Consider the following 49,970-nt stretch of genomic DNA (forward strand, 5'->3'; position numbering starts at 1 on the left):
GGGGCCCGGCGACGGGACGTGCTCTCCGACGCGCTGCTCGCACTCGCCGAGGACAAGCGGCTGAACCTCGACGAGCTGCGCGTGCGCGCGATCCGGACCGGGAAACCGTTGTCGCAACTGGTGATCCGGTCGCGCAACGACATGGCGGTGGCCGCCGCGTGGGACGGCGTGTCGATCGACGACGCGCTGCACCGCCCGGAGGCCGCGAACCGGGTGCGCAGGTGGCGGGCGGCCATGTTCGACGAGGCCGGTTACCGGCAGGCCGTCGCGGCCGCACTACCACTGGTCGGCGGGGCGCGAACCTTGCTGGCGCACAACGCTTTCCAGCTCGCACGCGGAGGTTCCGAAGTGGACCTCCGTGCGCTGTTCCGGGCGCACGGGCCGGATCGGCTGGCCGAAGCGGTGGCGACCGCGTTGCTGAGCGGGATGGACTACGCCACCAGGCCCGACGCGCAGCTGACCGAACTGCCGGTCGCGTCGCTCTCCGACGGCGCACTGACCACGCTGATGCTCGCCGTCTCGCCGGACCAGACCCGGCTGGCCGCCCTGTTCGGGTACGGCACCGACGAGCTGGCGCGGTTCGAGACCGTGCTCGGCCGAGTCGGGGTCACCCTCCGCGGCCCGGCGGACGGTGCCGCGCTGCTCGGTGTCGTGGCCGAGCTGACCGTGCGCCACAACCTGACCGCGGGCTGGCAGCGCAGGCAGGTGCTGGAGGCCGACCCGGACTGGGTGGCCGCGGCGTTCCGCCTGCGCCCGGCACAGCTCGACCCGTCGCCGTCGCTGCCGCTCGCGCCCGACAACCCCGACCTGGCGCGGACGACGAGGGTGGTGCTGGACCGCTTCCGGCACGGTGTGCCACTCGGGCAGGTGCGGGTCAACCCGGACGACTCGTCCGAGGTGACCGAACTGGTGCGGTCGGCCATCTACTACTACGGCGTGCCCTACGGCGCCTTCGTGGCGGGCACGCTGCCCGGCGCGACGGCGCGACACCAGCTGGCGGCGACGGATTTCACCCGCGAAACCGGCGACCCGAACGCGCCGAGCTTGCATCAGCTCCGGAACCTCAACCGGCTTTCGCTGCGCGCGCAATGGCTCGCACCCGGGCCGGACTCGCTCGGGCGGGCGCTGCGGCAGCTCGGGGCCGAGGTGCCGGTGTCGGTCACCGAGGCCGATCTGGGCGCACAGCAGGACATCGCGGTTTCGATCATCGAGCCGGACGGCACCATCCGGGAGCTCGGCGGCATCGGCCAGCGGGTCTGGCTGGTCAACACCGCCGCACACGTCATGCCCGCCGTCCCGGTGTCGGACACCCATGCCGGTACCGGTATTCCCGCGGCGTTCGCCGGGCCGGAGGTCGGCGCCACCGTCACCGACCTGCGCGACCCCGCGATCGCCGAACTGGCAGAAGCCGCGTCCGGGCTGATCGCCGAGGTGCTCGGCGGGGTGTCCGAAGAAGAGGCCGGTGCGACCGTGCGCCGGCTGATCGACGGACTGTTCGAGCTGAGTCCGGACCAGGCGACCGACCCCAGGCTCGCCGAGGCCGCCGCCGATCCGACCGTGCGCGCGGTGCTCGACGGCGAACTCGGAATGGGTGTCCGGCTCGGCCGGTTCGACGCGGACGGCAACTTCCTCCGCCCGGTCACGGTGGCCGATGTCGTGGCCGCGATCCTGCACGAGGCCACCCACGAGCTGTCCGGACCGCTCACCGGGCTGAGCCCGCAGCAGGTGGTGGCGCGGGAGATCCTGGCGCACGAGGTGGAGCGCCGGTTCCTGCGGCTGCTGGCACCGGATGCGCTGCCGGCCGAACTGGCGGCCATCCAGAGTCCGATGTGGACGGAAGAGATGAACGCGGCCGTCGTCTCCCTTGCCGTGCACCCGAAAGACAGTGCTTACGTCCGGTCGCTCACGCAGCTGCGGGAGGGCGAAACCAGGCTGCAGTACTCCCGCGCGGAGGGTGATCCGGTCGAGCGGATCTCCGGTCTGTTCGCCGGATTCTCCTTCCGTGCGGGAGAAACCGGGATCACCTTCCTGCCCGGCGCGACGACGGTCAGCCGCGGACCGGACGGCATCCGGGCCGGGTTCGCCTTCGGCACCCCGGAGCGGGAGGCGGGCCGGATCGAGGTCGTCCTGCACGACACCTGGGTCGAATACACCCATGCCGGCTTCCAAGAACGCGGCCTCGCCGACGCGGTACAGTCGCGTTTGGACGATGTGCTGCGCACGCTCGGGTTCGGCCATCTGGAAGTGACCGCGCCCGACGCGGACCGGATCTCGTTGGTGCTCAACGGTTACGGCTGGGCGCCGACCGGCGGGCACGCCGCCGCCCTGGTGATGGAATCGCTGAGCGCGCAACGGCTGGCGCTGGCCGACATCACGTATGCATTGAGGCAAGACGAGCTGCCTGCCGGCTACCCGGCGGACGACACCGATGCGCTGCGGGCCGAACTGGTGGCCGAGATGGGGCGTATCGACGAAGTGCTCGATGTCGCGCGGATCCACCCGTTCGGCACGGAGGGACATCCCAGCCCGGCGGATGTGCTGTTCATCGGCGCGTCGGGCCGGGTGGTCCTGGAGGCGTTGTCCCAGCTGCCATTGCGCCGGGATCTCGGCACCGGCCGGCGACCGGCGAAGCCGCCGGTGCTCGCGGAGCCCGGCCAGGTGCTGCGCGTGACCAAGATGGAGCGCGACCAGTACACCGGTGGCTACACCGAGCACGCGTTCGGTCTCCGGAACGCCGCGCGCGTCCAGGACATTCTGGTTGTCCGCAACGAGCCGGCGATCGCCGACGCACTGCGGCGGTGGTTCGTGATCGTCGACGACACGGGGCCGGAGATCCGCGCCGCGGTACCGCGACAGGTGCGCAACATGCCGATCGCGGTGGAGCACGCGCGGACCGAAACCGCGGTACGTGCGGCGCTGGAGGTCGTCCCCGACGGCAGCCGGTTGTACCTTTCCGTGCCGCGGGAGGAGATCGCCGGCCTTCCCGACCTGGTGGGCATTGTGGCCGGCCTCGGCGCGCGGGACATCCAGCTCATCGGCGACCTCGGGGATCGCGTGCTGTTGTCGGCCGAGCGCCCCGGTGCCGTGCCCGGCCCGCTTTCCCTCGTCCTCTGGCAGTGGGACTACCGGGACCTCACGCCGGATCTGCTGGCCAGGCTCGCCGGACTGCTTTCGGCGCCCGAGGTGCTTTACCTCACCACCGGGCAGGCGGGGCTGCGTGCGATTGCCGACGTCCTGTCGATGAACGGATTCGACGCTCAGGCCGACGCCGATTCGAACGCCGTCATCGGAATCAAGCGCGGCCCGGGCGGGCACCGGCCGGTGGCACCGGTACCGGCGGACGGACCGGATACCGGCCGCTTCGACCTGTTCGGCTGGATGGGGCGGCTCGCGCGCGCCGCGGAGCAGGACGTCAGCTGGGCACGCGGCTGGAGCGCCGAATACGGCGTCAGCGCGCCGAACGTCCTGCTGAGGCAGATCGCCGAGATGGCCATGCGCCTGCCCGACGAGCGGCCGCTCGAAGCAAGGGCCGCGGCGCTCGTCGTGCTGCAGGACCGGATGCTCGCCGCCGCCGAAGCCATGGACGTGTGGCTGCGGGAGAACGCGCTCCGGCCGGACCCACCGGCGCCGCGGGTACAGGCGGAAATCGCGAGGCGGGCCAGGGCACTGCGCGCGGAGGCGCCGCTCAGCTGGACATTCCTCGACCGCGTGCCGGTCGGCGGGGCGTTTTCGCGGGCTCTGTTGCTGGCGGCGCTCAAGCGGCACATCGGCCCGGAAGACATCGCTGAGCGGAGCGCCTGGGCCCCGGTGGTCCCCGTGCTCACGCTCGGCGGAGAGCTCGGGTTCGACAGCGGGATTTCCGTCGGCGACGTGACCGACCTGCTGCATGCCGCGGTGACCGGGGAGAACCGGACGCCCGTGCTGATCGCCCGGCTCGAACTGGCCGTGGAATCCGAGCTGCTCGTGCAATTCCCGGAGGACGTCGCCCGGCTGAAAGTCGAGCTTGCCGGACTGCGCTTGGCGATCCTGGTCTGGCAACAGGATTTCGGCGATATCGCCGCCACGCTCTCCCGGGTGGGTGCACTGATCGCGTGGTTCAACCAGCACGGCGTGGACATCCAGGAGCTGGGCCGCGGGCCGGAAACAACGGTGCTCGACGAGTTGTCCGCCGAGGAGGACCAGCAGGACGAGCTGGACGCGATCCCGGTGGTCGCATCCGGATTCCCGGCGGCACCGTCCAGGGGCGAGTTGCGCGCCGGCGGTGGCGCCGGTCAGCACGCGGTGCGACGGCCTTCGCTACGCGACCGGATGGTTTGGCTGGCCACCTCGTTCGCCATCCGCCCGCTTGAGCTGGTGTTCCCGCACACGGCGACGCTTCTGCGCCATTTCCTTGGCAACACGGGAAAACCCTTCTGGATCCGGCCGGAGGAACCGCTGCGCGAGCTGCCGCATTTCCGTGCGCTGGCAGGCAAACAGGTGGCCGCGGAGGCGCTGCGCATCGTGCGGGCCGCGCAGGCTTCGGGGGTTTACGGTGCACGGCCGTTCTCGGTGAACTGGACGCGGTACCCGGCTGAACTGCTGCTCGGCCGGGACGGCAACCATGACTGGGAAACGGCACTGGGCAGCTTCCACTACAAGACGACCGGGATGGTGACCGTCCTGCGGCCGGCCGTGGATGGGCGGCCACCTACCGTCGAGATCGCCTACCAGGTGCATCTGCACGACGAGTACACCTGGCGCGGGACGGACGCGACTCGGTTGGCACTCGGGTTCACGATCCCGCTCGGCCGCGACGACCTGTTGCACCTGCACCAGGCGGGGCTGGCCCGCGAATTCGTCGTGGCGGGCACCAGCGAGATCCAGCACTTCTCCGGCACACCGGCGGAGCTGGTCGCGCTGCGCGTGCCGGTGACGGAGGCTCGGCGCTCCGCGAACCGCCTGCTCGATGGCTTGTTCCACCGGAGCGCCACGGCGGAGCGGCCGGCCGGGACCGTCGGCAGGGAATGGTCCTACCACTCGGCCGTCTACTATGGACAGACGAACGATCTTTGGCTGGCCGGGGACGGCGACGGGCTGATCGTGAACGGGGCCGTCGGCGCCGCCGACGGCACCTGGAGCACCTGGGAAGCGAGACTCACGCGTGACGAGCGCGGAATGTTCGTCAACCGCGACAGTGGTCCGGAAGTTTCCCTCCAGTTGCTGTCCGATACCCAGGTCGTGCTCTTCTACGGCCAGGGTCAGGGCGTCATGTTGCCCCGCGAAGGTGTGTATCACCGGGACGCGGACATTCCCGCGGAGACGGACAACCTCGAGGAACAGTTCCAGCACGCCCTGTCCTGGTATCAGCTCGGCATCGAGCGCGACGTCACCCGGCCGCGGCTCGAGGACTTCGAGCGGGGAGCCGTCGATCTTCCGGCACACCTCGTCGCCGACCTCTCCGAAATCGGGATCGTCCTCCGGCGGGCTTTCGCCGGCGAGGCGCACTACCTGGTGACCACCGACTCGCCGGCCGAAGTCGTGGCGAAGCGCCCTGAACACGTCTCGCTGGAGCTGAACCGGTATCTGTTCCGCCACACCGATTCGCCGGGTGGCTGGTCGCGCTCGACGCAGGATCTCGTCCGGGCGCTCTGGCAGGCAGCGGCCACGATGGACGACGGCCCGGTGCGTATCTACGTGCATTACCAGCCGGGCGGTATCGACGTCGAGGCGTCGCGGCAGTTCGAGGGCAGGCCCGCCGACCTCGGCCGGCCCGAGATCTTGCACGCGGAGATCTCCCCCGGGCGGGTGGCGGGGTGGTGGACCTTCCGGCCAGGCGGGGACGGCGTGGACTTCACCGCCGAGTGGACCGGCAACCCGGCCGCCGAGCCGATGACCACGATGGTCACCGGACTCACGGAGGACACCAGGGGACGGCTTCGGACGCTGGCCGAAAAGGCCGTGCCGTTGCTGATGGAGGCGCACGGAAAGACCGAGGAAGAAGTCCGCTCGCACCTGGACCGGATGCTCACCCGGATGTTCGAGCTGAACCCGCGGGGCCTGCGGGCGGCGTTCCCGGGACAGCAGGCCGCGCAGGATCGCCTGACGGAATACCTGTGGGCGGCCGGGGTGTTCGACTGGGCCTCCGGCCGGATCGGGCTGCGCCCCGGCGAGCCGCTGGACGTGCTGGCGACCACGCTGGTCAAGGAACTGTCCACCTCGCTGCGTACGCCGCCGGCGACGGAGGTGGCGGACAGGACGCTGGCCGAGGCCGAGCAGCGGATGCACGGCCGGGAACGCGATGACCACCTGCTGGCGCAACGGTTCCTCAGGGAACTGACCGGAACGCTGTCTCCCGAAGCCGAGGCGGTGCGCGGCTGGGATCCGGAATTCCTCGCCGAGGTCGTCCGGTACCGGTACGAGAGCCGGCAGGACCACATCACCAACTTCGTCACAGCCGCTGTCTTCGGTGGCGACGTCGTCGAGCCCGGCGCCGGCCGCGAAGGGGCATCTGGTCTTCCGGCCGAGCGCGACCTCGACGCGGACTACGCGGCTTACCTCGCGGTGGCGCGGAAACCGGGGGTCGCGCCGGTTATCACGGCGGGCCGCGCCATTCCGGCGCCGCGCAACCTCGAGGGCCGCGGCACGCTACCCGGCGCCTCCTCCCTGTGGCCGTTGCTCACGGATGTGCTGGCGGATGTCCAAGGCCGGCGGGCGGTGGTGCAGGCCGGCTTCGCGGAGTCCGCCGCTCCGCCACGCACCTGGATGCGCGGGCTGGTCCGGTTCTCCACGGGTGTGCTCGCCGAGGTGGTCTTCCGTATCGATGAGCGCGATACCCCGGACACGGCCGCGGAACTGGGCCTGCCGCACACCGAGGTCGGAGTGGACGGTCTCGGCGGATCCGCGTACGGCGAGCCCGCGATGATCTCCGTGTCCGCGCAAGTCGTGCTCGCCGACCCGCGCGGTCCCGAAGCCGCGTTGCGCGACCTCGTCGATCAAGCTCTGGACGAGGTGAACGACTGGTTCGCCGCGGCAGACCTGCGCAGCGCTTTCGAGGCGTACAAGGCGATCCCGATCCCCGCGGACGCGGAACCGACGCCGGGGGCGCAGATAGAGGTGCCTGCCGCCGGTGACCGTGCGCCGTGGCACCTCGAACAGGAGTGGGAGCCGCTCGCGGTTGCCGAAGTCGAGCGCGTCCTTGGCGAGCTGGCCCACCGGTCGTCGAGGCGTGGCGGTGTCGTGCTGGGGGCACTCATCTTCGACGAGCCGGGGCTCGCGCGCCTTGCGATGGTGCGGGCGCTGGTCCGGTTCACGTCGCGCGCGATGGCGATGATCGACGTGGAGGTCAGCGCCGATCTGCCGCGTGGCGTCGCCGCTCAGGTCCAGTTGCCGGAGGTCCTGCACGACGCCGAGGGCCAGGCCCACTCGACGACCGGCCGGCCGATCCGCATCGTCGTCAACGCGCGCGGGGATCTGGACCGAGGCATCGGCGAAGCGCTGAAGGTGGTGCGCGACTGGTATTCGCCCGGGCAGAGCGCCGAAATCGAGGAAGACCCGGACACCCTGCCTGCCCGGTTCAGCTGGTACCAGTTCGAAGGCGGCGAGGCCGACCGGCTGGCCCAGGAGGAGGTGCACCTGCGGGCCCCGGCCGACGAGTTCGTCGCCGGTGCGCTTCGCCCGGCGGACATGCGCGGCGGACGCGAAGACTGGGAGCGGGAGCACCTGGACCTGCTTGCGCAGGCGGTACGCGAACTGTCGGCGCTCGACGCGACCGAGCACGACCCGATCTCCGGGGTGGACCGGATCGAGCTGCTGACGGGTGGTGCCGACGAAGGACTCGTCGACGACATCGCCGTCCTGGTGCACTTCCGGTCCGGGGCGATGGCACGGGTCGTCCTCAGTGTTTCGGACTCGGACTTCCAGAACCTCGGGCGGTTGATCGGCGGGATGATGGGCGCGGTTGAGCCGGCTCCGCCGCACGCCAGGATCTCGCTTCCGGAACTCGTCGTGGGCACGGACGGCCGGGGGCGGTCCGCGCGGGCCGTGGTCGTCCGGTTCAACGTCCGGTACTCGCTGGTCGGCGGCCTGGATCCGGTCTCGGCCGCGCGGGCCCGGATCTACCAGGCGCTGGCCGCGGTGGACGAACGGTACTCGCGGTCCCGTCGGACCGGCCGGAGTGCCGCGGTGCCGGCGAACGCGCCCGACGACAGTCCGTCCGTGTCGGTCGCCATTGCTTTCGGCGAAATGATGGAGGCCGCGAAGGCGGTCATGCGCGAGACGCTGCGCCGAGCCGACCGGCGTGGGATTGTCGCGTGGGTTCAGCGCTTTGCCGAGCGGGTGCGCGCCCATTACAGCTTCACGGTGGCGGAGCGGGCGCAGAAGCTCGCTTCGACCGAAGCCGTGCTGGCGCAGCTGGATACGTGGATCGCCGAAGCCGAGGCGCATCCCGGGGACGCGAAGCAGCTCGACGCGCTTCGGAACTACTACCTGCAACAGACGCTACGACGCCTGAACGAGCAACGCGCACACATCGAGGCGGTACACGAGGAAGTGGTCGTCGATCGCGCCCTGAACGCGACGGCGCACAGCGAAATCCCGACGGCGGTGCCGGAATGGGCCGGGCGCGAACCGCGTCGTGAGGACCTGTCCGCCTGGCACCTCTGGCACGCCGTCGTCTCGTTGGAATCGGTCTGGAACAGGGCGGGGAGCCCGGGGCGTGAACTGTGGGCCGACGCCGCGCGAGCCGCCCGGGACATGGCCGCGACGCTCCGTGAAGAGCTGATGCCACTCGTGCACCGGTACGCCGAATCCGTCGAGGGGAGGGCGTCGGCGGCGGATCTGATCGCGGCGGCGACGTTGCTGAGCGAGATCAGCGAGTGGATCCGCGACTACAACGAGCGGGTCACCGCCGTGCTGGACCAGCACGAAGCGATGCACGACCTAATGCCGGGCCAACGGGTCTACGGGGAGGGCGGCAAGTTGGCGATCCTGGCGGACGGGACGATCTGGCAGCCGGATCCGCGTCTGCCCACCGTGTTGCGCGAACCGGCGGGCGCGCGGCTGATGGACCCGCTCGGCGAGACCTACGCCGAGATCTTCCTGATGCGCGAGGAGTTCACCGACTTCGACTACGCCAGGGATTCCGAGGACGAACCGGAGTACGACGAGTACGACGAACCGGATGAAGACGAGGCGGCAGCGGCGTTCTACGCGACCGACTGGGTGGTGTTCCTGACCGCGCGTCATCGCGCCGGTCTCGACGCGCCGGGCGCCGAGCTTCGCCGCTTCGCCGAATTCCTGTGGTCCCAGCCGGATCTGGATGCCGTGAGCGCGGAAACGGACCGGCTGACCGGTCCCGTGCTCGCCACCCAGCCTTCGGTTCCCGTGCCGGACTTCGGGACATACCAAGGAGTTCGGCCGTTCCCGCAGGCCGATTCCGAACCGGCCGAGGAACACCTACTGCAGATCGGGGCGCCTGCCGAGCCGCAGAGCTGGATGATCGACGCGGCGATGCTCGTGACCGTGCTCGCGGAGCTTTCCCTGCCGGGGGAGCAGGATCCCTGGTCCGGTATCGCGGGGCTGCGCTCGCACGAGGGGCAGGGCGGCGACGTGGCGGTGATCACGCGGTTCGCGTCCGGTGCGATGGCCGAGGTGCGGTTCCGGCCCGCCGCGTTGCTGGAGAACCCGGACGCCCCGCTGACCGTCCGGCTGCCCGAACTGCACATCGGTGCGGACGGGCTCGGCCGCTCGGCCGCGCCAGTGCTCGTCGAGATGCCGGCCGGTGCGCGAGAGGTGACGGCTGAGCGGGTGCTGACGGCGCTTCGCCTGGTGGGCGAGCGTTATTCGCGCACGCCGGAGCTGGTCGAAGCCACCAAGGCGGCTGTGCGGCAGGCCGAAGAGGAGCGCCGCGCGCGGATTCCGGAAATGGCGCCGAGGTCGGAACCGCTGGGCGAACCGTGGCCGGCCGAAGCCGACGGGCTGACCGATGCGGATGCGCTGGCCCAAGCGGTGGCGTCGTGGATGTCCTGGCGCCAGGGCGAACCGGTGGCCGGCCGCCCGGGGGTCTGGGACATCCCGTTGTACGGCAGGCCGGTGACCCGCGTCCGGATCGAGATCGACCCGGAGACGCGCATCCCGACCCTGCGGGTGCCCGATCCCGGCGGTGCCGCCGTCGGACTCGTTTCGCTGCCGCCGCCGGCGACGGCCAAGTGGGCACGTGAGGAACAGATCAGTCAGGTGTTGTCCACTATGGACACCAGACTGGGTGCGATACTGACCGAGGTCGAGCCACCCCGGCCGATCGCCGAGCTGGTCGGCGACGACCGGCGGGAGGCCAGCGAGGTCGCGGAGATCCTCAACCGGCACCTCGGCGGTTTCGACTTCGGCGGAATCAAGCTGCACACCACCTTCGCGAACGTTTCGCGCGGCACGACCTACCTCGCGATGGTGGTGACTCTGCACGATCCGGCGACCCCGGACCGGGTGGTCGGCTTCGGGGAATACCTGGTCCACCGGGAAGGTCGCGAACGCGTCTGGGGCGAGAACGCGGGCCTGGTGATCCAGGACGACAGACTGCGTGCCCAAGGCCTCGCGCTCGCGGTGAACTCCTTCATGGACGAGCTGTTCCGGGACAACGGGTTCAGCGATCTCAAGGTGACCGCGCCGGAACAGGACTGGGTCGCGCTGGCACTGGCCGGGTACGGCTGGCCGCCGGACAGCGACGGTCGGAACACCGCGGCGCGGGCCTTGTCCTTGCTCAAAGAACAGCAGTCCGTGCTGGCCGACGCGTTGAGCGAGCTTCGGTCCGGGGATCCCACCGCCCTCGGGCTGCTGCTCCGGCGCTTCCGGGCTACCTCTGCGGATGCACTGGAATCGTTGCTGCGCACCGAGATCGAGGCGATCGCCGAGGTGCTGCGGATGGCAAAGCAGCATGAGTTCGCCGCGCCGGGGCACCCCTCGCCCGCGGACATCGTGCTCATCGGCCGGCCCGGCAGGCTCGCGCTGGAGAACACGTATCAGCTTCATCTCCAGCGCGCCCTTGACGGACGTCCGGAGTTTCGCGGAACTCCGGTGCCGGCCCCGGAGCGGATCGACCGGTGGACCGGCCGCCAGGAGGAACTGCCCGCGTCCGGAACCGTTTTCGACGAAATCGTACTGACGGACCTGGCGCGCGACGTGTTCACCGGCGCATTCACCCCGGTACTCGAAGCAGCGCGGAAGCTGCTCCGGGTCGATGGCCGCTTCGTCATCCGGCTGCCGAGCGCCCTGCCGTACCACGAGCTCGACGAGCTCCACTCCGAGGTTCGGAACTGGTTCCTCAGCACGGGAATACCCACTCAAGGCCGGCTCGTGGCGACGCTTCCGCGTCAGGTGCGGGCCGGTGACCGGCCGGAGGTCGTCGAGCAGCTCGACGTGCCGACGCTCGCCGCCACCGTGGCCGCGCTCCAACGCGGCGAAGCCCTGTTGCTCTCGTTGCCGCGCGAGGACCTGCCGCGGGTGCCTGACTTCGTGCGAACGCTGTCGGCGGCGGGCATCCTCACCGTCACGATCACAGACGGGCTGGGGGAGCGCCTGGTGCTCTCCGCCGTGAAACCGCGGACCACCAGAACGGGCCGCGCCACGCCTTCGGGCAAGGTCGAGCTGCGGCACTGGGATCACCGCGAACTGACCGAGGCATTCCTGGCCGGGCTCGCCGAGACGCTGCCGGCCGGCGGAAGGCTGCACATCACCACGGCGCTCAACGACCACGTGGCCGGCCTGGTGGCGGTGCTGGAGTCGAACGGAATCGACGTCGAGGTCACCGAGTCCGGGAAGCTGACCATCACCGGAACCAAGCGCGACAACGGTTCCAGTGCGGAGACAGCCCCCGCGCCCACTCCGGAGCAGCGCTTCCCGGGCGGGCTGGACGAGGCCCTCAAACGTGATCTGGCCCGTCTCGTCGCGCCCTCGGTGGACATCCTCGCCGCCGAATTCGGCATGGACCCGGGCGAGATTTCGGCGCGGTTCACGCGGTTGCTCGACGGCGCTTTCGAGCTGAACCGGCGTGGGCTGGAGAAGGCGTTCCCCGGTGATCTCGGGGCACAGCAACGGCTTTCGGACTATCTGTGGTCCTCGGCTGTCTTCGACTGGACGTCGGGGCGGATCGGGTTGCGGGTGGGTGAACCGCCGGCCACGGTGGCGACTTCGCTGGTGAAGGAGGTAGCGACCTCGTTGCGCCGGCGGCCGCTGGACGAGGCTGCGGGGCTGACCCGGGGGCAGATCCGGGATCTGCTGTTGGCCAGGGAGAAGGCGGATCACCGGGTGGCGCACCAGTTCCTCAGGACGCTGACCGGGCCGCTGCCGGCGGAGCTGGTGGAAGTGCGGGACTGGGAGCCGGAGTTCCTCGACGAGGTCGTGGAATATCGTTACGAGATCGAGCCGGAGCACATCGAGCGGTTCATTTCGGCCGCGGCCTTCGGCGGAGCGGTCGTGGAGCCCGGGTTCGGCCGGGAGCGGCCCGACCTGACGGCCTTGGCGGGGGCGGTCAGGGCCGAGCTCGCCGGAATGTCCACAGTGGAGTTCGAGGTCGCCCCGGACGGAGACGGGCGGCTGAAGATCGTCGCGGACGGCACGACCACCCTCATCATCGGCGACAAGTCCGCGCTCGACGTCGAGGCCGGCAGGCGTCTGCCGCTGCGCGAACTCGGCCCGCTCGCACCCGCGGTGATCGCCATGCGGGTGCAGGACATCCTGGCCGGCCGGGAAGAATACGGGTGGCTGCGGTACCGGCACGAGGCCTATGGGGAGCCCGTGGACCGGGTGGTGGTCGCGCAGGCGACCGGCGACCTCCGCCGGCTGTTCGACGACGTCGGGCACATCGTGACCCGCACCGAGGACACCGAGGTGCTGCTCACGGTGTTCGATCACCTCCGGTGGCCGCTCCCGCTCCGCATCGGCGCCACCACCCAGGACACCCCGCGGCTGACCGTCGTGGGCAGCGAGTTCCGCATCGAAGTCCCCGCCGGGTGGACGGACCGGGCGCAGCGCCGGGCGATCGTCGAAGCGGCGCGCCGGGCGATGGCCTACCAGCACGCGATGCACGCCAGGTGGGAGCTCCCGCCTGGCGACCCGGACTGGGCCATCCGCAGGACCGAGCTGATCGCGGGCGGATACTTCGGCTTCTCACCGAAGAACCTCTTGCAGCGCAACGCCTTCGCGCACCTGCTGACGCGGCAGGGGATCACGCTCGACCCGTTCGGCCCGGATCTCGACCTGCTCGCCGCGGCGGCCGATGAGCTGCGCGCACGGACCCGGTTCGGCCTCGGCCTGCGGCATCGCCTCCGCAACTCGCCGGAACTGCTTACCGCGGCGCTCACCCGGCCGGAGGACTCCGCGCCCGAGCCGGCCGACGCCCTCCCGGTGTCGGTCAGGTACGAGCTCCCGGCGCCGGCGCCGACGGACCTGCTCGGCCGTCCACAGCTCGCCGCCTTCGAGGAGGCCGTGCGCGACCGTGACCACAACCATCCGCTGCAGGTCCAGGCGAGCCGCCCGAAGGGTGACGAGCTCCGGATCGACGTTTCCTACAACGACGGCGAAGCCGGCTACTCCGTGCTGCTCCGGCTCGGCGGTCACGGCGCCCTGTCCCGTTACTACGACGGGGAGGCGTTCACCGAGACCGACGGCGTCTTCGGGATCGCGGTCGCGATCCCGGCGTTCGACGAGTCGGCGACCGGGCTCGTGGCCGACATCGCGCACCACGTCCTCAATGGACAGTTCAGGTCCCGGCGGATCACCCCGGCGCCGCGACCGGCGGGCACCACCCCGGTCGGTGCCGATGCGGCCACGATCGCCGCGACCGCTTACCGGCTCGGCGATTCCGTGCAGGACGTGCAAGCCCGCGCGGACGGGCTGTACGTCGTCGACAACGTGGGAAACTGCTACGAGATCGGGTTCGAGCGGGTCGAAGGGCTGGCGCGCCCGGTCGCCTTGCTGATCAACCGGGAGCAGCCGGACCGGTTCGGGATCCGGCTGCCCGCCGACGGGGAAACCGATCCGGCCGAGATCGCCGAGAAGATCGCCGAGATCGCGTCCTTCCGGCATTTCGTGCGCCGCGCAGGTGCGCAACCGCCGATGGTCTGGGGGCTGCCGGACCGGCTCGCCGAGCACCTGCGGGCTACTCGCGTCGAGGTCGACTACCGCAAGATCCTTGGCGCGGAACGAGTCCTGCTGCTCACCGAGGCGCCGGCCAACCCGCTGGCGCGCGGGCACATCGAGAGCAGCGCGCTTGCCCTGCGGAACGCGGGCATCACGCATTTCGCCGTGGCAGAAGAGCCGAGCGCGCAGCTCGCCGCCGCGATGGCGGCCGCGGGAATCGAGGTACGGGTCGTCGGATACCAGCCGGCGCCCGGCGAGTTCGTCAACCGCGAGACGGTGCGCGGCATCATGGCCGGCCAGATCGCGGACATCCTCCGTGAGCCGGGCGCCAAGGTGGCGGTGCTCGCCGACGCCGGGCGGACTGCCCAAAGCGCCGGGGCCCTGTCCATCACGTCGCTCGCCTACGGACTCGCCGCCGGCAACGGCATCCGTTCCGTCACCGTCCGCTACGCCGAGGCGACCGAGGAACAGGTCACGGTCCGGCAGGCGACTTCGTTGGCAGGCCTGGACAACACCACCTTCGCCGTGGATCTCACCCTGCCCGAGACGGACCCCGGGGTGCCGTTCATGCGAACGGCCGACTATCTCGTGCACCTGGCCAGGCCGCCGCAGCCCGCCGCGGCACCGCGTTCGGCGCTCCTGGCCTCCGATTTCGTGCCCGCCGAAGGGTGGCCGCCCGCCGAGCAGGTCGTCGACAGCGTCAACGCCCGCCTCGACGGATCGGAGTTCGACGGAATCCGGATCCGGGCCACCGAGGCGATCCCGGACTTCCCGGCAGGCGATTTCGCCGAAGGCGCACGGGTGATGGGAGTGCGGCTGCGCTACACCACCGCCGACGGCACCGTCATCGGCGACGGCCTGCACCTGTTCTTCCGGGACGCGGACGGCAACGTGTGGGCCGAGCACGCCGAACTTCCGAACCTGCCGGGCGAAATCCTGGTCGCGATCACCTCACACTGGGATGCGTTCTACCGCGAGTCCGGTCTGACTCACCTGGTCGTGCAAGCCCGGGGCGACGCACGGAAGGCGCTGGCGGGCGCGAACTTCGGCTGGGCGCTGGACGAGCGTGGCCGCCAGGACGCGGAGCAGGTCATCGCGGGGATGGCGGCCCACCGCATCGAAACCGAGAACGACCGGTCCGCGGCCCGCCGATTCGACCACACGGCGATGTGGAGCAACTTCCCGCTGCGGATCAGGCAGGCGCGGCAAGGAATCGCACAGCTGGGCGCGAAGTACGGCGACGCCGGCCTGACCGGCCTGCTGCTCGCGAACCGGCTGACCGATGTCCTGCGGACCGCGTCGCGATTGGCGAGCGATGCGGAGCACAACCCGTTCGGCGCCGACGCCTATCCGGCACCCGCGGAGATCGCCGCACTCGGACTGCTCGGTACCGCCGCGCTGCAGACGCCGGAAGTCGTCCGCTACGAACGGGTTTTCCACGGGCGCCCGGTCACCGGTGCGCCGACGCTCACGGTCGGCACCGCCACGATGGACCTGCCGTGGCCCGGGGTGGGCAAGCCATTCGGCGAGGTCGTGTTCGAGCAACTGGAACCGGACCCCGCGACCGGGAGCGTCACCGACCGGATCCACGAGGCCTGGCAGGTGCTCGGCTTCAACGGGCGCCTCGTCATCCGGACGCCGGCGCCGGACCGGGTGGCCGCGCTCGAACAGCAGCTGCACCGGTTCTTCGAGCAGATCACGGTCGTCGACGGCGATCTGGTGGCGAGCGTGCGCCGGCTGGACGTGCTGCCGGCCACCATCCGCGGAAACACGATCGTCACGCGCTGGTACGGGGATCCCGTCCTGGCCAGCGCGCTTGACGAGCGGGGCACCTTCGACCCGGTCGCCGCCGTGCGGCTGGTTTTCGACCTGCTGCGGGACGCGCCGAGGACGACACTGGTCACCGTGGCCGGCGAGCCGGGCCCGGCGCAGCTCGCCGATCTGGCGGCGCTGGCGTTCCTGGCCGGCGCGGAACGGGTGGAGCTGGACCGTTCGCTGCCCAACGGGACGCTCGCGGTGATCCGGACGTCCGCGACTCCGGCCGGCGCCACCCGGGAGGCGCTGGGCGAACTGCTGTTGCGCATCGGACAGGAGCAGCGGCGCGGCGGGTTGTCGCGGGACCGGCGAGAACTGGTGCAGGCGACCGAAAACGAGATCCGGCGCGGGTTGCGCGACGCCGTCGAGGGCGAACTGGGCACGGGACGGCCGGTCGAACTGGTGCTGACCGGATGGGATCACACGGTGCTCACCGCCGGCCTGCCTTCGGCGCTGACGCGGCTCGCCGAGGGGCTGCCCGCCGGCACCACGCTTCGGCTGTCCACCGGCCGCAGCGCACCGGTGGACCGGTTACGCGAGCTGCTGGAAGCCGGTGGCATGACGGAGTTCACCGCGACCGGAGACGGTCCGGTGCTCATCACCGCCGGCAAGGCTGTGCCGGCCGAGCCGGCGGTGAACTCCGCGGCCGACGGCGAAACGGCGCTCTGGGAGTTCGCCCGCGAGCTGCCCGAGCAGGTCGACTTCGAGCTGACGTTCCAGGACAGGCGGGTTCGGGTGATCCCGGTCGCGCCGCACCTGGTCGACGCCGGCACGAGCACGCACATCGTGACCGCCGGGCGCATCAGTGTGCTGCTGCCACGCGGCATCGGCAAGGCCGCCGCCCAGCGCGCGATCGCGTACGAACTCGGCCGGGCGGAGTTCGAGTTCGGCCGCGTCCGCGACCGGCGCGGGGTGCACAACGCGCACACCGCAGGCGGCCTGATGCTGCTGAACCGCATCGCCGCCGAGTACGTGGCGGCGCTGCGTTCGCGATCGGACGAGCTCGACGCGCTGCGCCGGGAATTCATCGAGCAGGCGGAAAACTACCTGCCCTCGGACGACCGCGACCGCGAAGCCGCGCTGTCGGCACGACTCACCCCGGCGGCGCGGGCGCTGGTAGCGCTGTCCGGGCTGGCGACCGCGCCGGTCGAACTTCCCGCGCTGCCGCGGGTGCCGTTCGAGCGCGCACACGTCACGCGCGGTGCCGAACTCGTGCCGCCGGACTCCGCGCACGAGTATCTGGTCCGCAGTGCCATGGAACGGGCGGAAAGCGTCGAGGCGCTGGTCCGGCTCGCCGGTCACCACCTGTCGTTCCTGCGTGCCGATGACGTCGACGCGGCGATGGTGTTGTTCGACAGCCTGATGCTCGACGCGCACACCGTCGCGGCGCTCCGCCCGGCCGATCCCACCCGCGACTTCGGCCGGATCGAAGACCTGGGCGGTATTTTCCAGCGCGCCGCGAGCAGTTCCGGTGACGTGGCGGGGGGATACGAGTCCATTGTGGACGCGCTCCGCGGTGCGGACCGGCCGTCGTTCGCCTTCGTCATCGTGCACCGCGCGGGCGAAGCGCCGTTCGTCACCACTGTGGCAAGGCTGGGCGACGACGCGCTGGTGTTCGCCGACCCGGTGACCGGCCGGACAGGGGACGCGCCGCTGTACACCGACGACGTCGAGGCGCTCGACGTGCTGATCCTGGACGAGCTGCGCAACCCCGTTCCGCTGGCCGGCAAGCCGGTCAGCCCGCTCAGGTCCCGGCCGATGCCCGCCGCGTACCGGAACGCGGTGCCGTCGGCGGACCTCCGGCAGCGGTTGCGGCCCCTCGGCGAGTTCCCGCCGGACCTGGTGGACCGGTACTACGGACTCGATGACTCGCGTGCCCGGATGCAGTTGCGTGCCATGGGCGAAACGATCGGCCTCGCCGACGGCGGGCAGGCGCTCCGGCGTGCCTTGCGCGCGCTCGACGCGACCGCGGCGTGGCTGAACGTGTCCGCGGAGACGTTGCTGGCGAAGCGATGGCAACTCGGGCTCGGCATAGTGACCACCGACGAGCCGGCCGAGGTGCGGTTCCGGTTCGACCGTGAGCCGTGGTCGGTACTGCAGTGGGAAACCGCCGAGTTCGACGGATCCCTTGCGGTGGAAGGGATCGGTGCCGGACAGGTGCGCAGCCCGCTGGCGTTCGAGACCCTGTGGGCGCTGGGTGCGACCCGTCCCGAATGGATGCGGGCGCTGCTGGGCGACTTCGCGGTGCACGAGCAAGGCCGCTACCTGGTGACGGTGCACGAACCGGCGGTCGGCGACGGTGAGCCGGCGCCGATCCCGGTGCTCACCTCCGGCGAGCTGCCGGTCTGGGCCGACGACGACGCCGTGGCGGCCCCGCACTGGATGCGGTTGGCGGGCAAGGTGCAGTCCGCGCTGGAGCTGCGTGCGCCGGAGCTCAACGCGGCGGTCGGGACTCCGAAGGGGATGCTGGAGTTCTTCTCCGGCAGGCGCGCGGTCACCACCGGCAAGCTGACCGCGGCGGAAGCGGAAACCCTGCTTCGCAGGCTCGCGGCCGAACGGCTCCCGGCATTCGTGCAGGGCACCGAGATCGCCATGGTGCCGGTGATCGAGGACGGGCGGCTCAGGCTCACCCTCAAGCCGCCGGTCAACACCACGATCTCCTACGAAGAACTGCTGGAGCGGCTGCCGGAGCGGTTCGCGTTGATCCACCCGGAAGTCCAGGAGACCGGCGGAAAGGCGACCACACCCGCGCCCGCCGAGCCCGCCCCTGGCACGGACCAGGCCGTCGCCGAGTATGGCCGGGCCGACCCGTTCACCCTGAACCGCTGGACACCCGGCGATGTCGCGGAGGCCCGCGGCCCGTCGCCCGAAGCGTTGCTGCGCCAGGAAGTCGCCGCCTGGTTCGGCTACGACGCGGAGGGCATGCACGAGTTCATCGCGTTGCTGCGGCAGGCCGGTGTTCCGCTCACCCTGTCTCCGGGCGACCTCGGCCGGCTGCGCGACTACGCCGACTACTTGTTGACGGAACGCGGTCTCGTCGAAGGCGCGCAGCGGCGCGAGTTCGTCACGGCCGGCCGGTTGCGCGACGCCTTCCGGCTGCGCCCGTTCGACCTGAACGTCGACGACTACGCCGGACTGCTGGCGGAACTGCCCGCACAGGACGAATTCCGGAACACGCGCACCGCCTGGCTGATCATCGAGCGGTACTTCCAGGGGGTGCCGGCCGGCGAGCCCGGCCCTGACCAGATCACGCTGTCGACCGAGCTGCTCGAACAGGTGCGGGCAGTGCTGTACGTCCACGGTCCGAAGACGGCGGCCTGGTTCGTGGGGCAGCTGCCGGGCGCCAACGTCACCGAGGGGTTCGCGGATCTGGACGTCGTCGCGGAGCTGGACATCGGTGAGCTGCCGATGATCCCGGAACGGCCCGACTACGCACCGGAAGCACCGCGGGACGCGCGCGGGGCGCTCGCGGAGTTCCGGCCGGACCGGCAGCTCATGCGTCAGCTGACCGAGCTCGGCGAGCTGGCGGCGGCGTTGACCCAGGGGCTGGACGCGCTGCCGAGGGCAGGAGCCGAGGCGGACGAGCTGATCCCGGTCACCCTCGAACTGTTCGCGGCGGTCGGGGCGCGGGCGGCCGAACTCGGCGAAGCGGTGGACCAGCTGACCCTGGGCTACGGAACCCCGAACACCCGTGGTTTCACCGCCCTGCAAGAAGAACTGGTCGTCGAGTACCTGCGCCTCGGCTTGGTGCTGCGCGAGGTGACCGGCCGCTGGGCGGATCTGAACGAGTACGTCGAGCAGCTCGGCTCCGCCTTCACCGAGGCCGTGTTCTGGCAGAAGGCGGCGGCGGACGCGGCCAACGCGGAGCGCAGTGGCGGGTTCTACGAACTCGAAGGCGAGCGGATCACCGCCGCACAGGCGACCGAACAGGCCGCCGCGGGCCGGGAGGACCTCGAGGCGCTGCTGACGAGGATCGAGCAGCTGCACGGGGATCTGGACTACGCGCTGCGCCGGCTGGCCGCCGAAACCGACGCGATGACCAGGGCGCGGGCGAATCATCCGTTGCTGGCCTATGAAGGCGACAAGATCGACGTCGAAGCCGACCGCGAGCGGTACCTTCGCCCCGATCCGAAACCCGGCGCCGGCCCCAAACCGGCGGAGATGAGCGACCGGGACCGGGAGACGATCAGCCACCTGCTCCGGCTGTCCGACCGCTACCTCGCGCTCACCGACCTGCTCCAGGCACGGGGTTTTCCCGGTGATCCCAGGGAAGTCTTCGACTGGCTGGGCTCCCGCCCCGGCCGGCGCGAGGAGCAGCTCGCCGCGAACGAGCTGTTCCAGCTCTACGGGCAGCTGCGCGATCTCGTGCAGGAGAGCATGAACGAGGGCCTCGACGGGGCCGACAGGCGGTTCCGCTGGCTCACCAAGACCGTGTTCGCCGTGCCGGAGTTCCGCGGGCACAACAGATTGCGCGCGCTGCGGCTGCTGGCCCGGTTGCGCTCGGCGGAGCACAACGTCGCGCCCGGGCTGGTCAATGCGCTGTCGGTGTTCAAGAACGAGGAACTGGGCGACGCCTCGACCATCGGCGCCTACGGCGACCGGATTTACCACGTCGTCGTCAAGCAGACGACGGAATTCCCCATCGAGCGGCTCAGTTTCGGCGTCGGCCAGCACCGTCCCCCGCCCGCGGTCGATGCGCGCGAAAAGGCCTTCCACCGCGTGCTGAAGATCGACTGGTGGTCCGGCGCGAAGAAGTCGTTGGGTGGCCGCCTCTTCCGGCACGGGTTCACCGTGCAGCTCCGGGTCACCGACGAGCCGGGGCCCGCGGTGCGGCACGCCGAGTATGCGGGGCCGGACAAGCTCAACGACGGCCGGGTCGAGGGCACCCAGGTCATCTACGAGGTGCGCCGCGACGCGACGAGGGAGGAGGTGCACGAGGCGCTGAAACCGTTGCTGCTGGGGGACATCGTCAAATGGCGGTCCTCCTCGCCACCGGTCAAGGCCTACGTCAAGAACACGGTGTGGACCCATCTCGGCAGCGCCGGCGGCCTCACCGTGGGCAGCTTGATCACGCTCGGCCTCGGAATGGGGCTCAGCGCTCCGTTCCTCGTCTCGCGGGCGGTCGCGTACCTGTGGGGCTCGGCGTGGTCCTGGGCGATGAACTTCATCATCTTCAACCACGTGCTGGGCGAGAACAACGCACTGCTGCGGTTGCGGGCGGCCGAGCGCGGTGGCCAGGGCCCGTCGGTGGACGAGCTGACCCAGGGCGCGCACGAGGTGACCGGTAAGCAGGCTCCGCTCGCGCAGTTGCTGCACGTCGAGCAGCAGGAAGCGCCCGCTGCCGAGCCCAAGCTGCACCTGACCGACGTCGAGATCGAACAGTTCGGCCTGCGCGTGGCGGAACTGGGCGAGGCACTCGTCGAGCAGCTCCGCAACCGCGTGGTACCGCCGGAACTGGTGCCCGGCGACGCCCTGCAGAAGGTGGTCGGCGGCATTGTCGAGGCCGACTGGCTGCCGCCGGGCGAGGGCGAGTCGCAAGCCGACGGCCTGGTCGAACACGACTTCGGCACGGTCCGCGTCAAACTGGGCAGCGGCTACGACACGTCCGACCCGAAGAAGAAGGTGCACCTCGGCGACAACGAGATCCTGTACCTCCGGCTCACGCTGGGCAGCCAGGCGCACTCGTACTACAAGACCACCGGCGGCGACATTCCGGCGAACACCCAGCGGTACCGCATCGGCCTCGCCCCGAACCTGTTCCAGGCCGACGGGGCGACGCAGCTGGGTGAGCTGACCTCGCAGGTCGTGGCGAGCGTGCAGGCCGGTTACCGGCTTTGGCTGCAGAACCCGGTGCCGACCTACCTCAAGCAGTACTACGGCATGGCCCCGATGGACGCGGGGGTGAGCATCGCGTTCGCGGAACTGGCACACACCAGGTGGCAGATCGCGCCGCTGCTGGGCATCAGTCTCGGTTCCCGCGGCGGTCTGTTGCTGGCCCAGTACATCAACTTCAAGTACTCGCAGCTCGCCGCGGCGGTCAAACGCGACAACATCCGCGAGCTGCTGAACTTCGGCATGGTCACCACCCCCGCCGAATCGCTCCGGCTGGCCAGGCGCTCACTGGGCACGATCCGGGTGCCGGTGGAGACGACCGACCGGTTGCGCGCGGAGGTCCGGCGCTTCGACGACGCGCCGGAGCCTGCCGACGAGCGGGTGCCGGAAACCGCGGAGGAGCTGGAGCGGCTCGTCCTGGAGCAGATCCGCGATCGGGCCCGGCGCGAGTCCGACGTCCGCGAAGCCGAGGTGGAGTTCTCCGAAGTACCGGTGGACCCGAAGGACGAAACCAAGGGCACGGTGCGCGTGGCCGTGGTCGAGATTTCGGCGAAAAACCGCATCCCGCAACCGAAACTGCCCGGGAAACTCCGGTTCGAGGTCAAGATCGACGACAGTTTCCCCGGCCTGTCGCCGCGGCTCACCCAGGGTGTCATCGCCAAGGACAGGTGGTACGACCTCCGCCAGTTCACCGTGCTGGTACCGCCGGGAACCCGGATGACGGTCCGCGAACTGCGGGAATGGGTCAACGAGCACGTCGGCGACTCCATCCTGCGCTCGCGCACCACACACCGCCGGGAGACCAGCCAGCTCGCCATCAACGCCGTCAACCGGGCGGTCGGCGGCGGTGTCGTCAACACCGTCACCAGCCTGGCCCAGCACAACCCGGACGCGGCGGCGTCGGAAGTGCTCGGTGTCGCGACCAAGACCGGGGACGCCGTGATGGGTGCCTTCGGCGAACGCGGCAATCTCGAACGCCAGACGCAGAACAACCTGAAGGGCCTTCCCGAGGACGCTCCCACGCCCCGGGTGATGGACGACTGGACCCGGATGGGCGCCAACCGGTTGCGAGCGCTGGACGCCGAGCTCCGGGAGAGCATCCGTGCCGATCTCGGCCGGGCCACCGATCCCGTGCAGCGGCGGGAACTCGAGGAGTTGCTGGCCACGCTGGAAGAGCCTCTGCCCGACCCGGAGCGGATGATCAAGCGGTTCGACCAGCTCGTGGCCTCCGGCGAACTCGCCGAACGCATCCCGCACCTGGCGATGATCCACAAGGTCGGTCACGGCGAGTACGAGCTCTACATCGACAAGGCCGCCGACGCGGGCCCGTACGAGCTCAAGGCGAAGTGGACGGGCTTGCACCGGCAGCACCTGATGCTGCGGCTGCTCCCCGAGATCCCGGGCAGGCCGGTGGTCATGAGCCGCTCGTGGTTCGAGGCCGACTACCTCGGTTTCGGTGGTGACCTCGAGGAGTTCATCGAGTTGCTGGCCGCCGAGGTCGGGATCACGCACAACGGCTCCACCGGGCTGCCCGACGGCCGGATCTTCGCGCTGGAGGAGATCGGAGACGGCAACCTGGGCGGGGTGCTCAGCCGGAGCAGCACCCAGGTGGCCGCCGGCACGGCGAACCTGTTCGACATCGGTGCGCAGACCAGCAGCGGCGCACTGTCCACTCTGGTGAACACCAAGGCGAGTTCGTGGTTCCGCCGGGGCGACTTCCTGAAGATCGTCCAGACCAGGAAGCGGCTGTTCTACGACATGGCCGGGTTGTCCGACGACCGGGACAGGCTCGCGCAGTACATCGGCAGCGCCTTCGACGACTACAACCGGATGCTGTCCGCGGCACACCTGCGCCGTGCCGAAATCACCGGCCGGTACGACCCGGTGACGGTCGAGATCCTGCGTGCCGCGCTCGAGGAGACGACCGGCGAGTTCTTCCTGCCCGAGCTGTTCCGCGCCTACGGCCTCGACTTCGGTGCGCTGCCGCCCGGGTTCACGTGGGCGGACGTCGACGCCCTCGTCCGTGGTGCCGAGCTCGGCTCGCGGGCTCAGCCGGTCTGGGGCTCGGCCGGCCGCCTGACCCGGTACCTCGGTGACAAGGCGCGCCCGGTCTTCGACACCGAGCTGTTCGCCGACGACCGGGTGGTGCTGGCGGGGGCGGACCAGGCGGGGCCCTCGGCGCTGCGGTATCTGGCGGAGCATCCGGAAGTGTTGCTGCAGGACGGTTTCACGCATTTCGGGCTGGACGGCGACACGCCGGAGCACCTGGCGCTCGCCGAGGCGGTGCGGGCGGCCGGGATCCGCGTCGTCGCGCTCGGCGGGGAGGCGGTCCCTGGCGCCCGTACCGCGGCCGTGGCCAGGAAGATCCGGTCCCTTGTGGACGGTTCCGGCGCGAAGGTGTTCGTGCTGGCCGACACCGGCCGGGTGAGCCGGGATCAGGCCGGGTACGAGAACTCGCTGGCCTTGCGGCTGACCGGGTACGAACACATCGGCGTGCGCACCGTTGCCTTCGTCGGCCCCGGTGCGCACAAGGTGCTGGACGAAGCCGCGGCGCTGGCCGGGCTCACCGATGCGTTCGCCGTGGATCTGCGCGAGTCCTGGCACGACGCGAACGCGCCGTTCCCCGGGCATCGGATGGATGTCGTCGTGCACCTCGGTACCGAGCGGCGCGGTGGGCGGGGCACCCGGCCGGTGTCCCCGAAGCCCACCACTCCCGGACCGGCCGTGCCGCGGCCGGAGCGAGGTCCCGGCATCAACCCGGTGGCTCCCATGACGCGCCGGGCCGGGGTGGAGAACCTGGCGATGGTCGCCCGGTTCTTCCCCGAGGGGCCCGAACCTCCCGCCCCGGAGCCGGAACCCACCCTCGCCTCCCCGGAGGACCTGGCTCGCGCCGAGGTCGCGGCCTGGTTCGGGTTCGGCTCCGACTCGATGGAGGAGTTCGCGGAGCTATTGGACCGGGCCCGGCTGCCCACGCTGATCTCGCCGGCCGACCTGGCGCGGCTCCGGGCGGCGGCGGAGCTGATGACCGAACGCGGGATCACCGGCCCGGATCGCCGGCGTGCCTTCCTCATCGGCAATCCGGCCTGGCTGCGCGACGTTTTCGTGCTCAACCCGGTCGGACTCGACCTGGACGTGCACGTTGCCGAACTCGCCGCACTGTCCGAAGTGGACGCGCTGCGCGTCGCCCGCACGGCACGGCTGATCGTCGACCGCTACTACCACGGTGCGCCACCGCGGAACCCGGCCAAAGCCGATCTGCCCGCCGAGTTCCACCCGCTGATCCAGGCCGCGGTGCACGTCCACGGGGTGCGGATCGCGGCCTGGGTGGTGGGGCAGTTGCCGGATGCGGCCGTCACCCACGGCTTCGCCGACCTGGACATCGAGGCGGAGCTGCAACCGGAACCGTTGCCCGCCATCGTCCCCGCGCGGCCCGGCTACCGGCCGGAGACCCTCGCCGACGCGGGGGGCGCGGCCGGGCGATTCCGGCCCGACCGGCAGGTGGTGCGCGACCTGGCCGAGCTGAACCGGCTGGCCGCGGAGTTGCGCGAGGTGCTGGCCGACGGTGCCGCGGGATCGGACGACGCGGTCCGGGAGACGCTCGGCCTGTTCGGCGAGATCGGGGCGCGCCTCGAGGAGGCGGCCGGTCTGGTGAGCAGTCTCGCGGCGGCGCACGAGGGCCCCGTCAGCGCGGGTTTCGAGTCCCTGCAACGAGAACTGGCCGCGGAGTACGGCAGGCTGAGTATCGCGCTCGAACGTGCGGCCGCAGGCTGGTCCGAACTGAACGCCTACGTCACCGAGGTCGGCGAACTCCTCGGCATGGCGGCGTTCTGGAGCAAGGCCGCCACGGACTCGGCGAACGCCGAGCGAAGCGGCGGCGTTTTCGTCGTCGCCGGCATCCGGATCACCGCCGACGAGGCCGGGCGTGCGGTCGACACTCTGCACCGCGCGCTCGTTTCCACCATGCGCCGGATCGAGGAGCTGCACGGGGATTTCGACGCCGCCATGAGGCAGCTGGCCGAAGAGACCGAAGCCGCGGCGGAAGCAAGGCAGACGCACCCGCTGCTGGCAATCCGCGACGAAGTGCCCGTGGGGGACCGGCCGCCGTTCCTGCAGGCCGATCCCAAGCCGGGCCGCGGCCCCGCCTTCGGCGCCACCAGCCCACAGGACCTCGCCACCATCGAGCACCTGCTGCGGCTGACCGATCGGTACTTCGCGCTCGCGGCGGACACCCCGGCGGCCAACGGTGAGCGGTGGCAGCTCCGCGTACAACTGAGCGAGCTGGTGCAGCGGAGCATGCACGAAGCCCTCGACGGTGCGGAGCAACGGTTCGAGTGGCTTTCCGGCATGGTGCTGCGGCATTTCCCCGGACCGGGCCGGGAACAGGCGCTGGCACTGCTGGCCGAGCTGCGCGCGGCCGAGCACAGCACCAAGCCCGGTGTCGTGCATGCGTTGTGGGTGGCCAGAAACGTCGACCTGGCGGACCCGACGTTCCACGGCGTGCACGGCGACCGGATCCACTCGGTGCGCGTCACCCAGACCACGGAGCTGCCGATCCGGCTGCTCAACGCCGAGCTGGACGCGGAACCCGCGCTGTCCCCGGACGAAACGGCGCAGAAGCTCTTCCACGGCGTGCTGTCGGTCGACTGGTGGTCGACCGGCGACGACGGCAAGGGGATCCCGTTGCTGCGCAGCGGTTTCACCGTCCACTTCCGCGAGGCCGACGACCTGGCACAAGACGTGGCGGTCCGGCCCGCCCGGTTCGCGGGCCCGGACCTGCTGCACGGCGGCTGGGTGGCGGGCACCCAGGTCATCTACGAGGTGCGGCGCTACGCGACCAGGGAGGAGGTGCTGCGTGATCTGCCGCCGCTGCTGCGGGCCGACATCGAGCAGTGGCGTTCGTCCTCACCGCCGCGGACGAACTTCGTGCGCAGCTCGGCGCTCGTGCACGCCGGCAGCGCGGGCGGCCTGACCGTGGGCAGCCTCATCTCGTTCGCGGCGGGAATGCCGCTGGACGGGGCGTTCCTGGCCAGCCGCGCGGTCGCCTACGTCTGGGGTTCCCTGCTGTCTTGGGCGCTGAACTACATTTACTACAGCCACGCCATCACGGCGAACAACGAGCTGGTCCGCCAGCAGTCGGTGACGCGAGGCGGGCAGGACCCGTCGGTGCGGAGGCTGGCCCAGGGCGAACACGACCTGGCCGAGGCGCAGGCGGGACTGGGCGGGGTCCTGGGTGTGCCGGTGCGCCGGTTTCCCGCACCCGAAGCGCCGGTGGTGCTCTCCGCCACCGAGATCGAGGAGTTCCGCGCCCGCGCCATCCGGCTCGGCGAGGAACTCGCGGAACTGTTCGCGCGCAACGAGGTGCCTGCCGGCCTGGTGCCCGGCAGCGGCTTGAAGGAGATCGTGGCGAACATCAGCGAAGCCGGGTGGCTGCGGCCCGGCGAGGGCGGGATCGAGCGCGGCGGAGCATGGGATCACGACTTCGGCACCATCCGGATCGTGCTCGGCGACGGCCGCGGACTGGGCCGCGGCGAGACCCTCTTCCTCAACCTGACCCTGGGCAGGCAGGCACACTCGCACCAGCACATCGCCGCGGCCGTCGCGGCGGAACGCAAGCAGTGGTACCGAATCGGGCTCTCGCCCAACCTTTTCGCCGCCGGCGAGGAACTGATGGCCGAACGGCTGGCCGAACAGGCCGTCGCCGCCGTCTCGGCCGGGTTCAACGTGTGGCTGCAGCAACCGCTGGGCGCCTACGCGCGGCAGTATCTCGGCATGTGGCCCCTCGACGCGGCCGCGTCGATCGGCTTCGCACTGGCCACCGGCGTCCCGGCGCAAATCGCTCCGCTGCTCGCCATCGGGGGCGGCGGCCGGGCGGCGAGGCTCGGCGCCGAGTTCGTCAACCACAACGCGCAATGGGCCGAGATCAGTCTCAAAACGGCTTCCGAGCGCGACCGGATGGGCCACGACATGCCCACGAACGTGCAGACCTTCCGCGCGCACGGCGAGCGGTCGCTGGAGCTGCTGACCAACGTGGCCCGCATCGCCGGCGCGATCGGCGTGGAAGTCCGCCGGAATGCCGGCGAGCCGGCGGCCGAACTCGTGCCGGGTGATCCGGAAGGCATGCTCGAGTTCGTGGTGGACGCGGCGCGGGCCAGGGCGCTGCGGGTGCGCGGGGTACGCGACGCGGCCGTGCACACGGTCGAGAACGGTTTCGTACTGGAGATCACCCCGGAACACCGGCGCTCCCAACCGAAACTCCCCGCCACGGTGCGGATCAGGTACCGGGTCGGCCGTGGCCTGGCCCGGACGTTCGCCCCGGCGACGACCCAGCGCCTGATCCACAAGGAGGGCCGGACCGAGATCCGGGAGTACACCGAGCTGGTCCCCGAGGAATGGGCCGGCACCCTGCCCGTCGCGAAGCTGGACGAGCTGCTGCAACACCACCTCGTCGATGTGCTGGAGCGCATGCGGACGCTGCGCAGCCGTTCCATGGGGCAGCTGGGCGCCGGTACCGCCGCCACCGCGATCGGTGACGGCGCGGTCAACGCGACGGTGAACGAGGTGCAGGGCGAGCATGTCCTCGCCGCGCAGAACGTGCTGGACATGGCCGCCGCGACCGGCGACGGGGCGATGCGGGGCGTGCTCGCGAAGGGCGCGCTCGAGGTGGCCACCAAGAAGGCGATGAGCACGAACCCGCGGACGATCCCCACGCCACTGGCGATGGACGACTCGATCCGGCACGCGGCCGAGGAAGTGGGCCGTCTCGAACAGGACGTGCTCGACGCGATCGCGCGAGAGCTCGACCGGACGGTGGACACGGACAAACGCCACGAGCTGGCGGCATTGCTGGCCGGCCTGAACGCGGACGTTTCGGACCCGGGCCGCCTGATCCGCGATTTCGAGCGGATGGTGGACAGCGGCGAGCTGGTGGCCCGCATCCCGCACCTGGCGGCGGTCCGCAAACTGGGGCACGGCGAGTACCAGCTCTACCTCGACCGCGTCGGGCACCCGGGTCCGTGGGAGGCCGGGGCGAAGATCCGGGGCAGGCACCGGCAGCACCTGGTGCTGCGCCTGCTGCCCGGCGCGCAAGGCGTGCCGACGGGACTCCGCCGGTCCACCATGCGGGCCGATGCCAACCTGTACGGGTACGGGCACGACGTCGAAACGCTGATCGATCTGCTGAAGGTCGAGGTCGGGCTGGAGCACAACGGGGCGACGGGCTTCCCGGCGTCGCCGGTGTACCTGCTCGAAGACGTCGGCGACGGCAACGTGGGCCGGGTGGTGAGCCTCGGCGCCGCGGACCTGGTGACCGATGGCGCGGGCCTGGCCGTGTTCGGCATGCAGCTCGGCGCCGGCTCGGTTTCCGCGGCGACCAAGTTCCTGGCAGACCCCTGGTTCCGCGGCGGCGAGTGGATCACCCGCATGCTCGCCGAGCAACGGCTCGCCTACGACACGAGGGCGATGCAGGCCGACCGGATCTTCCTGGCCCAGCACTTCACCCGCCTGATGACCGCGCACACCCGGCGGATCGGCCGGGCCTACCTGCGCTTCGCCGAGATCACCGGGAAGTACGACCCGGTCACGGTCCGGACCCTGCGCCCGGCGCTCGACGACGCCGCCGATGAGCGTGCGGTCCAGGCGATGCTCGATGGCCTCGGCCTCGCGCTGCCCGGCGACTGGACGTGGACCGGGCTCGACGAGCTGATCCGCCAGGCGGAGCCGGGCTCACCGGCACGCCCGGTCTGGGGCTCGCCCGGGCTGCGGGAGGAGTACCTGCGGACGCGGACCGTCCTCATCGACTTCGCCGGGATGGCCGGGGAACGGCGGGTGCTTATGCTCACCGACGCCGCGAGGCATTCCCGGATCCGGCGGAACCTCGCGGATCCGGCCACGGAACTGGCCGGGTTCAGCCACATCGTGGTCGACCAGCACGACGAGCAGTTCGCGCGGGCCATGGCGGCGAAGGGCATCGAGGTGGTCCCGTTCGAGACGGCCGAACCGGAAGACGTTCGCACGGCGGCGATGTCGCGGCAGATCAAGTCCATTGTGGACAATTCGGCGGCGAAGGTGCTGGTGCTCGCGGGCCCGGACCGCGCCAGCCGCGAACCGGGGGCGTACGCCTCCTCGCTCGCGCTGCGCCTGAGCCAGTACGAAGGCGTCGAAGTCGTCACGGCCGGGTTCGCCCACCAGCTGGGTGATCCGGGGCTCGGGCACCCGCCCGGCGCCGCACTGGATCTCCGCCCGACGCGGCACGACCCGGACGCGCCGTTCGCCACCGAACAGCTGGATTTCCTGCTGTGGGTGCGCGATCCTCAGCCGCCGCGGGCGACGGAGCCGACCCGGAGCGGGACGGGCCTCGTCCGCGACACGTCGGTGATGATCAACCAGGTGTCGTCCAGGACGCACCGCGGCCGGGGGCTCGAAGACCTGGCGCTGGTCGGCCGCTACTTCGCCGAAGGTCCGGAACCCCGCCCGGTGCGCGCGCCGATCGAGGAACCGGTGCAAGCGGGAGACCTGGTGCTGCTGAACGAATCCGAGCTCGAACTCGGTGTCGCCGCGGTCGCCTCGGAACTGCGCAGGCACTTCGACGACCGTCGGCTCGCCGGGCTGACCATCACGGTCGACGCGGTCCGGGCGTCGCTCGGGAACGTGGCGTTCGTGCTGGAGGTCCGGCATCCGGTGCTGGGCCGCGTCGGGCACGTCAGCAGCGTGCTGGGCCACGACGGCACCCGGTTGTACGCCTTCGACCACGACGCGGAGATCTCCCACCCGCGGGTGGACGGCGAGCAGTTCTTCGCCGAGTACACGGAATTCGTTTCGCGCTGGTTGCAGGAATCCGCGTTCGACCGGCTGGAACGCGAGTACGCCGGGTATCCGGAGGCCAGGGATTTCTTCGACTGGCAGCACGACTTCGCGCGTTACCCGGATGCGGAAGAACGGATCCACGCGGTTTTCGGTGAGCTGGCGAAACAGTTGCCCGGCATGGCGGACCCGGTGCTGCGCCGGCAGGCCGAGCATCTGGTTCTACGGTCACGGACTTACCGCATCGGGGAGCCGGAGTTCCCGACGCCGCGCGAACTGGCCGATCTCGGCAGGCCGCCGTACCCGAGCCGGCACTGGCCGGGCCGTGACGTGCTGGACAGCGTGCGGTGGCCTGCCGTGAAGAAGCTGGCGCCCCCGGCCATCGTGCACCGCGACGTGTCGGACTTCCTCGGCATTCCCCTTGCACACCAGCGAGTTCTCAAGCAGCTGGCCAACGTGTTCGGTGTCGTCATCGAGGCCCGTCCGCCGGGACCTGCCGCGCGGCGCTGGCTGGAACGCGGCGCGATCGGCAAGCCCGAGGAGATGAAGGCCAGGACGATCGGCGAACTCGACCTGCTGCTCGGCGCCAAGCCCGAGCATCTCGGACTGGTCGGGTTCTTCGACCCGCGGCCGGTCGCCGACATCCCGCCGCTGATGCAGGCGGCCGTCGAGGCACGGCGCGCGCAGCGGGCCACGGAGTTCGCCAGTGAGAAGCTGCGCGGGCTGTTCGCGTCCGGCCGGTACCGGGTCGACGCCGACGGTGTGGTGTACAAAATCGACGGCACGCGCAGGCTGCCCATCGCTGGTGATCTCGACCTCTACGACGTGAAGACCCCGGATGGTGAACGGCTGCCGGAACCGGTGGAACGCGCGTTCATCGCGGAGCTGGTGCGCAACGGGTTGCCCGTCGAGCACGGTCCGTTGCAGTACTGGCAGCCGCAGACCGAAGAGGACCGCCGGATCGCCGAAACGACCCGCGCCAAACACGGCCCCGGCGGCGAGGCGCTGGTCCGCTTCGGGCCGTACCGGTATTCGGTGCTGTCGGAATCCGGGTTGCCGCTGGGCGCGGTCGGCCCGGACCTGGCCACCCGCCGGGAGACACTGCTCCCGGTGACCCGCCGGACCAACCGGGACATGCTGATCACGGCCACCCGGGAACCGGAGCCCCAGCTGCCGCGCAGACCGGAGATCGTGCAGTGGGCGACCATGCGGGCCGGGCTGGAGCTGGACCCGCGGATCGTCGAGATCACCCGCGAGCCGAGCCTGCTCAGGATGTTGGACGACCGCCAGGTCTACGGGGCGCTGTACGCCGAGGGCGGTAAGCAGACGCTGTACCTGGGGCCGGGTGCTTTCGCCGATTTCGAAACGCTGGTGGATACCCTCGCGCAGACGTCCGCGTATTCGCGGCTGATCGGCCAGGGCGTGGTACCCACGGCGAGCAGGCTGCCGGTGCTGGCGGCGACGGCGCAGGACTACGCCGACGTCGTGCTGGCCAAGCTGGCCGGGGTCGAGATCGGGACCGCGGAGCGCCCGCTGCCGGGCGCGGCCGGGCCCGTGCCGCCGCTGCTCTACCCGAACCCGCGGGTCGAGCGCCCGGGGGACGGCGATAATGGGACGGACGAGAGTAGGGAGCCTTAAGTGGACAGTGGATGGCAGCCGGCCAACCAGGTCGAACGGGACATGATGACCGCGCTGCAGGCCGGTGACAGTGCGGCGTACGCGCGGTTGGTGCGTTCGGCCCCGCTGTTCGTGCCGGAACTGCCACCGGAGGGCAGCCTGCAGTTGCCCGAGGGCGTGCAACAGTTGTTCGGCGAGGACAACATCGTGGTGTTCACCTCGGAGGTCTCGCTCTACTGGCTGCTCTCCGGGCTGGCCACCGGGCACGAGCGGCTGACGTATGACCAGGTGCTGGCCCGCAATCCCGGTCAGGGCAGGCAGCTGGTGATCAACCCCGCGCTGCCGATCGGTGTGCTGCTTTCGCCGGACGAGGTCGACGACGTCGCCGAAGGCAGGCAGACGTTGATGTCGGTGCAGGACGTGCAGGACACCGTGGTCGACGGCGTGCTGGACGAGGTGCGCCGGATGTGCCTGACGGAGCTGGGCGGCGACATCGAGCGCGCGCAGGCCCCGCTTGGTGACGCCGCCAACGAGCTGGAGCGCCGTCTGGCGCGCGCCGTGGAACAGCTGAACTTCGACGATTTCCTGTTGGCCCTGCTGGAATCCGATGTGGTGGTGCCGACCACCGCGGAGACCTCCTCGACCCCGGCGTCGGCGGATTTCCCGTGGCGCGTGCTCGGCGCGGTGGACTCGCCGATGATCCCGGTGTTCTCCTCGACCACGATCCTCGACCGCGTCGCCCCGGCCGAGCCGCCGCGCACGCAGGTGTCGTTCGTCGAGCTGTTGCTGAACTGGCCGAGTGAGGAGCACGTGCTGTGCTTCAACCCGGGGACCAGCACGGAGCTGACGCTGCCGGGGAACAGCGTGCCGGAGTTGGTTGAGGCGTTGAACTCTTCGGAGTGAGTTCGCTGCGGTTTGCGTTTGCGGGGTGCGGTGCGGCAGCAACGGACGCGCGCAGAGCGCGCTGTGTGCACCCCACCACCGCCCCGATCCGTGAGTGTTCGCGGTTCCGGGTTCGGGTCAAGACGGGAAAGATGCCTTGACCCGAACCCGGCTCGCTTCGCTGAGCTAACTCTTGTGCGCCCGCGCCGCGGCGAAGCAGTACACGCCGAACGCCGCCAGCCCGAGTGCCACAACCACGAGCAACACCACACCGAACGGTTGCGCCGCAAGCGTTCGCAGCGCCTTGTCGAGCCCGCCCGCTGCACGCGCGTCGGACCGCAGGGCGGCGTACGCGAGCAGGACCGCGATCACGGCGAACACGACGCCTTTCGCGATGTAGCCGACGCGGCCGAGCCACGTCACGGTGGACCGGGTGCCCGACGGCAGGTCTGACATGTCGAGGTCGGCCAGGAAGCTCTTCCGCACGCCCTTGACCACAGCCGCGATCGCGACCCCGAGCACGACAGCCCCCGCGACGGCCACCAGGAACGGGCCGGCGGGCAGGGACAGCAGCTTCGCCGTGAACTCTTGCTGCGTCTGGTCGCCGCCGGTCCCCGAACCGCCGCCGACCACCAACCGCACCGCCGTCACGCCGAGTGCGATCACCGCTACACCCCGCACGGCGGAACCGATCCGCTTGCGGGTGCGCTCGCCCTTCTTGCTCACCCAGCCATACCCGGTGGCAGCAAGCAGAAACTGCCACAGCCCGAACGCGAAGAGTCCCACCGCGAGCACCCACAGTACGACCTGCCCGCCCGAGCTGGAGCCGATTTCCTCGAACGCGCCGCGCTGGTCCGCTTCCTGCCCGCTGTCACCGAAGGCCACCTGCACCGCGAGATACGCGACCACCAGGTGCACCAAGCCCCAGCACGCCATCCCGGCGCGCCCGGCCACCTGCGCCACCTTGCTGTTGCGGACCCGCGAGGACTCGTACGACGTTTTCGCCACCATCGTCCGAGTCTGAGCCGTGCCGCGATCGCGCGCTGGACAATGTGCTCCGAACGGCCCAGCGACCGATGAATTCCGGGCCGCTGACTCCTCTACATACCGCACGGAATCACCACCACGGATGAGGAGAAGAAGTGACTCTGCCACAGGTCGCGTCCCGGGACGAGTGGCTGGCCGCGAGGCTGAAGCTGCTGGCGCGCGAGAAGGAGCTGATGCGGGCGCAGGACGAGCTGACCACGCAGCGGCAGGAACTGCCGATGGTCCGGATCGACAAGGACTACAAGTTCGCCGGCACCGAGGGTGAGGTCGGGTTCGCCGATCTGTTCGAGGGCCGCCGCCAGCTGGTGGTCTACCACTTCATGTTCCATCCCGACTGGGACGAGGGCTGCCCGAGCTGCTCGTACGCGGTCGACAATATCGGCAGGCTGGAACACCTGCACGGCCTCGACACCACGTTCGCGCTCGTTTCGCGTGCGCCGTTCGCCAAGCTGGCGAACTGGCGGAAGCGGATGGACTGGACGGTGCCCTGGTACTCGTCGGCAGGCAGCGACTTCAACTACGACTTCCACGTCACCAACGACGAAGCGGTCGCGCCCGTCGAGTACAACTACAAGGACAGGGAGACGATGGAACGGGAGGGCCTCGGCTACGCCGTCAACGGTGACGCGCACGGCCTGAGCGTTTTCGTTCGTGACGGCGAAGACGTGTTCCACAGCTACACCACTTACGGCCGTGGCGCGGAGATCCTGCTCAGCACATACCATTACCTGGACCTGACGCCGCTGGGCAGGCAGGGCCGGTACGTCAACCAGTTCCCGTACCACGACACCTACGGCACGGAATCGGCGCACGCGCACCACCACCACCACCACTGAGTCCACAATAGACAGAAGGGCGGCACCCGGTGTCCGAGGACGAGTTCTGGCGGCTGGCGGATCCGTATCGCCGCGAGCTGCTCGCGCACTGTTACCGGATGCTGGGTTCCTTCCACGACGCCGAAGATCTGGTGCAGGACACGCTGTTGCGCGCGTGGCGGGCGTACGACCGGTTCGACGGCCGGGCTTCCCTGCGCACCTGGCTGTACCGGATCGCCACCAACTCCTGTCTGAACGTGCTCAAAAGCGCCCAGCGGCGGGTGCTCCCGTCCGGCCTCGGCTCGGGCTCGGAAACCGCCGACGTGCTCACGAAAGTCGACGACGTGCCATGGCTCGGGCCGCTGCCGACGGTCGAGGCAGACCCGGCGGCAGCGGTGGCGCTTCGGGACAGCACGCGCCTCGCCGTGGTCGCCGCGTTCCAGCGGTTGCCCGCCCGGCAGCGCGCGGTGCTCATTCTTGTTGATGTGGCGGGATTCCGGCCGCCGGAAGCGGCCGAGACACTGGGCATGACCACCGCGGCCGCGCGCAGCGCGCTACAGCGGGCCCGTGCCACCCTGGCCGCGGACCAGCCGGTCGAAGACGACGTGACCGCGGACGCGGGACTCGACCAGGAGTTGCTGCGGCGCTACCTGAAAGCGTTCGAGGACGCGGACACGGCCGGACTGGCCGGCCTGCTGCGCTCGGACGTCGAGTACGAGATGCCGCCGAACGCGTTGTGGTATCTGGGCCGGGAGGCCGTGCTGGAGCACCACATCCGGCGCGTGTTCACCCGCCCGCGCCGGGCGTTGCCCACCAGTGCCAACGGTCTCCCGGCGGTGGGCAGCTACAGCCTGGCGGCGGACGGTTCGTTCGCCGCGCACGGCATCCACGTACTGGAACGGGCCGGTGGACAGTTGTCCCGCATCGTCGTCTTCCTGGACGAGAGCCTGTTCCCGGCCTTCGGGCTACCCGGGACATTGCCCGGGTAGCCCGGTTTACCGTGCCACGTTCATGCCGCGAAGGTCTCTCGGGCGTAATCCTCGAAGGTGCGCGGCGCGTGCCCGGTCAGCCGCTCGACGCTGTCGGTCACCGGGGCGAAGATGTCGGCCCGGATCAGTTCGAACAGCTGCATCATGTGGTCGGCCCAGGCGTCGGACCGGCCCGACTTCGCGAAATGCGCCCGATGCCGGGCGAGATCGGCGTCGACGTGCCGGATCGGTCGTCCCGAAACCTTCGCAAGGATCTCGGCGATCTGGCCATAGGTCAACGCTTCCGGGCCCGTGAGGTTGTAGTCCCGGCCTTGGTGACCGTCCTGGGACAGGACCACGGCCGCGGCATCGGCCACGTCCCTGCTGTCCACAAAGGATACGACGTGATCGCCGCTGCCCGCGACGACTTCGTCATCCTCGCGGACCGCCGCCGCGTACACGTACTCGTCTTCGTCGAAGTTCTGCATCAGCCAGTTCGGGCGCAGGATCGTCCAGTCGCGGCCGGAGTCGCGCACCGCCTGCTCCACCCGGCCCCGCGGTGTGTGCGCCGGGCTTCTTTCCACGCCGTGTTGCGACATCAGGACCACCCGGTTCGCCTGTGCCGCCGACTTGATGAGCCGGGCCATCAGGTCGGCGGCGTTCTCGTCGGAGTCGAGCCCCTTGAGGAACAGCGCTTCCGCCCCGGCGAGCGATTCGTCCCAAGTGGACTCGTCGTACCAGTCGAAGCGGACCGGGGTCACGTTCCCGGCCGGTGCGCCGGGATGCCGGCTGGCCGCACGCACCTTCAGCCCGGCCTCGGCCAGTGCCGCCACCACGCGCTTGCCGGCCTTGCCGGTCGCGCCTTCCACCCAGACGGTCATTGTTCACTCCTGATGAATTCCTGTGCGAAGGTCCGCAAGGTGTCCGCGTCGAGCGCGTTCTGGAACCCGACGATCAGCTCGTCCACCCCGGCTTCCCGATAGCCGTCGAGGCGTTTGCGGATCGTCTCGACGGTGCCGACGAGCCCGTATTCGGCGAGATCGCCAGGGAACACGAGCGGCGCCCACGGCGGAACGGCGGCGCGGGCCTCTTCGTCGGTGTCGGCGATGATGCAGTACGACGTGGACGTCTTCGTGATCGTCGAGTAGTCGCGGCCCAGCTTTTCACAGTGCTGAGCCAAAATCCCGTACTTGCGGCGCACGTCCTCCGGCGGTTCCTGCACGTTGCACAGATCGCCGTACTGTGCGACGAGCCGGAGCGTCACCTTCTCGCCGCCCCCGGCGATCATCACCGGCGGGTGTGGTTGCTGTATCCCGGTGGGCAGACTCATGGCCCCGTCGGTGTGGAAATACTTGCCCTCGAACGTGGTGGGGTTCCCGGTCCACATCGCCTCGGCGATCTGCAACGTCTCTTCCAAACGCCGCAAGCGTTCCCCGGCGCCGGGGAAGTCGTAGCCGAAGGCCCGGTATTCCTCTTCGTACCAGCCGGCGCCGATACCGAAGGTCAGCCTGCCGCCGGAGATGACGTCCAATGTGGACGCCATCTTGGCGAGCAGGGCGGGGTTCCGGTAGCCGTTACCGGTGACCAGCTGGCCGAGCCGGGCCGTGCCGGTCTCGCGGGCCAGTGCGGCCAGCGTGGTCCAGGCTTCGAAGACGTACGAGCCCGAAGGGCCGAACGGGATGAAATGGTCGGGCGCCCAGATGGTGGCGAACCCCGATCCGTCGGCGACCTTGGCCAGTTCGACGAGCTTGGCGAAGGCCGCCGCCGGGTCGGTGTAGCCGCCGAACTCATGGGTCGTGCCGGTGGGCAGGTAGTAGCTGAGTTTCATACCTGCTCAGACTCGTTTGCCCGCGAAGAGGAATCGGCGGCGAAACTGCTCTGCACCGCGAGTCCCAGGACTTCCACCTTCCTGGCGGTGCGGCTGCCGGGTTCCACCCGCGCATCGAGGTCTAGCCGGAACTCGGCGAACGCACCGAGCTGCTGCAGTTTGTCCTCGGCGTGCTGGGCGACGATGTGCACGAAGTTGACGCCGTCCTGGAAGGCCGCGTACTGGATGCCGCCGGCCTGCGCGGCTTCCCGGAGCACGGCTTCGACTAGGCGGCGGTTCTCGGCGGCCGCCTCCGGGCGGGTCCGGTACTGGATGATCGTGGCGCTCATGACTGCTCCTTGCTGCTGGTTGCCACGGATAGACAACTCGGAGCGGGCGATTGAACCGGTGCGGTACCGATTCCTTTTTCCGCGGGGCGGAGTCCAACAGATATGACGATGCGAACCTCGCGGCGCCTGGTGCTCAGCGCGCTGGTGTCGCTCAACGGCGTGACCAGCGAACCGCTCAAGTGGGCCGGCCCGTACTTCGGCGAAGGAAGCGCGGCGGCCTCCCTCGCCGCGCTGCGCGACAGCTCGGCGATGCTGATGGGCAGGCGGACGTACGATATCTTCTCCCGGCAGTGGCCCGAGGTGCCCGGCGAGTACGCGGCCCGGCTCAACACCATGCCGAAGTACGTCTTTTCGTCGACCCTGCGCGATCCGGAATGGACGAACAGCACGGTCGTGACGGACGATGTGGTCGAGGCGGTCGCCGCGCTGAAACGGGAAGCGGGTGGGGGCTTGGTCGTCTACGGCCACGGACAGTTCGGGCAGACGCTGTGCGACGCGGAGCTGGTCGACGAGCTGACGCTGACCGTCGTGCCGGTGTTCGTGCCCGACGGGGACACGTTCTACCGGCCGGGCGGCGCGGGCGGCTCGTGGGAGCTCATCAGCGCGGGTCCCGGCGCCGATCCGGGCCTGGTTTCGCTCCGCTACCAGCCGGTCCGCGGGTGAGGGATTTTGTCCGAAGCACTGGGAGACATCGAGGCGTACCGGCCGGATCTGGTCGCGTTGTGCTACCGCATGCTGGGTTCCGTGCACGAGGCCGAGGACCTGGTGCAGGAGACCTACCTGCGCGCCTGGCGTAGCCGCACGTCGTTCGAAGGGCGTTCGTCCGTGCGCACGTGGTTGTACCGGATCGCCACGAACCTGTGCCTCACCGCGTTGCAGGGCCGAGCCCGTCGCGTGTTGCCGGCGGGGCTCGGCACCCCGGGCGAGGATCCCGACGTGCCGCTGTCCGCGAGCGCCCCGTTGTGGATCGAGCCGTTCCCGGACGACCCGGCTCAGGTCGCGGAGCAACGGTGGAGCCTGCGGCTCGCGCTGGTCGCCAGCCTGCAGTACCTGCCGGCGCGGCAACGGGCGGCGTTCTTGTTGCGGGAAGTGCTCGCCTTGCCTGCCACCGAGATCGCCGGGATCCTCGGCACGACGGTGCCCGCGGTCAAGAGCGCCCTGCAGCGTGCCCGCGCCCGGCTCGACGAGCTGGCTCCGACGCCGGAGAAGCTCACCGAGCCGGACTCTCCCGAAGCGCGCGAGGTGCTGGCGAAGTACATCGCGGCCTTCGAAGCCGCCGACATCCCGGCCCTGACCCGGCTGCTCCGCGACGACGCGACGCTCGACGTCGTGCCGACAGGCCTTTCACTGTCCGGAAAAAGCCTGTGCGTGCCGTTCTTCACCGAGCACGTGCTCACCGCGCCAGGGCACTACCGGATGCACCCGACGACCGCGAACGCCCAGCCCGCCGCGGTGGCCTATTACCGGGACACGACCAGTCAGCCTTACCGGCCGTTCGGTCTGGCGGTGCTGACCACGGATGCCACGCAGCTCGTGTCCATCACGACGTTCATGGAACCGGAACTGGTGGCGCGGTTCGAGTAGGTGGCGTTTAGCGCCGCGGCCGCCCGTGCTACTTGAGCTGGATGATCTGGAGCAGGTTGCCGTCGGGGTCGGCGAACGTGCCGAACCGGCCGCCGGGCCGATCCGCGACCGGCAGGGACCAGCCGGCCCCGGCAGCCTTGAGCTGGGCCTCGGCCGCGTCGAAGTCGTCGACGTGGAAGTTCACGAGGATGCGGCCCGGCTGCGGGTTCCGCGCCTCGATGTCCTCGCGCCCCTCGATGACGAGGATGAAGCCGTCGAGTCTGATGGGGCCTTCGCCGTTGCCTGTTTGCTCGGGGGCGAGCACTTTCAGGTACCACTCGCGCAGTTTTTCCGGCTGTGTGCTGCCGAGCACGATGCTGCCGGGCTTGAGCGTGGTCATCGTGGATCTCCTTGTGTCGTAACGAGTTGTGCGTGGTCGACGTGCAGGCGGAGGCTCGTCCACCCATTCGCGCTGATCTTTGGTTCAGTCGACAAGGGCACCGGAGGTCAGATTGACGGTCGTCCCGGTCATGGATACGGCGCGGTCCGAAGCCAGAAACGCTGCTGTTTCGGCGATTTCGGAAAGCGTGGGCAGCCTTTTCAGCAGCGTTCCTTGCACCATGTCCCCGCTGTCGAGGAATTCCCGGATCGATTGCCCGGCCGCCGCGGCGGCGGGCTCGAAGAGGTCCTTGGTGTAGGAACCCGCCGCCGGTGCATCGGCGACCGCGTGCGGGCGGATGTCGATGACCCGGATGCCGGCGGGCGCCAGCTCCACGGCCAGCAGCCGGGAGAACGTCTCCTTGCCGGCCGCGCTCACGCCGTGCCCCAGGATGCCGCCGGCGGCCAGTTTGGCGCCCGGCTCGGACAAGGTCAGAATGACGCCAGGGCGCCCGCGGCCCATCTGCCGCGCCACGGCCTTGCTGGTGATGAACAGCGTCCGCAGAAAACCGTCGATCGGCCGCATGAACTCCTCCAGCGAAAGGTCCGCCAGCAAGGTTCCCTGGTCGTGCAAGACGCTGACGGCATTGAGCGCGATGTCGATGCCACCCGCCGCCGCTATCGCGTCGGCGTGTTTTTCGACCGCCTCCTGGTCGAAAACGTCGACCTGCGCGGTCTCGACCGTTCCGCCGGCGGCGACGATGTCGCGGGCCACGGCGTCGAGCTTTTCCTGTGTCCGCCCCGCGATGAAGACTTTCGCGCCTTCCCTGGCGAATACCCGTGCGATGGCGCCGCCGATCGCACCGCCGCCCCCATAGATCACGGCGTTCTTGCCGTCGAGCAACAATTCACTCATCGCTGTACTCCCGAGGTCATTGATTTCATCGGTTCAGTGGCAGTGAGAATGGCCGGTTTCGCTGCCGTAGGTGTCGCGATAAGGCCATTCGTTGACGTAGTTCGGCCGGGGCTTTGGGGTCAGGTCCAGGAACTGATAGGTGCCCATCATGAACTCGGTGCCCCGCCCGTACGTCGAGTACGTGTGGAAGACGGTGTCCTCGTCCCGGACGAAGACACTGATGGCCTGCCCGTCGCCATTCGTCACGAACGCGGTTTTCGGGCTGCGCAAGAGGGTTTCCTTGTCCTTGTAGTTGAACTCGACCGGCGCGACGGACTCGTCGTTGGTGGCGTGGAAGTCGAAGTTGAAGTCGCTCCCCGCCGAGGAATACCACGGAACATCCCAGCCCATCCGCTCGTGGAAAGGCCGGATTTCCGCCAGCGGCGCACGGGAAACGAGGACGAACGTGGTGTCGCTGGCGTGCAGGTGATCCAGGCTGCCGAGGTGGTCGATGGTGAACGAGCAGCTCGCGCAGCCCTCGTCCATACCCTGGGAGCCGCGCGCCCTGGCCGCCGCGTTGTTCCACATGAAGTGATAGACGATGAGCTGGCCGCGGCCGTCGAACAGATCGGTCAGCGATGCCTTGCCGTCCGGTCCTTCGAAGACGTAGTCCTTGTCCAGCTTGACCATCGGCAGCGCCCGCCGCTGTGCGGTCACCGCGTCCTGCTCCTTCATCACCTGCTTTTCCCGTTCCAGCAGCTCGAGCCGGGCCGCCAGCCATTCATCGCGGGATGCGACCGAAGGAAGGGACATCGTTTCTCCTTTTACCCCGTGGTTGTGGCGTTGTCATTCACGCCTGCAGTTTCTCGACGGTGGCCTTGAACCCGGCGAGTCCCGCGCGGTAGAACCGGGGCCCGTAGGACACCCGCGCCACGCCCAGTTCCCGCAGCGCCGGGAGGTCGAGCTCGTCGCCGGTGTTGCCGTTGACCGGGCCGGGCAGTTCGGTGACGAGGGTCGCCAGGTCGCGCTCGGCGCGCACGCCGATCGGGTAGATGCAGTCGGCGCCGGCGTCCAGGTAGAGCCGTCCGCGCCGGATCGTTTCCGCGACCCGGTCGGTTTCGGGCACCCCGTTGGGAGGCAGGAAAGTGTCGACCCTCGCGTTGATGACCACCGGGACCCCGGCAGCGTCGGCGGCGGCGCGGACCTCCGCCAGCCAATCGGCGTGCTCGCCAGCGTCGGACAAGCCGCCCGCCCGGTGATCGGTGTCCTCCAGGTTGCAGCCGACCGCGCCAGTGCTCAGCAACCGGTCCACCAGCTCCCGTGGCCGCATCCCGTAACCGGCTTCCGCATCGACCGTGACCGGGACCGGAACTGCTCGCGCGACCCGGCCTGCCGCGGCGAACATCTCTTCCCACGGCGCGACTTCCCCGTCGGGATAGCCCAGCATCGCCGAGATCGCGGCACTGGCCGTGGCGACCGCGGGGAATCCCGCCGCGGCCACGATCGCGGCGCTGGCCGCGTCCCACACATTCGGCAGCACGAGCAGCTCACCGTGGTGCAGCTCGCGCAGCTTGACCGCGAGAGCTTTCAAATCCGCCACGTCAGTGGTCATCGGTGTTCTCCCATCCAAAGAGGACAATTACGGCGATCAGGCGCGGAGCGAGCGGGGTAGTCCGAACATCGCGAGCAGCGAGTTGTCGTGGAACCGGGTCACGGCGGAGATCCGCTGGCCGGTGAGGGTCAGCAGGAGCAGTCCGTGCGCGTGGAGGATCGGCGTCCGTGGGTCGCGCAGGTACACCCCGAACGCGGGCTGGCCATTGGCGCGCGTGGGGATCAGCGTGTGCCGGGCGCCGTTTCGGAGTGCGACAGTGGCGAGGAAATGCCCGATCGCGTCCAGGCCCTGGTATTCCAGCGGGAGCGGCGGCATGGTCAGCCACGCGTCGTTCGTCAGCATGGCCACGATCGCCTCGACGTCACCGGCCTCGAATGCGCGCAGGAACCGTTCCACCACCCGGCGTTCCTGGGGCGAGTCCGGGAGTGGGGCGCTGTCCGCGGCCGGCAGTTCGTCCGCCAGCGTGCCGCGTGCCCGCCTCAGCGCGCTCGCGACCGCGCTTTCGCTGGTGCTGAGTATGGTCGCCACTTCAGCGGCCCGGAATCCCAGCACGTCCCGCAACACCAGGACGGCCCGCTGCCTCGGCGGCAACACCTGCAGTGCGGCCAGGAATGCCAGCGACACCGATTCTCTGACCTCGTACCGGGCTTCCGGGCCAGGTGTGCGGTCGGCGATTTCGCCGAGCAGCACATCGGGATAGGGCTGCAGCCAGCTCGGCTCCGCTCGGCAGTGTGATGGCTCGGGCAACGAGACCTCCGTTCGGTAGGCCACATCTGCGTGCGGACGGCGGACGCCGGCCCGCAGCATGTTCAGGCACCGGTTGGTGGCGATCCGGTAGAGCCACGCTCGCAGCGACGCCCGCTCCTCGTACCCGCCGATTCCTCGCCATGCCGCCAGCAATGTCTCCTGCAGCACATCTTCGGCGTCTTGTACCGAGCCGAGGACGCGATAGCAGTGCACCTGCAACTCACGCCGGTAGGGCTCGACGAGCTTGCGGAAGGCGTCACCGTCGCCGCTCCGGGCCAGCGCCAGCAGGTCCTGGTCCAGGCGTCGGCCGCCGGTCTGCGGGACCTCTCGCATGCGGGCTCCTTTCCCCTGACGTTCGTGCTCGCCAATTAAGACACCGCCGGAGCCGGAAAGTGGTCGCGGTCGTGGCTGCCCGCCGCGTGCGACGAGTTTGCGCGTCGCCGGGTGTCTCTATTCCGGTACGCACGGGCTGGGTATTCCGGCCCCGGAAACAGAGGAGTTCACGCGAATGTCGAACATCAATGGCGCTTCCGTTCTCATCACCGGGGCCAACCGCGGTATCGGCCGTGCACTGGTGGACGAGGCGCTGCAACGTGGTGCACGGCGGGTGTACGCGGGCACTCGGGTCGACCTTTCCCACTCGGACGAGCGAGTCGTCCCGGTGACCCTGGACGTGACGGACCCGGCGCAGATTCAGCGTGCCGTCACCGAGATCGAGTCCCTCGACGTTCTCGTCAACAACGCCGGAATCGCGCTGTACGACGACCTGAGTGACCGGACAGTGCTCGAACGGCATTTCGCGGTCAACGTCCACGGCACGAATGACGTCATCCACGCGTCCCTGCCGCTGCTGGTCCGTGCGCAGGGGTCGGTCGTCAACATTCTGTCGGTGAACGCGCTCGCCCCGTTGCCGATGATCCCGTCCTATTCGATCTCGAAAGCCGCGGCGTTCAATCTCACGCAGTCGCTGCGGCTCCTGCTGGCGCCGCAGGGGGTGACTGTCCACGCTGTACTGACCGGGCCGGTGGACACCGACATGTCCCGCGGGCTCGACATTCCCAAGGCCAGCCCGGAATCCGTCGCCAAGGCCGTGTTCGACGGAGTGGAGCGCGGCGAGGCCGAAATCTTCCCCGACAGCCTGTCCGCGATGCTGAGGGAAAGCTGGAACGCCGGTGCGTCGAAGGCGCTGGAAGCGCAGTACGCCGAAATGGTCGCCAACGTGCCCGCCGAGGCGTGATCGAAATGCTGCTGAAAGACAAAACGGCCGTTGTCTACGGCGCCGGTGGCGCGGTCGGCGCCGCTGTTGCCCGCACCTTCGCGCGCGAGGGCGCGCACGTATTCCTCACCGGTCGCGACCGTGGCGAACTCGACGCGCTCGCCAAGGAAATCGCGGCAGCCGATGGAAAGGCGGAGGTGGCCGAGGTCGATGCGCTCGACGCGGAGTCCGTGGAAAGCCACCTGGACACTGTCGTGGCGAAAACCGGAACGGTGGACGTCTCGTTCAATGCCATCGGTATTCCGCAAACGGGCGTTCAGGGCATCGCGATCACCGAGCTCTCGCTGGAGAGTTATTTGCTGCCCATCACCACGTATACGCGGTCTCATTTCATCACCGCCAGTGCGGCCGCCCGCAAGATGGTTCCCGCGCGATCCGGAGTGATCCTGCTGCACACGGCGGAACCGGGCAAGGCCGGCGTGTCGTTGCTCGGTGGAATGGGACCGGCGTGGGCCGCGATCGAATCGTTCACCAGGGAGCTTTCCGTGGAATGCGCCGAATACGGCGTGCGGGCAGTGTGCCTGCGCACTTCGGGCATGGTGGAAACGCCGCTGATCGACGAGGTCTTCGGCATTCACGCCGAGGTGTACGGAACTTCCAGTGAGCAGTTCGCCGACGCCATCGCGCAGCGGACCCACCGGAAGCGCCCGACGGCACTGACGGAGCTCGCTGAAGTGACCGCCTTCGTCGCGTCCGATCGTGCGGCCGCGATGACCGGGACGGTGGCGAACCTGACCGGCGGACTCGTGTCCGACTGATGCGGCCGGGTGTCCGAACAGGCGGGGAAAGCTGTTCGGGCACCCGGTGCCCCTCGCGACAAGTTTCGCCACGCCCCGGTGTCTCTATTCAAGGCGACCACCGCACCCCACGACCCGCAGGAGCTGCCATGAACACCCTCACCCGGTTCGACTGGTAGGCATGAGCGATGCCCACCACGAGCCCAGAAGCTTTCGCGGAACTGACCGACCGCTATCGTCCCGAGCTGCTCGCATACTGCTATCGCATGCTGGGCTCGGTCGATGAATCCGAAGATGTCGTGCAGGACACCTATCTGCGGGCGTGGCGGTTTTTCGACCAGTTCGAGGGCCGTTCGTCCGTCCGGTTGTGGCTCTACCGGATCGCGACAACCACCTGCCTGAACGCGCTCCGGTCGAACAAGCGGCGGCCGCTGCCCTCCGGCCTGTCCGCTCCGTCCGATACCGGCGGGACACCGCTCGCGCCCGCCGAGTCCGAGGTTCCGTGGCTGCAACCGGCGCCCGACAGCATCCTTTACGCCTCCGCCGCCGACCCTGGTGTGGTCGTACCGCGGCGGAATTCGGTCCGGCTGGCCTTCGTCGCCGCATTGCAGCACCTGTCGGCCCGGCAACGGGCAGTGCTGGTGCTCCGCGACGTACTCGGCTGGAAGGCCAAGGAAGTCGCCCAGATGCTGGAGAGTTCGACGACGGCGGTCAACAGCGCGTTGCAGCGCGCCCGGATCCAGCTCGCGGACGCCGGCCCGATGCAGGACGAGCTGAGCGAGCCCGCCCAGCCCGAGCTCCGGACCTTGCTCGACCGGTATGTGGCGGCCTTCGAACACGCCGATGTCGCCGGCCTCGCCGAGCTTCTCCGTGCGGACGTCGAACTGGAGATGCCGCCGGTGCCCACCTGGTTCACCGGACGCGACGCGGTTTCCGAATTCCTGGCCAGGGTTGTGCTGCGCGCGCCCGGGCAGTGGCGCGCGTTACCCACCCGGGCGAACGGAGACCCGGCCGTCGCCCTGTATGGGCGGGCTCCGGACGGCACCTACCGGGCGAACGGTATCGACGTGCTCTCGCTGATCGGTGGCCGTATCGCGCGAATAGTGGCGTTCAACGACGCCGCCCTGGTGAAAACCTTCGGCTTCCCGGAAGTCCTCGCATCGGCGAGCGCGCCGTAGCGCTGTGCGGTACGTCTGCTGGTGCCAGACCTGAGCGCCGCGCTGCGCCGTGTCAAGCAACAGGCGCTCCCGCTGGAAAACGTTCGCGCACTTGGCGTATACGGCGCGCCCAGCGTGCGCGAAGCCATCGGATTCTGACCACCCCGAGAGCGACGCCGCCTGGCGCTGCGGTTCGGGCCTTGGCTTCTCCCTCGTGTCGTGCTTGGGTTCAGCGGAAGCGAAATGCTGTTCGAGCCCAAGGAGCACACATTGGCGGAGAAGCTGACCGTGGATCTGCACCCGATCTTCCGCAGCGACAGGGATATCGACAAAGCGGTCCGCAACGCGATCTTTCGTGCGGCCGGCGGGAACTTCCCCCTCGTCGAGATCATTCCGGGCAAGGGTTCCGGGAAGCTCAAGGACCGCGTTCTCGCGATGCTCCGGCAGCCCCACCTGAAGAAGCTGTATCGGCGGGTCGAGGTGGCCCCGGGCAACGACGGGGTCGTGCTCGTGCACTTGAAGTAGCCGATCTGTCCACAATGGATAGATTGATCGTGGTCGGCGGATGCACTTCAACATGGCCGAGGGCACCGCTCAGACGCCGGACAACCTGCTCGTCACCGACTTGGCCGAGCAGCTGCCCGATGACAGTGGTGCCGGACCTGGTCGGGCGACCTCCCCGACTGCGTCCACGCGGCCCAGGCGTTGCACCAGCCCGCACGTCCGGCCGTGATCCCGGCTAACCGTTGAGGTAGCGGTCGTACACCGCGACCCACACGTCCAAATCGGACAATTCCACCGCGAGCTGGCGGCCTGTGTCGGTGAGGTCGATGAGTGCGTCACCGCGCGGGCACGAGTCCCAGCTTCCCGCCTGCGGGCACAGGAGAGCGCCTTCCGCGGCCAGGGCGCGGAGGGCGGGTACGAGCACCCGTCGCGGGAATGTCGTGTGCAGTTCGGAGAACCGGCGAGGACCGGTCATGAGTTCGTCGAGGAGTTCGACCGCGCCAGGACAGGAGATCACGCGCGCGGGGCGGTCGTCGGCCATGGCAGCTCCCCGGGAGGTGGTGTGCCGGGGACGTTAAGCACCTGGGCGGCGCCGGGAGGCACCGTTGACGTAACCCTGACGGCTTGTCGGGACACGTTGACGGAATCCCTACGCCCGGCGCCGGATCTTGACGAAATCCATACGCCACTGCCTGCTTACGGCAGGCAGGCTGCGATACGTGCCGGCACCCACGTCATGGCTCAAACGGCTGGTACTCGGACGGCCGTTTCGTAGCGACACCCTCGGCGAGACACTGTTGCCGAAGTGGCTCGCCCTGCCGATCTTCGCCAGCGACCCGCTGTCCTCGGTCGCCTACGCGACCCAGGAGATCCTGCTGATCCTCAGTATCGGCGGACTCGCGTACCTCACCCTCGCGCCCTGGATCGGCCTGGCGGTCGCGGTCCTGCTGACCGTCGTGGTGCTGTCCTACCGGCAGGTCGTGCGCGCCTACCCGAGCGGCGGCGGATCCTACGAGGTCGCCTCCCGAAATCTTGGCAGCTCCGCGGGCCTGGTCGTGGCCGGGGCGCTGATGGTCGACTACATCATGACCGTCGCGGTGTCGGTCGCGTCCGGTGTGGACAACATCATCTCCGCCGTCCCCGAGCTCAACGACTACCGGATCGCCCTGAACCTGGGGTTCGTCCTGGTGCTGATGGCGATGAACCTGCGGGGTATCCGCGAGTCCGGCCGCACCTTCGCCATCCCGACCTACCTGTTCATCGCCGGGGTCGTCCTGATGATCGCGCTCGGGCTCGGGCGGGCCGTCGCCGGTCACGCACCCGTCGCCGAAAGTGCGGGCTACGAGGTCCGCCCCGAACAGGCCGGCCTCACCGGCCTCGCGCTCGTGTTCCTGCTGCTGCGGTCGTTCTCCTCCGGCTGCACCGCCCTCACCGGGGTCGAAGCCATCTCCAACGGCGTGCCGGCGTTCCGCAAACCCAAGAGCACCAACGCCGCCCGCACCATGACCGCCATGGGCGTGATCGCCGTGGTCATGTTCGGCGGCATCACCGCGCTCGCCATGATCAGCCACGTCCGGATCGCCGAGAACACCTGCGACCTCGTCGGCTTCCGCGGCGACTGCACGAGCGATCCGCAGCGCACCGTCATCAGCCAGATCGCCGCCGCGGTGTTCGGCGGCGACCACTCGGTCCCGTTCTACTTCCTGCAGGCCGCCACGGCGCTGATCCTGATCCTCGCCGCGAACACCGCGTTCAACGGCTTCCCGCTGCTGGCCTCGATCCTCGCCCAGGACCGGTACCTGCCCCGGCAGCTGCGCACCCGCGGTGACCGGCTCGCGTTCTCCAACGGCATCGTCGCACTCGCCGTCGTCGCCGGCGTGCTCATCTTCGCCTTCGACGGCTCCACGACCCGGCTGATCCAGCTCTACATCCTCGGGGTGTTCACCTCGTTCACCCTGTGTCAGGCCGGGATGGTCCGGCACTGGAACCGGGAACTCGCCTCCGCGACCGACGCCCGCACCCGGTTTTCGATCCAACGGTCCCGGCTGATCAACGCTGCCGGGGCGGCCCTGACCGCCGTCGTCCTGATCGTCGTGCTGGCGACGAAGTTCACCCATGGCGCCTACCTCGTCGTCATCGCCATCCCCGTGCTGTACGTGCTGATGCGCGCGATCCACCGCCATTACACCCATGTCCGCGACGAACTCCTGCCCGACGACGAAAGCGAACTACTGCCCAGCCGCGTGCATGCCATCGTGCTGGTGTCCGGTCTGCACAAACCCAGTCAGCGCGCCATCGCGTTCGCCCGCGCCAGCCGGCCGGACACCCTCACCGCGATCACCGTCAACGTCGAGGACCACGACACCAGGGAACTGCAGCGGCAGTGGGAACAACGCAACATGAAGATCCCGCTCAAAGTGCTCGAATCGCCCTACCGCGAGATCAGCAGGCCGGTCGTGGCCTACGTCAAGAACCTCCGCCGCACCAGCCCCCGCGACGTCGTCTGCGTCTACATTCCCGAATACGTCGTCGGGCACTGGTGGGAGAACATCCTCCACAACCAGAGTTCACTGCGCCTGAAAGGCCGCCTGCTGTTCGAACCCGGCGTCATGGTCACCAGCGTCCCCTGGCAGCTGCGGTCCACGGCCCGGCGGGACCTGCAGCGGGTCCGCCCGCTGCCCGGCGACATCCGGCGCGGCGTCACCACCCAACGCCGCACCTGATCCGCCCGGACGGCCCTCCGCGGGCCCCGGCCGGAGGAGGGCGAACAACCGCTTCCAGTACGCCTGCCGCTCTCGATGACCAGGTCAAGCAGGAACGTCAAGCAGGAACTCGGCCATCAGCGAGTCGCCTACCGCGGCGCGGTAGTCCGTGGCCTCGTCCTCGTCATCCTGACCGCGCGGTGTTCGTCGCCTGTGGCTGCTCAGCTGTAGGCGACGGTGAGGGCTCCGTTGCCGCTGTTCCAGCTGATGGTGCCGTGCTGGAAGTCGTGGCGCCGTCCGCCGGTGATGGCGTATTCGTCCCGGACGGGGTAGCCGAGCGCGCTGGTTTCCCAGCCGA

The 49,970-nt window shown here is 69.7% G+C and carries 22 protein-coding genes; 11 read left to right on the forward strand and 11 right to left on the reverse strand.

The features are described from left to right. The first annotated feature begins 18 nt into the window (after window positions 1-18). Both VHD82_RS21155 and VHD82_RS21160 read left to right on the forward strand, forming a co-directional pair. Entirely contained in the window at window positions 19-32,193 is a 32,175-nt protein-coding gene (locus VHD82_RS21155) for a hypothetical protein (protein ID WP_325706457.1), read from the forward strand. Then, window positions 32,194-33,075 (forward strand): SseB family protein, encoded by an 882-nt coding sequence (locus tag VHD82_RS21160; RefSeq protein WP_325706460.1) that lies wholly within the window; start codon window positions 32,194-32,196, stop codon window positions 33,073-33,075. A gap of 165 nt (window positions 33,076-33,240) precedes the next feature. Here VHD82_RS21160 and VHD82_RS21165 read toward each other — a convergent pair whose 3' ends face one another. After that, window positions 33,241-34,065: a DUF1206 domain-containing protein gene (locus VHD82_RS21165; protein WP_325706463.1), complete on the reverse strand. Its 825-nt coding sequence runs from the start codon at window positions 34,063-34,065 to the stop codon at window positions 33,241-33,243. Window positions 34,066-34,196: 131 nt separating this feature from the next. Here VHD82_RS21165 and VHD82_RS21170 point away from each other — a divergent pair, with 131 nt between their 5' ends. Together VHD82_RS21170 and VHD82_RS21175 are read left to right on the forward strand one after the other, a co-directional pair. Continuing rightward, the gene (locus VHD82_RS21170; protein WP_325706466.1) at window positions 34,197-34,937 is read left to right on the forward strand and encodes a DUF899 domain-containing protein; all 741 of its coding nucleotides are present in this window, start codon (window positions 34,197-34,199) and stop codon (window positions 34,935-34,937) included. Window positions 34,938-34,966: 29 nt separating this feature from the next. Further along, the gene (locus VHD82_RS21175) at window positions 34,967-35,905 is read left to right on the forward strand and encodes an RNA polymerase subunit sigma-70 (RefSeq protein ID WP_325706469.1); all 939 of its coding nucleotides are present in this window, start codon (window positions 34,967-34,969) and stop codon (window positions 35,903-35,905) included. Window positions 35,906-35,925: 20 nt separating this feature from the next. Here VHD82_RS21175 and VHD82_RS21180 read toward each other — a convergent pair whose 3' ends face one another. From VHD82_RS21180 to VHD82_RS21190, 3 genes are read right to left on the reverse strand one after another with little or no spacing between them, the layout of a single operon-like run. Continuing rightward, window positions 35,926-36,765 carry an NAD(P)H-binding protein gene (locus tag VHD82_RS21180; RefSeq protein ID WP_325706472.1) on the reverse strand — a complete coding sequence of 280 codons (840 nt, stop codon included), beginning with the start codon at window positions 36,763-36,765 and terminating at the stop codon, window positions 35,926-35,928. After that, window positions 36,762-37,712, reverse strand: a complete 951-nt coding sequence (locus VHD82_RS21185; protein ID WP_325706475.1) for an LLM class F420-dependent oxidoreductase — start codon at window positions 37,710-37,712, stop codon at window positions 36,762-36,764. Before VHD82_RS21185 ends, VHD82_RS21180 begins: the two co-directional genes overlap by 4 nt. Further along, window positions 37,709-38,041 carry a hypothetical protein gene (locus VHD82_RS21190; RefSeq protein ID WP_325706477.1) on the reverse strand — a complete coding sequence of 111 codons (333 nt, stop codon included), beginning with the start codon at window positions 38,039-38,041 and terminating at the stop codon, window positions 37,709-37,711. The genes VHD82_RS21185 and VHD82_RS21190 overlap by 4 nt, the downstream gene beginning before the upstream one ends. A gap of 102 nt (window positions 38,042-38,143) precedes the next feature. Between VHD82_RS21190 and VHD82_RS21195 the strand changes: the two genes are divergently transcribed. Beyond that, window positions 38,144-38,704 carry a dihydrofolate reductase family protein gene (locus tag VHD82_RS21195; protein ID WP_325706480.1) on the forward strand — a complete coding sequence of 187 codons (561 nt, stop codon included), beginning with the start codon at window positions 38,144-38,146 and terminating at the stop codon, window positions 38,702-38,704. A gap of 6 nt (window positions 38,705-38,710) precedes the next feature. Next, window positions 38,711-39,625, forward strand: coding sequence for an RNA polymerase subunit sigma-70 (locus VHD82_RS21200; protein ID WP_325706483.1), 915 nt, complete (start codon window positions 38,711-38,713; stop codon window positions 39,623-39,625). A gap of 28 nt (window positions 39,626-39,653) precedes the next feature. On the opposite strand, the gene VHD82_RS21205 is transcribed toward VHD82_RS21200, so the two are convergent. The 5 genes from VHD82_RS21205 to VHD82_RS21225 all read right to left on the reverse strand — a co-directional run bounded on the left by VHD82_RS21205 (window position 39,654) and on the right by VHD82_RS21225 (window position 43,569). Then, window positions 39,654-40,004 (reverse strand): VOC family protein, encoded by a 351-nt coding sequence (locus VHD82_RS21205; RefSeq protein WP_325706486.1) that lies wholly within the window; start codon window positions 40,002-40,004, stop codon window positions 39,654-39,656. A gap of 84 nt (window positions 40,005-40,088) precedes the next feature. Beyond that, window positions 40,089-40,898: an SDR family oxidoreductase gene (locus VHD82_RS21210; protein ID WP_325706489.1), complete on the reverse strand. Its 810-nt coding sequence runs from the start codon at window positions 40,896-40,898 to the stop codon at window positions 40,089-40,091. Between the two features lie 33 nt (window positions 40,899-40,931). Continuing rightward, a complete protein-coding gene (locus tag VHD82_RS21215; RefSeq protein WP_325706492.1) occupies window positions 40,932-41,690 on the reverse strand; it encodes a DUF899 domain-containing protein in 759 nt (252 codons plus the stop codon). 37 nt (window positions 41,691-41,727) lie between these two features. Further along, complete coding sequence (locus VHD82_RS21220; RefSeq protein WP_325706495.1) at window positions 41,728-42,489, reverse strand: isocitrate lyase/phosphoenolpyruvate mutase family protein; 762 nt, start codon at window positions 42,487-42,489, stop codon at window positions 41,728-41,730. Between the two features lie 36 nt (window positions 42,490-42,525). After that, window positions 42,526-43,569 carry an RNA polymerase subunit sigma-70 gene (locus tag VHD82_RS21225; RefSeq protein WP_325706498.1) on the reverse strand — a complete coding sequence of 348 codons (1,044 nt, stop codon included), beginning with the start codon at window positions 43,567-43,569 and terminating at the stop codon, window positions 42,526-42,528. 175 nt (window positions 43,570-43,744) lie between these two features. On the opposite strand from VHD82_RS21225, the gene VHD82_RS21230 reads away from it, so the two are divergent. From VHD82_RS21230 to VHD82_RS21245, 4 genes are all read left to right on the forward strand, one after another. Continuing rightward, window positions 43,745-44,473 carry an SDR family NAD(P)-dependent oxidoreductase gene (locus tag VHD82_RS21230; protein WP_325706501.1) on the forward strand — a complete coding sequence of 243 codons (729 nt, stop codon included), beginning with the start codon at window positions 43,745-43,747 and terminating at the stop codon, window positions 44,471-44,473. A gap of 5 nt (window positions 44,474-44,478) precedes the next feature. Further along, on the forward strand, window positions 44,479-45,270 hold the full coding sequence (locus tag VHD82_RS21235) for an SDR family NAD(P)-dependent oxidoreductase (protein ID WP_325706504.1): 792 nt from the start codon (window positions 44,479-44,481) through the stop codon (window positions 45,268-45,270). A 167-nt stretch (window positions 45,271-45,437) separates the two neighbouring features. After that, window positions 45,438-46,427 carry a sigma-70 family RNA polymerase sigma factor gene (locus tag VHD82_RS21240; RefSeq protein ID WP_325706508.1) on the forward strand — a complete coding sequence of 330 codons (990 nt, stop codon included), beginning with the start codon at window positions 45,438-45,440 and terminating at the stop codon, window positions 46,425-46,427. Between the two features lie 222 nt (window positions 46,428-46,649). Continuing rightward, window positions 46,650-46,931 (forward strand): Smr/MutS family protein, encoded by a 282-nt coding sequence (locus tag VHD82_RS21245; protein WP_325706511.1) that lies wholly within the window; start codon window positions 46,650-46,652, stop codon window positions 46,929-46,931. 214 nt (window positions 46,932-47,145) lie between these two features. On the opposite strand, the gene VHD82_RS21250 is transcribed toward VHD82_RS21245, so the two are convergent. Further along, window positions 47,146-47,451 carry a winged helix-turn-helix transcriptional regulator gene (locus VHD82_RS21250; protein WP_325706513.1) on the reverse strand — a complete coding sequence of 102 codons (306 nt, stop codon included), beginning with the start codon at window positions 47,449-47,451 and terminating at the stop codon, window positions 47,146-47,148. Window positions 47,452-47,629: 178 nt separating this feature from the next. Between VHD82_RS21250 and VHD82_RS21255 the strand changes: the two genes are divergently transcribed. Beyond that, window positions 47,630-49,633: an APC family permease gene (locus VHD82_RS21255; RefSeq protein WP_325706516.1), complete on the forward strand. Its 2,004-nt coding sequence runs from the start codon at window positions 47,630-47,632 to the stop codon at window positions 49,631-49,633. A 200-nt stretch (window positions 49,634-49,833) separates the two neighbouring features. On the opposite strand, the gene VHD82_RS21260 is transcribed toward VHD82_RS21255, so the two are convergent. Next, window positions 49,834-49,970: hypothetical protein (locus VHD82_RS21260; protein WP_325706519.1), on the reverse strand; the 137-nt coding region annotated here is incomplete at its 5' end.

The sequence above is a fragment of the Amycolatopsis sp. genome, from assembly GCF_035546795.1.
In the GTDB taxonomy this organism is placed as follows: domain Bacteria; phylum Actinomycetota; class Actinomycetes; order Mycobacteriales; family Pseudonocardiaceae; genus Amycolatopsis_E.

Bases quoted from the DNA above. Each gene is read 5' to 3' on its own strand.
- VHD82_RS21165 (WP_325706463.1), bottom strand. From the start codon at position 34,065: ATGGTGGCGAAAACGTCGTACGAGTCCTCGCGGGTCCGCAACAGCAAG.
- VHD82_RS21180 (WP_325706472.1), bottom strand. From the start codon at position 36,765: ATGACCGTCTGGGTGGAAGGCGCGACCGGCAAGGCCGGCAAGCGCGTG.
- VHD82_RS21185 (WP_325706475.1), bottom strand. From the start codon at position 37,712: ATGAAACTCAGCTACTACCTGCCCACCGGCACGACCCATGAGTTCGGC.
- VHD82_RS21190 (WP_325706477.1), bottom strand. From the start codon at position 38,041: ATGAGCGCCACGATCATCCAGTACCGGACCCGCCCGGAGGCGGCCGCC.
- VHD82_RS21195 (WP_325706480.1), top strand. From the start codon at position 38,144: ATGACGATGCGAACCTCGCGGCGCCTGGTGCTCAGCGCGCTGGTGTCG.
- VHD82_RS21205 (WP_325706486.1), bottom strand. From the start codon at position 40,004: ATGACCACGCTCAAGCCCGGCAGCATCGTGCTCGGCAGCACACAGCCG.
- VHD82_RS21210 (WP_325706489.1), bottom strand. From the start codon at position 40,898: ATGAGTGAATTGTTGCTCGACGGCAAGAACGCCGTGATCTATGGGGGC.
- VHD82_RS21215 (WP_325706492.1), bottom strand. From the start codon at position 41,690: ATGTCCCTTCCTTCGGTCGCATCCCGCGATGAATGGCTGGCGGCCCGG.
- VHD82_RS21220 (WP_325706495.1), bottom strand. From the start codon at position 42,489: ATGACCACTGACGTGGCGGATTTGAAAGCTCTCGCGGTCAAGCTGCGC.
- VHD82_RS21225 (WP_325706498.1), bottom strand. From the start codon at position 43,569: ATGCGAGAGGTCCCGCAGACCGGCGGCCGACGCCTGGACCAGGACCTG.
- VHD82_RS21230 (WP_325706501.1), top strand. From the start codon at position 43,745: ATGTCGAACATCAATGGCGCTTCCGTTCTCATCACCGGGGCCAACCGC.
- VHD82_RS21235 (WP_325706504.1), top strand. From the start codon at position 44,479: ATGCTGCTGAAAGACAAAACGGCCGTTGTCTACGGCGCCGGTGGCGCG.
- VHD82_RS21240 (WP_325706508.1), top strand. From the start codon at position 45,438: ATGCCCACCACGAGCCCAGAAGCTTTCGCGGAACTGACCGACCGCTAT.
- VHD82_RS21245 (WP_325706511.1), top strand. From the start codon at position 46,650: ATGCTGTTCGAGCCCAAGGAGCACACATTGGCGGAGAAGCTGACCGTG.
- VHD82_RS21250 (WP_325706513.1), bottom strand. From the start codon at position 47,451: ATGGCCGACGACCGCCCCGCGCGCGTGATCTCCTGTCCTGGCGCGGTC.